Genomic DNA, 54,838 nt, shown 5'->3' with positions numbered 1-54,838 from the left:
CGTCGACCAGGTCGAGCAGGTCGAGCTGCTGCCCGTCGACCGACCGGCCGGCGATCGCGTTCAGGGCGAAGTCCTCGGCGCCGTAGTAGGGCAGGGTCAGACCCGCGCCGGTCCAGGTGGTCACGACGGCCCAGGCGGCGGGGGCTTCGCCGGGGGTACGGGCGACAAGCGAGCGTACGGCGAGTAGCGCCAACGGCAGCAGGATGAACCCGACCATGGCGAACAGGTGGGAGGCGACCCACCGCCAGGAACCCATCGCCTCGGTGGCCCCGGCGACCGTGCTCTCGTCCGTCCAGGGCCGTAGGGCGGGGTAGAGCAGGAACATCAGCGCGGCGAGGGCCGCGGCGAGCGCACCGAGCCGGATGCGGGTGTCTGGTGTGGACATGTCAGTAGCTCCTTCGGTCGAGGGGCGGAGCGCGGGCACGTCACGGGTGGGGAAGGCTCGCGACGAACATCCGGATCAGTTGCTCGTAGGTCTCGTCCAGGTCCTCGGCCAGGCGGAAGCCGCCGCCGGCCTCGATCGAGACGAAGCCGTGGCCGATCGCGCGCAGGCACCGGGTGGCGTGGATCGCGGCGGAATGGTCGAGCCCGTAGCCGCGCAGCACCGCGACGAAGACGTTGAGCAGCCGGGTTCCGGCTTCGACCAGGGCGGGGTCGTGCAGCGGGTCGGTCGGCATCGCGGCGTAGCGGGCGGGGTGTTCGCGTACGTAGTCGCGGTAGGTGTGCATCAGCACGGTCACCGCGTCGTCGCCGCTGCGTCCGATCACCGCGTCGCCGAAGTGCTCGGCCATCTCCGTCATCACCCGTACGCCGACCAGGTCGCGTAGTTCGGCGATGTTGCCGACGTGTTTGTAGAGCGAGGGGGTGGCGACCCCGGTGCGGGCGGCGACGGCGGCGAGGGTGAGGGCGCCGATGCCCTGTTCGTCGACCACGTCGAGCGCGGCGCTGACCACGGCCGAGGTGGAGAGCCCGGCCCTAGGCATCCGGGTTTCCGCTGACGCGATGGTTGGCCGGGATCGTCTGGCTATCGTGCATAGCCCAAAAGCTAATGATAGTAGCCCGGAACTGTCAAGTGCCGGTTCTTGACATCGAGGGGAGGGAAATAGCTATTGTGCTAGTAACCTAGTTGAATCGAGATGATGGTGATCGAGTTTCACCTGGACGGCCGCTCCGGTGTCTCGCCGTACATGCAGTTGATCCACCAGGTGCGTCAGGCCATGCGGTTGGGCCTGCTGCGCGAGGGGGACCGGCTGCCCACGGTCAAGGACGTCGTGGCGAAAGTGGCGATCAACCCGAACACGGTGCTCAAGGCGTACCGCGAGCTTGAGTACGAGGGACTGGTGCAACCCCGACCCGGCGTCGGGACGTTCGTGACCCGGACGCTGAGCGACGAGTCGCTGGCCGCGCACGGACCACTGCGCCAGGAGCTGGAGCAGTGGCTGACCAGGGCCCGAGCCGCCGGCCTGGACGAGGAGAGCATCGAGGCGCTGTTCCTGAGCACCTTCCGTGCGGCCGCCGGGGAGAAAGCATGACCGCGGTGATCGAAACCAACGGACTGGGCAGGCGGTACGGACGCCGCCAGGCGTTGTCCGACTGCACGCTGAGCATCCCGCCGGGACGGGTGGTGGGCCTGGTCGGGCCCAACGGCGCCGGCAAGTCGACCCTGTTGCAGCTCGCCTGCGGCCTGCTGGCACCGACCTCGGGCACCATCGAGGTCCTCGGTGCGCGCCCGGCGTCCGGGCCGGCGCAGGTGGCCAGGGTCGGCTTCGTCGCCCAGGACACCCCGACGTACGCCGGCCTGTCCGTCGCCGACCACCTGCGCCTCGGCGCCCGACTCAACCCCGGCTGGGACGACGGACTGGCCACCGCCCGGATCCGGCAACTCGGCCTCGATCCCGGTCAGAAGGCCGGCAAACTGTCCGGCGGCCAACGGGCGCAGCTCGCCCTGACCCTGGCCATCGCGAAGCGACCCGAACTGCTGATCCTCGACGAGCCCGTGGCCAGCCTCGACCCGCTGGCCCGGCGCGAGTTCATGCGGACCCTGATGGAGTTCACCGCCGAACACGAGGCCAGCGTCGTGCTCTCCTCGCACCTGGTCGCCGACCTGGAACGGGTGTGCGACTACCTGATCGTGCTGGCCGCGTCGCGGGTGCAGGTCGCCGGGGAGGTGGACGAACTGCTGGCCACCCATCACCGGCTCACCGGCGCCGCCCGTGACCCGGCCACCTTCCCCGCCGGTCACCAGGTGATCCAGGCCAGCCACACCGAACGGCAGTCGACCGTGATCGTACGCAGCTCGGCACCCATCGACGATCCGTCGTGCAGCGTGGACAAACTCGACCTGGAAGACCTCGTCCTCGCCTACATGACCCAGGCCGCCGCCGTCGGCCGTACGCCCGTACTGGAGACGACCCGATGACCTGGCTCACCTGGCGCCAATTCCGTACCCAGGCCTGGCTGGTGCTCACCGCCCTGGCCGCGCTCGCGGTCGCGTTGACCGTCACCGGCCCGAATCTCGCCCGGCTGTCGCGCAGCACCGGGCTGGCCGCGTGCCAGGCGAACTGCGAGGCGGCCGCCGACAACTTCGTCAACCAGGCGATGACCGTGGTGAACAGCCGCGTGTACGTCGTCGCCCTCGTGTTCATGTTCGTGCTGCCCGGGATCATCGGGGTGTTCTGGGGCGCACCGCTGATCGCTCGTGAGCTGGAAACCGGCACCCACCGGCTGATCTGGAACCAGAGCGTCACCCGTACCCGGTGGTTGGCGGTGAAGCTCGTCGGAGTCGGCCTGGTCAGCATGGTCACGGCCGGTGTGTTCAGTCTCGCGGTGACCTGGTGGGCGGCGCCCATCGACAAGGCCAACCTGGACCGGATGCTGCCCATGGTCTTCCCCGGCCGGGGCATCGTCCCGATCGGCTACGCCGCCTTCGCGTTCGTGGTCGGGGTGACCGCCGGCATGCTCGTACGCCGCACCATCCCGGCCATGGCCGTCACCCTCGTCGTGGTGGTCGCCGCCCTGGTCGCCACGCCCCTGTACCTCCGCCCGCACCTCGTCACCCCGGTCAGTTTCACCGCACCCCTGGACACCTCGGCCATGCAGTCGGTACGGATCACCGAGACCGACATGACGGTCACCGGGCAGGTGAACCAACCGGGAGCCTGGGTGGTGTCCAACAAGACCGTCACCCCGAGCGGGCAGCCGTTCACCGGCCCGGCCGATCTCCAGACCTGCGGCCGGGCGAACTTCTCCAAGGAGGGGTGCACCGCCTGGCTCGCCTCGCTCGATCTCCGGCAGCAGGCCTCCTACCAACCGGCCAGCCGTTTCTGGGCCCTCCAGTGGTACGAGACAGCGGTCTTCCTCGCCCTCAGCGCCCTGCTGTCCGCCTTCTGCTTCTGGTGGGTACGCCGCAGGCTCGCCTAGGTTCGGTCTCGACCGCCGCGCTGCATAGGCTGGTCGTCCCATGCGACCCACCGCCCACGAGGATCAGCCCATGCGCAGCAGCACCCGGATCCGCCTGATCGAGCCCACCGACGCCGGCCCGATCGCCGCGCATCGGGTGCGGGACGTCGAGGCTTTCCGGCCGTGGGAGCCGGCCCAGCCGGCCGAGTTCTTCACCCCGGAGGGCCAGGCCGAGCGGATCGACAGCCTGCTGGCCGGGTACCGGGCCGGCTCGCTCTGGCCGGGCGTGGTGCTCGCCGACGACCAGGTGATCGGGCAGGTCACCGTCGGAGGCATCCTGCCTCAGCCGCACCTGCGCCGCGGCTCCGTCGGATACTGGATCGCCAGCGTCGCGCAGAATCAAGGGCACGCCGGGCGCGCCGTCGGGCTTGTACTCCGGATGATGACGGACGAACTCGGGCTGCATCGCGCCGAGGCGTCCACCAATCTGGAGAACCTGCCGTCGCAGCGGGTGCTGCGCCGTAACGGATTCAGCCCGTACGGCGTTGCGCACTCCTCGATCTTCCTCGACGGGGGTTGGCGGGACGGGCTGCTGTGGGAGCGGATCCTAGGCGACTGAATTCTGTTTTCGGATCTTGGTGATGGGGCCGCACGGTCGATACCACGGTCGTGCGTACCCATGTCGCTGTGGTCGGGGTGCCCTGAGGTGCTGTTCCCTGCTGCCCGGTCGCTGCCGGGTACGGCGGTGGACCCGAACGTGGTGAGTCCTCGAGATGGCCCGGATCGCCGGGTTCGGGACGTGGCGGCCGGGGCGTATGCAGGCTGATTGCGAAGAAAATCCACTTTGTTCCCAATCCGCTTAGCTGGAGCTAAAACCTCTCTCGTTCGAGGAATCGGTCGGATACGCTGCAAATCGCCCGCTAGGTGACTGTGTGTCACCGGCACGTGGCTTTGGGTGTATCCCGAGCGGTTCTCTGGAGGGGTCATGAGCAACAACCGACGGCTGCGCAAAGGGCCGAAGCATGGCCGCGCCGCTTCAGGTCTGAGTTCTGTCCTGCTGGCAGTCGGGATGACGGGTGGGCCCGCAGCCGCAGCGGAACCGGTGGAAGCGAAATCCTCTACCCAGGACTTGCACATCGGTACGCCCGGTCCGCTCGGCCAGTACGGCGGCTGGCCGTTGTCCTGGTCGCCTGTCCGCGAGGACGACGGTGGACCTGACGACTCGGGGGACCACCACCCAGGAGGCAAACCAGACTACGGGCCGCAGGGCTGGCAGGGCCCATGGGGAGGGCACGACGGCTCGCATGGCTCCAAGGGCAATCAGGGCCCCCAGGGCGTTCAAGGCGCCCAGGGCGACATGGGCGTTCAGGGTCCCCAGGGCGACGTGGGTGTTCAGGGTCCCCAGGGTGTTCAGGGCGCCGGGGGAGTTCAAGGCGCTCAAGGTTTCCAGGGGGCGCAGGGTGCCCAGGGCGGCGTTGGTGTTCAGGGTGCCCAGGGCGCCCAAGGCCTCCAGGGTGCCCAGGGTGTTCAAGGCCTCCAGGGCGATGTGGGCGTTCAAGGTCCCCAGGGCGTGCCGGGCGTGCAAGGGCCGCAGGGTGATGTCGGCGCTCAGGGCGCGCAAGGCGCCCAGGGTGCTCAGGGTTTCCAAGGTGTTCAGGGCGACGCGGGCACTCAGGGTCCGCAGGGCGTGCAGGGTGCCCAGGGCGATGCGGGTGCTCAAGGTGCGCAGGGCGTGCCGGGCGTGCAAGGGCCGCAGGGCGATGCCGGCGCCCAAGGTGCTCAGGGTTTCCAAGGCGTTCAGGGCGACGCGGGCACTCAGGGTCCGCAGGGCGTGCAGGGTACCCAGGGCGATGCGGGTGCCCAGGGCGTGCCGGGCGTGCCGGGCGTGCAAGGGCCGCAGGGCGATGCCGGTGCTCAGGGCGCGCAAGGCGTCCAGGGTGCTCAGGGTTTCCAAGGCGTTCAGGGCGACGCGGGCGTTCAGGGTCCGCAGGGCGCCCAGGGTGCCCAAGGCGACGCGGGTGCTCAAGGCGCGCAGGGCGTGCCGGGTGTGCCGGGGCCGCAGGGTGACGTCGGCGCCCAGGGCGCGCAAGGCGTTCAGGGTGCTCAGGGTTTCCAAGGTGTTCAGGGCGACGCGGGCGTTCAAGGTCCGCAGGGCGTGCCGGGTGTGCAAGGGCCGCAGGGCGATGCCGGTGCCCAGGGCGCTCAGGGTTTCCAAGGCGCCCAGGGTGACGCGGGCGTTCAAGGTCCGCAGGGCGTGCAGGGTGCCCAGGGCGACGCGGGCGTTCAAGGTGCCCAGGGCGTCCAAGGTGCGTTGGGTTTGCAGGGCGTGCAAGGGCTGCAGGGCGATGCCGGCCCCCAAGGCGCCCAGGGCGCCTCAGGTCCCCAGGGTGCTCAGGGTGTCCAAGGACCTCAGGGCGTCCAAGGCGCCCAGGGTGACGCGGGCAGTCAAGGTGCTCAAGGTTTCCAAGGAGACGCGGGAGCGCAGGGTGCGCAAGGAGCACAGGGTGCGCAGGGCGTGCCGGGTGTGCAAGGGCCGCAGGGCGATGCCGGTGCCCAGGGTGCTCAGGGTTTCCAAGGCGCGCAGGGGGACGCGGGCGTTCAAGGTCCGCAGGGCGTGCAGGGTGACGCGGGCGCCCAAGGTGCCCAGGGCGTGCAGGGCGTGCAGGGCGCTCAGGGCGCTCAGGGCGCTCAGGGTCTCCAGGGTGTTCAAGGACCCCAGGGCATCCAAGGCGCGCAGGGCGACGCGGGCGTTCAAGGCGCCCAGGGTGCGCAAGGTTTCCAAGGTTTTCAGGGCGTACAGGGGCCGCAGGGTGATGTCGGAGCCCAAGGTTTCCAAGGTTTTCAGGGCGACGCGGGCGCTCAAGGTTTCCAGGGAGACGCGGGCGCCCAAGGTGCGCAGGGTGCACAGGGTGCGCAAGGTTTGCAGGGCGTACAAGGGCCGCAAGGCGATGCGGGCGCACAGGGCCCCCAGGGCGCGCAGGGCGCGGCGGGCAACGGGATCCAGGCTGCCTACATCCAGGGCCCGCTGACCGTGATCGCGGACACCCCCGTTGATTTCGGGTGCCAGGCCGGAGACATTGCTGTCGGGACCGGATATCAGCTCGCGGGTGCGGGCGTGAACCCGGTGCTGATCCAGCCGCTCTCGGTCAGTGGCTACCAGTTCACCTTCACCGGCGGAGGTGCCGACATCTGGGTGTCCTGCATCTCGCTCGCCGGACCGCTGGCGTTGAGGGCTCCGGCCAACACGTCGGGCCGGGCGACCGCCAACACCAACAAGCCCAGCCGGCCGAACACCAAGTCGGACCGCCCGGTTACCGTCAAGGAGGAGAAATGAGCGTGCGTCAGATATTCGGGTCACTCGCCTGTGGTGCGGTCCTGCTGACCGGAGTCACGGCATGCAGCGACGAGCCTGCTGAAAAGCCGCAGGCGAGCAGCTCCAGCAACAGCGACAAGGCGAATGGCGGCACCAACACCGGAACCGCGTCGGCGGATCTGCTGAACCTCGGTGTCGAGCAGGGCCAGGCCGGTAAATTCGACGAGGCGAAGGCCACCTTCGAGAAGGTGCTGGCCGCCGAGGCCAACAACAAGTTCGCCTGGTTCAACCTGGGCTTCATCGCCCAGTCTCGCAACCAAGGGGACGAGGCGGTCAGCAACTACGACAAGGCCTTGGAGGCCGACGCCAACTACAAGCCGGCCCTATACAACAAGGCCATCGCTCTGGAAAGTAAGGCCCCGACGACGTCGATGGACATCTACCGCAAGGTCGTTTCGATCGACGACAAGTCGTCGACCGCCTACCTCCGACTAGGCATGTTGCTGTCCCAATCCGGTGACGAGGAGGAAGCGCGGGACGCCTTCAACGCGGCGATCCGGCTGGACAAGGGGCTCGCCTCAGCCGTTCCGGCGAAGTACCGCCCGGCCCCGGCCGCTTCGTCCTCGACTCGGGCGGATAGGTGATCGGCTCAATGCGTACTCCCCGTGTAACGGTCTTCACGGGGAGCAACCGTACCCGTTTCATCGACGAATGTTTCCGATCGCTGGTCGCGCAGACCTTCACCGACTGGGAATGGGTGGTGATTCTCAACCAGGGGTCTCGTTGGCGGCCCGAGAGGCACGACGATCGGATCCGGCTCATCGTCCAGGACAACCTGACCGGCGTCGGTGCCGTGAAGGGGTACGCCTGCGCCGAGGCCACCGGGGACATCCTGGTCGAGCTTGACGACGACGATCTGCTCAGCAGCGACTGTCTGCAAGAGATCGTCGACGCCTTCGACGCCAATCCGGAGGTGGGGTTCGTCTACAGCGACACCGCGCAGATACAGGAGGACGGCAGCCGCTGCGAGGACCGTTTCGCCAGCCCATTCGGCTGGCGGCACTACGACGAGAAGGTGGACGGCCGCGAGGTGCTGGTCTGCCGTGCGATGCCGCCGACGCCGCACAACGTGAGCTACATCTGGTACGCACCGAACCATGTGCGGGCCTTCCGTCGGGACATCTACGAGAAGGTCGGCGGGTACGACGAGTCGCTCGACGTCGCGGACGACGCCGATCTCATGGCTCGGATCTACCAGGTTAGCGAGTTCCATCACATTCAGAAATGCCTGTACCTGCAGCGCATGCATGCCAAGAACACGCAGCGCATTCCGGATTTCAATGCCCGCATCCAGCAGCGTACGGTGGAGATCTACGACCGGAACATCCAACAGAATGCGCTGACCTGGTCACGGCGGCAGGGGCTCCTGGCGCTCGACCTGGGCGCGGCCCACAACAAGCCGGAAGGATATCTCGGTCTGGACTACCACGACGGGTCAGGCGTCGACATGGTATGCGACGTGACGAAGGGAGTGGACCTGCCGGACAACAGCGTCGGAGTCATTCGGGCGGTGGATTTCCTGGAACACATCCCGGACAAGATCGCACTGTTCAACGAGCTGTACCGACTGCTGGCGCCCAACGGGATGCTGTTGTCGCTGACACCCAGCACCGACGGTCGAGGTGCCTACCAGGATCCGACGCACGTGGCGTTCTACAACGAAAACTCGTTCTGGTATTTCACGGACGCCAACTACTCCCGGTTCGTGCCTGAGATCAAATGCCGATTCCAGGCGTCGCGGTTGGTCACGTACTTCCCGAGTGAATGGCACCAGAAGCACAACATCCCGTACGTCTCCGCGAACCTGATCGCGATCAAGGACGACGCCCTACGCAACGGCGGCCTGCTGAACATATGACGATTGGGTGGAACCCAGCCACCGGGGGCGGTGGCATCGGCCTCCTACGATTTGCGCCATGGCGTACGAGCCCATCATGCAGCCGCCCAGGAATCCCATCTGGCGGCGGTTGGGGCTGATCCTGGTCGCGGTGGTGACCCTGGGCTGCGTCTGCGGCGGGATAGCGCTCTTCCGGGCCTTCCAGGACAATTCCGGGCCGATACGCGACGCCACGTCGAGGTACCTGGACGACGTGCTCGCGGACGACCTCCAGGGCGCGTACGGCCGGATGTGCGAGAAGGCGCACTCGACCATGACCCAGGCGGAGTTCGACCAGATCCAGGCGGAGCGGCATGGCATCGACCGCTACGAGATCGTCGGAACCAACATCTCCATCGGCAACGGCCGGGCGAGCGGGTCGGTCGACGTCCGGATGGTCCGGGTGACGGGCGAGGAGTTCGTTCAGCGCATCGAGCTTGTCAAAGAGGACGACACCTGGCGTGTCTGCACCTGACCGCCCCGCGGCCTCGGCGCCGGAAACGTGTGACGTACGCCGGCCAGCTCGGGGACGGTGAACGCGCCGACGCCTGCCGGGGCGAAGGCAACCCTCGAATCGGCGCGCGCCTGCGCGCCGAAGAGGGCAGTGCGGCGTTCTATCAGGTGGTACGGGCGCCGCTGCCGAAGCAGGTCTTCTCCGTACCCTGCACCTGGTGAATCGGTGCCGGCTTACCCGCGTCGACCTTGCTGAATACGGTTTCGCAGATGCTGCACTTACCTGCCATGCCCGGAATCCTTCCTTGGATCGGACGTCGGGGCATCCTCAGATCGCGCGGAGTCGGCGGCGGGTCGGAGGATCCTTGATCCAGCCGATGAACCGGTCCTCCACCTGCTTGGCGGTCAGTCCGGGTAGCGCGGGCGCCGCCTTGTCGCGAAAGTGACGCATGAACGCGGCCAACCGGTGGGGGTCGTTCGGGTAGAGGATCCACATCCGGCGCCGGAAGATCGGGCATGGCCACTCCTGGCCGTCGTCGCGGCAGAGCCAGTCGTCGCCGGGGCGGTGCGGGGCGCTCAGGTCGTCGTCGACTTCGTCGGTCACGCCGGCGCTCCTTTCTTCGTGAGCCGTGGTTCGTTCCCCATCAGGTACGGCGCACGGGCGCCCAGCCGATCAAGCGTTCGTAGAGTGCGTGGGAGTCGGGCGGGGCGCCGAGTTCCGGGTCGATGGGTGCTGAGGTCGCCGCGCGCCTCGACGACCTGGCTCGCGAGGAACAGGGTCAGGCTCAGCGTCCTGTCGCGGATGCCGTCGACCAGGTCGAACCGCGCGTCCGCGCAGGGCCGGGGCTGGGCTTCGAGACGACGGATCCACAATGGACGTAAGGGTAGATGCAGGGCGGGCGCGATGATCAATCGGGCCACCTTCACACCCCACACGTTCCGGGTACGCCAGCCGCCTGCGATGGTGCGTACCCCGGAAGGGCCTGCACCCGAAAGCCGGTCCGCTGCCCGAGCGTCATGATCCGCGGCAGGTATTCGGCCGTCGGCGCGCTGACCCGAGCCGGTGGAGCCGGTACGGCCGTGCCTGGTCCGAGTGGCGGACGTCGTGTCACGTCGGCGTCGGTGAACGTCGTGGAGGTTGCGGACGCCCGGCGTGCGTTCGTCGGGCTCGCCGAGCGGCGCTGACCCACCCCGCAGGCTCGTCCGCCCTCGGCGACGTTCGAAAGGCTGTTGCCGCAGGACGTGTTCCAGCGCCGCCGTTCGCGGTCGTCGGGTAGCCGCCGTTCGCGGTCGTCGGGTACATGCACCGGGGCGCGGAGAACGCAACGAAACGCTCGACTCGGGTTGGTCCGAGTCGAGCGTTTCACATGCGCGGCTATTGAGCCCGCCGCATCAGGGTGTCCGGACGGCGCTGACCCAACGGCACACGCGTCCCGCCCCGGGTGATGCCCCGCGTGGTCCGCTGTGGAGTCCTGCCGCCCGGGGCTACCCGATGCGGTGGCCGCTGTAGATGTAAACCGACGGTGCGCCATCGGCAGCCCGGCGGTACCACAGATTTCCAGCCGTGCTGGTGCAGACGCCATTCATGGTGTACGTGTAATCGTCGTAGGCGTAACCGGTTACCCTGGCGCTGGAGGAATACGACGCGCGGAACGGTGATTCGTCGGCGAATCGCATCTGCTGTAGCTGGATGGATTGGCAGCCGGCGGCGCTCGCAGGTTGAGGAATGGCGGCGACACCCACCGCGAGTGTGGCGGTCGCGACCGCTGCCTGTAGTAGACGCCTCATGATTTCTCCCCGCTGTCGGTGGCAACTCCCCATGGCTCCGATTGAGCCCACGGGCATCGAACCCGATGGTCGACGCTACGAGCCTCAGGTGCTCGGCCCGGATCGACGGATCGGGTGACCGTTGCTCAGCGTATTGACGCGGGACGGTGGGTTTCCAGTGTCGAAGTCTGTCCCGGACAGCGTGTGCCTGTCCGGCCTGTTCATGGGCCCACCCGGTCTTGTCCCGGACAGGGAACCCCGGCCCGAACAAGACCATCAACAGGAGAGCTCCGGGGGCGCGGCGAAGATGCGCGAGTAGATAGCGTCGATCACGTCGTTTTTCGCCAGGCTGTAGTCACCGGGTTGGTTCGCGGTGTCCCGCGCGAGGCGTCGCTTGGTCGTCGCGTACAGCTCACGGTCTTCCGGATGCGAGCGCAGCCAGTCACGGAAGAGCCGATGCCGTACGGGTTCCGGTGCGTATTGCAGCCAGACGTGCAGGTTGACGTCCTCGGCGGAACTGACCAGCATCCGGTGCCCGTGCCACCACGGCTCTCGAAGGACGAGCCGGTAGCCGAGCGTTTCCAACGCGGGAACGTAGCGGGACTCGTCCGCCGTGTCCTCGACGAGGAGGTCGATGTCGATGATGGGCTTGGCCGCCAGTCCCGGCACCGACGTGGACCCGACGTGTTCGACGCCGACGACCAGGCTGCCCAGGGCCTCGGTGAGCAGCGAACTGGCAGCGGCGAATCGACCCACCCAGGATGGGTCGTAGTCCTCGACGACTATCGACTGCCACCGCTGCGGCGGCGCGCCCACCAGGGCAGCAGCCAGCTGTTCGGCGGTGCCGTGATAGCGCTGTGTGATTTCCCGCGGATACTCGACCAACTCGACCAACGTCCCGAAAATGCAAAGTCGGCCAGACTACGACATCGCCTTCCGGCGGCGCATCCGGAGCGTCGCGTCACACCTCGCGCGAGAACATTTGACCTGGAGTGCACTCCAGGTTATACGGTTTCTGCATGGCCAACGGAAACCCCCTCCACCAGGGCGGAGGGACTCTCACGATCGCCGAGGTCTCCGAACGGACCGGGTTGTCAGCCGACACTCTGCGCTACTACGAAAAGGCCGGGCTGATCGAGCGGGTCGGTCGCAGCGCGGGCAACCAGCGTCGTTACGCGGCTGCCGACCTGGAATGGCTGGCGTTCCTGATGCGGTTGCGGGAGACCGGCATGTCGATCGCCGACATGCAGCACTTCGCGCAACTGCGCGGCGCCGGAGGGGCAACAGTCGCCGACCGGCTGGCCATGCTGCGAGAACACCGCAGCTCGTTGGAGGACCGTATCCGGTGCCTGCGGCGCAACGCCAAGGCGCTGGACGACAAGATCAATCACTATGAACTGCTGCTCACCCGAGAGCAGGGAACGGAAGCAGGATGACCGACAGCACTGCCGCCGCGGAAACCAGGCAGGACCGCTTCGAGCGCGGCATAAGGGTGCTCACCGAGATCGACGGCGAAGTCGGCCAGAAGGTCATCGACTCGCTCGCGGACGTCTCGCCCGAACTTGGCCACCAGGTCGTCGCCTGGGCGTTCGGTGACATGTACCGCCGTCCCGGCTTGGCTCCCCGGGACCGGCAACTGGTCACCCTCGGAATGCTCACCGCCCTCGGCGGCTGCGAGCCTCAGTTGGAGGTGCACGTCAACGCCTCCCTCAACGTCGGGCTCACCCCCGAGGAAATAGTCGAAGCACTGCTGCACTCCGCGGTCTACTGCGGCATGCCCAGGGCGCTGAATGCCACCGCCGTCGCCAAGAAGGTCTTCGCCGAGCGTGACCTGCTGCCGGTCAAGACTCGACGGGGTACGAGTTCGTGACGACCGTGGATCTGTTCGCAGGCATCCCTGTCCGTGACTACACCTCGGCGTTCGGCGGCGCCCCGCTCTGAGACGTCAGAGGGACGGGCGGGGTGGTGCGGCGGTCAGGGACGCGGCATCCGGCCAGGTCATGCGGAGCTTGTGCGGGTTGCCGTTGAGGCGGGTCGGGTCACCGCCGGGCGGCTCCACCGTCGCCGTCTGCACGCATGTCGCTCCGCGTGCAAGGTAGAACTGCCGGGCGGCGGTGTTCTGTTGTAAGACCCAGAGGTAGATCGCGGTTCCGGTTGCCCGGTCGGCGACGGCTCGGGCCGCTCGGCCGAGAAGGTCGGTGCCGACGCCCGTACCGCGGTGGTCGTGCACGACGTGCAGGTTGTCGACGAGGCTGCCCCACGTCGGATCATGGTCGAAGATGACGTGGACGAAGCCGACCAGCCGGTGCTCGTGCTCGGCGAGGACGGTCGTGCTGTTGGTCGGTGCGGCGAGGCGTGCCGACCAGACCGCGCGGCGGTCGCCCACCACATCGCCGTCGAGGTACGAGTCGGCGTAGGCGCCCCGGTAGTGCCGGCGCCAACTGTCGGCGTGCAGCTCCGCGATCTGTTCGGCGTCGTCCGAGGTGGCGAGCCGGAACCGCGGCGTTCCGAGTCGGGGATTCATGCGCGTTTGGCGTAGTCCGGAAGCTGGCGGGCGACCTCGTCCGGGGAGGGCATCCTGGCAATCTCCTCGGCGATCGTACGGGCCGCCTCGTGGTGGCCGGTGTGTCCATGGCGTGGCAGCAGCTCCCGTACGTGTTCGGCGACGGCTTCCGCGCTCACCTCGTCGGGGAGCAGGCACAGCCCGGCGCCGGCCGCGCTGACCGCGTCGGCGTTGGCGAACTGGTCGGCCCCCTGGGGCAGGAACAACTGCGGGGCGCCGACGCCGAGCGCGCCGAGGGTCGTGCCGCTGCCGCCGTGGTGCACCACCACGTCGACGTACGGCAAGAGGTCCGCCTGCGGTGACCAGGTCTGCACGGTGACGTTGCCCGGCAGGTCGCCGAGCTGCTCGGGACGTACCCGGCCGGCGGCGACCACCACGCGCGCGTCGAGTGTCGCCAGGCCCTCGATGGCCGTGCCGAGCAGCTCGGCGGTGCCGAACGCGGTGCCGAGCGTCAGGTAGATCAGCGGCTTCGACCCGCGCGGGCTGGTCCCCGCAGGCAGGGCAGCCGGCGCAGAGTACGGGACGGGACGCAGCACGAGGCGTTCCTCGGTGGCGACGAAATGCTTGTCCTGTAGGGAGGGTGGGCAGATGTCGACGTGCGGGCGTCCGGGTGCCTCGGTGTTGCGCGTGGGCAGGTCGAAACCGATGCCCTCGGGGATCATGCGCCCGAAACCGTGCCAGATGCCGGGGATTCCGGCCCGCGCGGCGGCGACGGCCGCGCCGGGCAGACCCCATTCGTGTACGACGAGGTCGGGCTTCAGCCGTGCCAGTTCGGGTTCCAGGTCCTCGGCGTAGATCTCGTAGAACGAGTCCGCGGGGCGGAACGGTCGCAGGCCGTTCGCCGCCAGTGGCGCGTGCACGTCCTCACCGGCGGCGAAGTGGACCTCGTACCCGGCGTCGCGTGCGGCGATCGCGAGCGGGATCAGCGGATAGGTGTGTCCCACCGAGGCAAGGCTGGCAAACAGTACGCGCATGCCGAGGAATCTACGCGGAACACCGTGCTGACCTCCGGCGCGTAACGCGTCCGGGCGGCTCCCGGCGGGATCAGGCGACGGAGAACGTGATGGTGCCGGTGTAGGAACCGGCGACGGCGGACAGGGGTACCTCGATGGTGACGAAGGGGTCCCAGGTCGCGGTGTTGTCGCCGACGCCGTCCGTGAGGGTGTAGGCGATGCGTTCTTCGTCGAGGATCTCGGCGTCGTCCGCCGTGGGTTGGCCCGAGGTGAAGGTTCCCGCGCCCGTGGTGTCGGCGATTCCGGACCAGTAGGAGATGTGCTCGTTGGAGATCGTGGCGCCTGGGACGTCGGTGTTGGTGAGGTCCGCCGCGACGACCGTCGCCACCCACGACGGCGCCGACAGCAGGCGCTCGTCCGTCACCGTCACCGGGCCCAGGTTGCCCGACAGGGTTCCCTCGGGGCTGGCGCTGCCCAGGTCCACCGATGCCGGCGCGGTGATCGACAACTCGCCCGGTACGGCGCAGGTCGACGCGGTGATCGCCGTGGTGTCCAGGCTGACCTGGCCGTTGATGGCAAGCGCGCGGCCGTCGACGTCCGCGCCTCCGGCGCTGCTGATCGAGGCGGACGCGAGGATGTCACCGCGCAGCGTGGAGTCGGTGCCGAGCGTCGCGGAGCTGCCGATCTGCCAGAAGACGTTGCAGGACTGCGCGCCGTTGGCCAGCGTGACCGTGCTTGACGTGGTGGTCGTGAGGGTGGAGGCGGCCTTGAAGATGAAGACGGCGTTCGGGTCACCCTCGGCGTCGAGGGTCAGCGCTCCGGAGAGCTCGAACGCACCCGAGACGGATTCGTACACGCCGGTGGGCAGGGTGGTTCCGCCGAGATCCTCCGCCACGGTGTCGGTGGTCGTACGCCCTGCGGCGTCGTTGTACGCGGCGGTCAGGTCGATCTGGGCCTGGATGGCGGCGGCGTCATCCTGGTGGATGTCCCCGTTGACCACGCCCGGAGGGAAACCGCTCACCGTGGCGCCCGGACTCACGCCGAGGTCGCCGTCGAGCACCGAGAGCCCGGTGTTCGTGACCGTCGTGCCGCCGAGCACGGCAAAGTCGGCGGCCGTACCGAGCGGCACCGGCACCGTGAGCGCGCTCGCCATCGGTGACCTGACCAGGACGATCACGACCGATGTCGCGAAGATCAAGGTCAGCGCCAGTGCTGCCCGGACCGCGGCGGTGATCCTCCGGCGGGGACCCGTGGGCCCGAGGGTCGGCATGGGTCTCCCTTCGGGCGCTGTCATCCGGATGTAGCGGTCAATGATGGGTAATTTCACCTTAGGTACTTGAAGCGGGATGAGTGCCCGAAACTACCTCATCCCGCCGCTCGGGTACGGGAGCAAGATCTGTTCGCCGCAGAACGTTCGTGGATGCCGGCGGCGGATCGGTCGCCGTACGGTCGGGTCTGCCCTACCCCGGTGGCCCGGACAGCCCTACCGGCAACCGGGGTGTGAGCCGGATCGATCCGTACCCGTCCAGCTCATAGCGTCGAAGCATGACGACGACGACCGTTCTCCCGCCGCCGACACCCCGGCCGGACCCGTACGCCCGACCGCGCCACCAGCGGCCCGGCAACCTCGCCGCGCGGATCGCCGGCTGGAGTGCCCGGCACCGCACCAGCGCCATCGTCGGCTGGCTGCTGTTCGTGGTCGTCGCGACCGCGCTCAGCGCCGCGCTCGGCACCGTGCAGGCCGCCGACAGCTCGTACGGACACGGCGAATCGGGCCGAGCCACCGAACTGATCGCCGACGCCGGTTTCCCCGACCGGGCCGGCGAGATGGTGCTGATCCACAGCGACTCGCAGCTCGCCGACGCACCCGCCTTCACCGACGCCGTCACCGCCACCGTGGCCGCCGTCGAGGGCACCGGTCGGGTGGAGAACGTACGCGCCGACGCGATCTCGGCCGACCGGCACTCGGCCCTGGTCACGTTCGACCTGTCCGGGCCCTCGGACACCGCCGCCGACCGGGTCGGTGCCGTACGAGACGCCGTCGCGGTCGTGCAACGGGAACACCCGGACCTGATGGTGGCACAGACCGGAGACGCCAGCCTGGACCAGTCGATCAACGACATCCTGGCCGGGGACATGCACCGGCTCTCCCTGCTCTCCATCCCGGTGACGCTCGGCATCCTGATCGTGGCGTTCGGCGCGCTGCTGGCCGCCGTACTCCCGATGGGCCTGGCCCTGACCGCGTTCCTGGCGTCGCTCGGCCTGCTCGCCGCGGCCAGCCGGCTGGTGCCCGCGGTCGACACCACGATGCACCTGATGCTGCTGATGGGTCTCGCGGTCGGCGTCGACTACTGCCTGTTCTACCTGCGCCGGGAACGGGAGGAACGGGCGAAGGGCGCCGACCCGGAACGGGCCCTGGCCATCGCGGCGGCCACCTCCGGCCGAGCCGTGCTGATCTCCGCGCTGACCGTCATCGTGGCCACCTCGGGCATGTTCCTGACCCGCGACACCGTCTTCGCCAGCCTCGCCACCGGCACCATCCTGGTGGTCGCGATCGCCGCCCTCGGCTCGCTCACCGTGCTGCCGGCCGTGCTGTCGAAGCTCGGCGACCGGATCGACCTCGGCCGGGTGCCGGGGCTCTACCGGCGGGACACGAACGGGCGGGGCTGGGCCCGCTTCCTCAACGCGGTGCTGCGCCGACCCGGACTCTCCGCGGTCCTGGCCACGACCGCGCTGCTCGGGCTCGCCGTGCCGGCACTGGGCATGCGCACCGCCGAGGAGGACATCACCGCGCTGAAGAGCTCTGCCCCGGCACTGGCCACGTTCCTGCGGGTCGAGGCCGCCTTCCCCGGCGGCGGCGACCCGGCCGTGGTCGCCATCCGGGCCGACGACGTGACCACCCCGGCGGTCACCGCCGCCATCGACCGGTTCAAGACCGAGGCACTGGCCGCCGGTGCGCTGCACGAACCGATGACGGTCGAGGTCAACCCCGACCGGACGCTCGCCGTGGTCAGCGCCGGACTGTCCGGCACCGGCATCGACACCACCTCCGAACAGGCCGTACGCACCCTGCGCGAAGACGTGATCCCGCGCACCGTCAAGGGTGTCGACGGTGCCGAGGCGCTGCTGACCGGACGGGCCGCCGACTCCGTCGACTACAACGACGCGATGGGGCGCAGCGCCCCACTGGTGTTCGCGTTCGTCCTCGGCCTGGCGTTCCTGCTGCTGCTCGTCTCGTTCCGATCGCTGGTGGTGGCGCTCACCGCGATCGTGCTCAACCTGCTCTCCGTCGCCGCCGCGTACGGCCTGCTGGTGCTGGTCTTCCAGCACGGCTGGGGCGAGCAGGTGCTGAACTTCGAGTCGGCGGGTGCGGTCACCAACTGGGTGCCGCTGTTCCTCTTCGTGATCCTGTTCGGGCTCTCGATGGACTACCACGTCTTCGTACTGAGCCGGATCCGCGAGGGGCACGACCGGGGCTGGCCGACCAAACTCGCGGTCTCCCGGGGCATCCGCGGCACCGCCGGCACCATCACCAGCGCCGCCCTGGTCATGGTCGCGGTGTTCGGGCTGTTCACCACCGGCTCGCTGGTCTCGATGAAGGAACTCGGCTTCGGCCTGGCCGTCGCGGTCCTGATCGACGCGACCATCGTCCGGGCCGTGCTGCTGCCGTCGGTGATGGTGCTGCTGCGCGAACGGAACTGGTACCTGCCGGGCTGGCTCGGCTGGCTGCCCACGCTCTCCCACGGCGAGGCGCACGACGAGGACGACCGGGTACGCCAACCGATCGGAGTCTGACCGGCGTCGACGGGGGAAGACGGACGCCGTACGGGGCCGGGGGGCTCGTACGGCGTCCGTCTTCGTCCACTGTCTACTGGTGTGGTGGTCGGTGGCGCCTCACCACTGCTGGTCGGTCGGTCGGCGCGGGGTGCCGTAGAGGGTGCCCCGGGCGGCACGGGCACGGGCGACCGGATCGGCCTGCCCCTGGTAGGCGTCCGGTGCCGGGTAACCGGCGTACGCGTCCGGCACCGGCTGGGCCTGCGGCACGTCCGCCTCGTCCGCCTGGTTCGGGGAGAGTCGGGCGCGCCGGGCCCGGAGCAGCCGGGTGGTGACGAACCAGCCCACCGCAAGTACGCAGACCACGATCACGACGTTCTGGAGGATGCCGACATAGCCCTCCACCACGTGCCAGTTCTCGCCGAGCAGGTAACCCGCCATCACGAAGACGGTGTTCCAGATCAGGCTGCCCAGCGCGGTGTAGAGCAGGAACGTGGTGACCCGCATCCGTTCCACCCCGGCGGGGATGGAGATGAGGCTGCGGAAGACCGGGATCATCCGGCCGAAGAAGACCGCCTGCACCCCGTGCCGGAGGAACCACGCCTCGGTACGGTCCACGTCGGCGAGCTTCACCAGGGGCAGTTTCGCGGCGATCGCGCGTACCCGGTCCCGGCCGAGCAGCGCACCCACGTAGTAGAGGGCGAGCGCGCCGACCACCGAACCGATGGTGGTCCAGATGATCGCGCTGGCCAGGCTCAGGTTGCCCTGGCTGGCGGTGAATCCGGCCAGCGGCAGGATCACCTCGCTCGGGATCGGCGGAAACAGGTTCTCCAGGGCGACCGCCAGACCGGCACCCGGACCACCGAGTTTCTCCATCAGACCGGTCACGAAGCCCACGATGCCGCCCGAGTCGGGCGAGGGATCGGCGGCGAGCAACGAGCTGGTGTTCCACTCCCAGGTTCCATTCACCGGGAAAACGTTACGGGGCCATCCTGAGCGTCACCATGAGGCGGACCGCCCTCCTGCGCCGTGGAACCCCAGCGCCCGGCTGCGGTAAACCGCACCCCTGCGGTCACCGGCCGGTCAGGGCCCGACCCCGTCCGGCGTCCGTGGTGCCGGGTCACCGCTGTGTTCCGTGGCCCAGGCGCAGATCGCGGCCAGTGGTTCCCGCAGCGTCTGGCCCAGGTCGGTCAGGGCGTACTCGACATGCTGGGGTGCGGTGTCCTTGAGGACCCGTCGCCGCACCAGCCCGTCGGCCTCCATCCCACGCAGCGTCTCGGTGAGCATCTTCTGGGTGATGCCGGGCAGCCGGCGGCGGAGCTCGGCGTGCCGCTGCGGCCCGGCGAGCAGTCCGTAGATCACCAGCACCCGCCACTTGGCACCGAGTCGCTCCAGGGCCTGCCGCGTGGTGCAGCTCTCCATCAGCACGTCCGGGATCACCAGGGTCATCGTTACCTCCTGCGGGCGCGACGGGTGAGAGGGGCGGACAGGGCGGGGATGGGCACCGGAAAGTGCCTTCTGGGCAGTGGATCGGGACGCACCTACCGTCGAGATCAACGCTAGCCGATGGCAGGGGAGTGGGATGTCCGAGCCGATCGAGATCCGTACCGAGCGGATCAGTTTCACCAGTGAGGGCATCGACCTGGTCGGCGCCCTGCGATTCCCGGCTGCCGATCGACCGGTGCCGGCGGTGGTTCTCACCGGCCCGTTCACCGGCGTCAAGGAGCAGGTCACGGGTGGTTACGCCGACCGGCTCGCCCAGGCCGGGTTCGGCACCCTCGCATTCGACCACCGGGGTTTCGGGGAGAGCGGCGGACGCCGGGGGCACGAGGACAGCCAGGGGAAACTGACCGATCTGCGGGCGGCGGTCGGGTTACTGGCGGCACGGGACGAGGTGGACCCGGCCCGGCTCGGTGTGGTCGGGATCTGTCTCGGAGGCGGGTACGCGGTCCGCGCCGCGGCGGTGGACGCCCGGCTCCGGGCGGTGGTCGGCATCGCGGGTGCCTACAACAGCCCGGACTGGTTCGCGCGGCAGATGGGCATCGGGGGGTACCGGTCCGCGCTCGGCGCGTTCCTGGACCGGTACGACGAGTACCTGCCCGCCGTGGCGCCAGACGGCGGCGAGGCGGCGATGGGCGGTACGGAGCCGTACGCGTACTACGGCACCGCCCGCTCCGCCTCGCCGTTCTGGGAGAACCGGGTGACCAGGGGATCGCTGCACTCCCTGATGACCTTCGACGCGCTCGGCGCCGCGTCGCTGCTCGGGGCGACGCCGCTGCTGGTGGTGCACGGGCGGGTCGACGACTACTGTCGGCCGGAACTCGCGACCCGGTTGTACGAGCAGGCGACCGGAGTGAAGGAGATCGTCTGGCTGGACACCGCCCGGCACATCGACCTGTACGACATCGAGCCGTATGTCTCCCGGGCAGCCGAGGTCAGCGCAGACTTCCTCCACCGGAACCTGGACACGGTGCAGCGCCCGTAGCCTTCGAGGTTTTTGTCCGATACACGGCGATTTCTGGATACCCTCCCCCTGGACCGGAAGCGGGGGTGGTGTGCGGTGAAGTCGTACGTCGGAGAGGTGGGAACCGCCGACACGGCGGTGATACGCGGCCCGGGGGAAGTGATGATCACGCTCTCGGTCAACGGCGTGCCGCGTACGATCCCGATCGAACCTCGGGTGAGCCTGCTCGACGCGCTGCGCGACCGGCTCGACCTGACCGGCACCAAGAAGGGCTGCAACCAGGGCGCCTGCGGAGCCTGCACGGTCTGGGTGGACAAACGCCGGGTGCTGGCCTGCCTCACCCTGGCGATCACCTGCGAGATGCGGGAGATCACCACCATCGAGGGGCTCGCCGGGGACGGCGAACTGCACCCGATGCAGACCGCGTTCATCGAACGGGACGCCTTCCAGTGCGGCTACTGCACCCCGGGACAGATCATGTCGGCGGTGGCCTTCCTCGCCGAGGGACACCAGCCGGACGACCCGCAGATCAAGGAATGGATGAGCGGCAACCTGTGCCGGTGTGCGGCGTACCCGCACATCCGGGCCGCGATCCGCCAGGTACGTGACGCCACCGTCGCCGGGGGCAGCGATGCGGCCGGTTAGCTACTCCCGGGTGCCGGACGTCGCCACCGCCATCGGCGCGGTCAGCGCCGACCCGGACAGCACCTTTCTGGCCGGCGGCACCACCCAGGTCGACCTGCTGCGGATCTACGTCGAACAGCCCGGCCGGCTGGTCGACATCAACGACCTGCCGTTGCGCCAGGTCGAGTCGGTCGACGGCGGCGGGTTGCGGATCGGCGCGGTCGCCCGGATGAGCGACGTGGCCCAGGCGCAGGTGGTCCGGCAGGGGTTCCCGGTCATCTCCCAGGCGCTGCTGCTCGGTGCCTCCCCGCAACTGCGCAACATGGCCTCGATCGGCGGCAACCTGATGCAGCGGGTCCGCTGCGGCTACTTCCGCGACCTCGCCGCCGGCTGCAACAAGCGGGCACCGGGCAGCGGGTGCGCGGCGCTGCACGGCATCAACCGCGGTCACGCGATCCTCGGCACCAGCGAACGCTGCATCGCCACCCATCCGTCCGACCTGGCCGTGGCGCTGGTCGCGCTGGACGCGGTGGTGCACACCCAGAACGGCTCCGGTGGCCGGGCGATCCCGATCGACGACTTCTTCCTGCTGCCCGACGACACCCCGGAACGGGAGCACCCGCTCGACCACGGTGAGTTGATCGTGTCGGTCGAGGTGCCGGCCACGAAGTCCGCCGCCAGGTCGCTCTACCTCAAGGTCCGCGACCGGGAGTCGTACGAGTTCGCGCTCGTCTCGGTCGCCGTCGCGATCGACCTGCACGGCGGGGCGATCAGCGAGATCCGGTTGGCGCTCGGCGGTGTCGCCACCAAGCCGTGGCGGGCCCGCCAGGCCGAGCGGATGCTGATCGGGGCACCCCCCACCACCGAGAACTTCACCGCCGCCGCGCGGGAGGAACTGCTGCCCGCGGTCCCGTACGGGATGAACGAGTTCAAGATCGAGCTGGCCCGGCGTTGCATCGTGCGCGCCCTGCAGGCGGTCACCGCCGACAACTGGCAGACCGCGACGGCCACCGGAGGTACGGCATGAGCCCCGCCATCGGCCTCGCCCTCGACCGGGTCGAGGGACGGGCGAAGGTCAGCGGCACGGCCCGGTACACCGCCGAACTGGTGCTCCCCGGACTGGTGCACGCGGTCCTGGTCGGCGCCCGGATCCCCAGCGGCCGGGTGATCGCGATCGACACCGGGAAGGCGGAACGGGCCGAGGGGCTGATCGCCGTACTGAGCCACTTCAACCTGCCGCCGATCCCCGGCAAGCCGCGCCTGCTGCCCTCGCTGGTGGGACTCGCCGCACCCGGGGAGAGTTTCTTCCCGATGCAGGACGAGGTGGTGCACTACGCCGGGCAGCCGATCGCGATCGTCGTCGCCGACACCATCGAGCGGGCCGAACACGCGGCCAGCCTGCTCCGGATCGACTTCGCGGAGCTGCCCGCCCACACCGTGCTCGACCAGGTACGCGACCAGGCGTACGAGCCGCAGCGGATCTTCGGCGGGATGCTGCCCGGTCGGAACTCCCGGGGCGACGTCGAAGCCGGACTGGCCCAGGCGAAACACCGGATCGACCAGACGTACCGGATCTCGCCCAACCACCACAACCCGATCGAGCCGTCGGCGACCACCGTGGTCTGGGACGACGTCGACCGGCTCACCATCTACGACAGCACCCAGGGGCCGACCGCCACCCAGATGACCGTGTCCAACCTGCTCGGCCTGGCCCCCGGTCAGATCAAGGTGATCAGCGAGTACGTCGGCGGCAGCTTCGGCTCCAAGGCGATGATCTGGCCGCACGTCACCCTGGCCGCGCTCGCCGCCCGCCAGGTGCAACGGCCGGTGCGGCTCGCCCTCGACCGGGAGCAGATGTTCCACTCCTGCGGCCACCGGGAGGAACAGGAGCAGCGGATCACCATCGGTGCCCGCGCCGACGGCCGGCTCACCGCGCTGCGCCACCACAAGCTCTCGCTCACCTCACCGTTCGACGACTGGGCCGAGCCGTCACTCCAGTCGCCCGGCATCTTCTACGACTGCGCGAACTACGAGGGTGTCTACCGCCTCGCCCGGGGCAACACCATCACCCCGACCTTCATGCGCGCCCCCGGCGAGGCCTCCGGCATGTTCGCCCTCGAATGCGCGATGGACGAGCTGGCCGAGCTGGTCGACATCGACCCGGTCGAGCTGCGGCTGCGCAACTTCGCCAAGACCGACCCGAGCACCGGCAACCCGTGGTCGAGCAGCGGCCTGCGGGAGTGTTACCAGCGGGCCGCGGAACTCTTCGGCTGGGACGGTCGGGACCGGGCGCCGGGGACCCGGCGCGACGGGCAGTGGCTGATCGGGACGGGCATGGCCGGGGCGGCGTACCCGCACGCTGTGCCGCCGAACCAGCAGCGGGCCCGCGCCCGGCTCTACGCCGACGGCAGCGCCGTGGTCGAGGCGGGGGTGTCCGAGTTCGGCACCGGCGTCACCACCGCCATGCGGCAGGTCGCCGCGGACGGTCTCGGCCTGCCCGTGGACCGGGTCCGGTTCGTCGGCGGCAGCAGCGACCTGCCGAACATCACCGCCGCGGTCGGCTCCGCCGGCACCGGTGCGGTCAGCGCCGCCGTGCACCTGGCCGCCACCGAACTGCGCAACCAACTCATCGTGCGGGCCGTCGCCGACCAGCAGTCACCGCTGCACGGGGCGGACCCGGCGACGGTGACGGTCGAGGACGGCCGGATGCGGCTGCACGACCGGGCCGAGGTCGGCGAGACGTACGCGGCGATGCTGGCCCGGGGCATGACACCCGACGTGGAGGCACTGGGGGTGTGGACCCCGCCGCCACTGACCACGCCGTACGGCATGCACACCTTCGGGGCGCAGTTCGCGGAGGTCGCCGTCGACGCCGACCTGGGCCTGGTCCGGGTACGCCGGATGGTGGGGGTCTTCGCGCCCGGCCGGGTGCTCAACCGTAAGACCGCGCACAGCCAGTTGATGGGCGGCATGCTCTGGGGGATGAGCCAGGCACTGCTGGAGGCCACCCTGATGGACCCGCGTACGGGCAGGTGGGCGAACCCGAGCCTCGGTGACTATCTGATCCCGGTGAACGCCGACGCGCCGGACGTGGTGGTGGAGACGATCGAGGTCACCGACACCGTGGTCAACCCGCTCGGGGTGAAGGGGGTCGGCGAGATCGGCATCGTCGGTGCCGCCGCCGCGATCGCGAACGCCGTACACCACGCGACCGGGCGGCGGATCCGCAAGCTGCCGATCAGCCTGGAGGACCTGCTGTAGGCGTACGTCTTCTTGCGGTGGCCGTTGGTCGGTCAGGAGCGACGCGGGTGCCGGCGCGGGCGCGGGCCACGGTCTTCGCTGACCTCCTCCACGACCTGGCAGGCGTTGTTGACCGGGTCAAGCTGGTCCGCGTGTATCGCCACCTGTTGGAGCAGGCCCTTGAAGTTCTCCTGTTCGCCGCCGAGGACCGAAAGGATGTCCGCCTCGGCCTTGGCGAAGGCGTTCTGCCGGTCCTGCCAGAGGGCCTGCCCGGCTTCGGTGGCGACCACCCTGCGACTGCGTCGGTCGGCCGGGTCGGGCTGGCGGGAGACGAGTCCGGCGGCTTCCAGGTCGTCGATCAGGTACGTGAGTACGGTCCGGTCGATGCCGAGTTGCGCGGCCAGGGCGCCCTGGTTCATGGCGAGGTTCTGGCTCGCCGACGCCACGACCTGGTAACCGCGTGGACCGCCGGGCACGTCGTCGACGATCTCCTCCACGGCCCTCAGGTAGCGCCGCAGGATCACCCCGAGGGTCCAGCCGAAGTCGTCCTTGAGCAGCTCGGCAGCGATCTGCTCGCTGCGGTCGGCCGACCCTGGAGCGCGCTGGGCGGTAGCTGCATCGTGGGGCACGGGCCCAGTGTACCCACGGCGAAGATAATCTGTTAACAAGATGTTCTGACACGCAATAGTGTTGTGATGAAGATGATATAAATCACAGCTTGGCAGATGGGGAGATGTTCTGTGCTTAATTTAATCGTCAACACAGAACATCTACTGGAGGTAGCAGTGAGCTTGTTCCGACTCGACTCGAGCATCCTCGGCGAGCAGTCCACGAGCCGCGCGGTCGCCGACACGGCCGAGAAGGCGTGGAGCCGTACCCACCCGGACGGCCGCATCGTCCGGCGTGACCTGGTCACGTCGCCCATCTCGGCGGACGTCTGGACCGCGGCGGTCTCGGCCGGGTTCGTCCCCGTCGAGCAGCGCAGCGAGGCGCAGGCGCAGGCCAAGGCGTTCGTCACGTCGCTGGTGGACGAGCTGTTCGACGCCGAGGCGTACCTGCTCGCCGTGCCGCTCTACAACTACGGCGTGTCCCAGCACGTGAAGTCCTGGATCGACCTGCTGCTGACCGACCCCCGGATCCAGGGCGTGGCGACGCCGCCCCTGGCCGGACGCCCGGCGGCACTCGTCACCACCCGTGGCGGCGGCTACGGCCCCGGAACTCCGCGCGAGGGCTGGGACCACGCCACGCCCTACTACCGCCGGATCTTCGGCGACCTGCTCGGGCTGGACCTGCACGTGAGCGAGGTCGAGCTGACCCTGGCGGAGTCCAACCCCGCGATGGCCCCGCTGCGGGACCTGGCCAAGCAGCAGCTTGAGGCGGGTCACGCCTCCGCCGGCAAGCACGGCGAGCTGCTCGCCCAGCACGTCCTCGCCCAGGCGCGCTGACGTACGTCCGTCAGGTCATGCCCCCGTGCCCGGTTCGGGTGCGGGGGCATGACGGCTCTCGGTGGGCGCGACCGTCAGCGCAGGCGCCACCTCGACGGTTGCGGCGGCTCGCCGGGCTCGGCGGGGTTCGCCGGGGCCAGGGCGCCGCTGAGCAGCAGCAGGGCGATCGGGATGGCCACCGCGGCGGCGAGTGCGACGGTCTGGGTGACCGCGTCGACCGGCGGGAAGTGGGCGAGGTGGTTGGCGTGGAAGATCAGGTGCGGCACCGAGAACACCAGGTTGGCGCCGAGGGCCGCGCGTACCAGCCGGCGTTCCATGGTCGCGGCCGCGACGCCGAGCAGGAAGACGTACGAGAGGGTGCCCGCGCCGACGTCCCGCATCAGGTGTTCGTTGTACGGCGGCAGCAACGACACCCAAGGATGCCCCGGCCAGGGAAAGTCGTCGTAGAAGGCCCTCGGCAGCAGCAGTTGCGCGGCACCGACCAGGCCCTGGCCCACGGTGAGGAAGATCAGGCCCGCCCGGAGCCACCCGCGCGCGGTCATGGTCGCCGGTCCCGACGGGAGCCGCCGCGGACTGACAGGATCGATTCCAGCACTGGTCCTCCTGGTAGGTCGCACACCCGTCAGGACGGGCGGGACGCCCGGGACGTGACCGGGAAGGCCGGGCCGAGAACCCGACGGGTTTTCGGTGCGGCCGAAAGGGGTGCTGGACGGAGCAGGTGGTCGGGCGGGTTAGGTGGCCAGGCGGCGGAGGCTCCAGTCGATCAAGGGCTGGAGTACCGACATCAGCTCCTCGCCCTCGGGGGACAGGGCGTACCGGATCTGCACCGGGGTGCTCGGGATCACCGTACGCCGGATCAGTCCTTCGAGTTCGAGTTCCTTGAGCCGCTGGGCGAGCAGGCGGTCGGAGATCCCGCCACCGACGCTCGCCCGGTATTCGCCGAATCGGCGGGCGCCCCGCAGCCCGGCGAGCAGGATCGCCCCGGTCCAGCGGCGGCCGACCAGTTCGAGCGAGCCCTGGAAGCTGCGGCAGGCGGCGTCGTCGATGCCTTCGAGGTGGGTCCGGGGCACGAGGTCGATCAGTCCATCAGTCACTTACCAAAGGTAAGTCACTAATCCAGAGTTTGCCAATCCGGGCCGCGCTGCCGAGGCTTGGGTCATGACCGATTACGGACACCCGATCACTTTCGGGCTGAGCCTCGACCCGGCGGTCGACAAGCTCGGCGAAACCCGACAACTTGCAAAGACGGCCGAAGCAGGTGGGCTCGACTACCTTGCGATCCAGGACCACCCGTACCAGCCCGGTTTTCTCGACACCTGGACGCTGATCAGCCACCTGGCCGCCGAGACCGAGCGGATCACGTTCTTCCCCGACGTCGCCGACGTCCAACTGCGCCCACCGACCATGCTGGCGAAGGCCGCCGCGTCGCTGAGCGTGCTCACCCACGGTCGGATCGTCCTCGGTGTCGGCGGTGGTGCCACCGCCGACGGGATCGCCGCGATGGGCGGCGTCCGGCGCGGCGGCGGCGAGACGGTCAGCTACACCGAGGAGTCGTTGCAGATCATGCGCCGAGCCCTGGCCGGCGACACCGTACGGTTGGTCAGCGACCAGCACAGCGTCGAGGGTTACCGGGCCGGGCCGGTGCCACCCGCGCCGGTCCCGCTCTGGCTCGGCAGCCAGAAGCCAAAGATGCTCGCGGTCACCGGCCGCTCCAGCGACGGCTGGATCTCACCGCTGAACATCTACGTCCGGCCGGACCAGGTGCCGTCCAGCCAGCGACTGGTCGACGACGCCGCCCGCCGGGCCGGCCGTGACCCCGCCGAGGTACGCCGGATCTACAACGTGATCGGCGCGATCGGCCCGTACGCGGGCGGCCCCGGCCTGGTCGGCGAGGCCGCGCTGTGGATCGACACCCTTGCCAGCTGGACCGTCGACCTCGGTTTCGACACGTTCGTCTTCTGGCCGGCGACCGCACACCGGCGCCAACTGGAGATCTTCGCCGCCGAGGTCGTCCCCGGCGTGCGCCAGCGGGTCGCCGAACTCCGCCGCGAGCGGGGCGCGGAACCTCGCAGCGAGCAGGGTGCCACGTCCGGCGGCCGGCGATGAGGGCACAGCGATCCGCGGTGGGCGCCCGACGGCCGGCGGCGAGAGCCCGGCTCGGTGCCGCACCGGAGCAACTGCTGGGGAAGATCGTCCGGGTCGACGACCCCCGGTACGAATCGCTCCGATCCACCTACACCGCCCGGTTCCGGCCCGCCGCCGTGCTGCTCCCCGAGAGCACGCCGGAGGTGGTCGCCGCCCTCCGCTTCGCCCGTGACCAGGGGCTGCCGCTGGCCGTACGCAGCGGGGGACACGGGCTCGCCGGCAACTCCTCCAACAACGGCGGCATCGTCGTCGACCTCTCCGCGATGAACCGGGTCGAGGTGCTCGACCGGACCTCGCGGCTCGTCCGGGTCGAGGCCGGTGCCCGCTGGGGTACGGTCGCGCAGACACTCGCGCCGTACGGACTGGCGATCAGCTCCGGCGACCACGGCAACGTCGGCGTGGGTGGGCTGACCACGGGTGGCGGGGTCGGCTGGCTGGTCCGGCACTACGGCCTCACCATCGACCACGTGCGCGCGGTCGAACTGGTGCTGGCGGACGGCACCACCGTACGGGCCGACGCCGCACACGAGCCGGACCTGTTCTGGGCGGTCCGAGGCGCCGGCGCCGGGCTCGGCATCGTGGTGGCGTTCGAGATCGAGGCGATGGAACTCGGCGATATCGGGTACGCGCAGGTCGTCCTCGAGGCCGACGAGCGTGGCGATACGCTCCGGCGCTGGTCGGAGTACCTGGCGGTGGCCCCGCGCGAACTGACCACCGTGGTCACACCGGCGCCGTACGGCACCGGCACGGCCGCGGTGGTCACGGCGGTGGTCGCCAGCTCCGACACCACGCTGGTCCGGTCCGCCGTCGCACCGCTGCTGCGGATCGGCGTACGACTGCTGGACCAGCGGATACAGCTTGCCCCGTACACCGCCCTGGTCTCCGCCGCGCACCTGCATCCGAACATCGGACAGCAGTCGGTGGTGACCACCAACGGGCTGCTGCCCACCCTGACCGCCGACAGCGCGGCGGCGATCATGGCGGTGGCGGCCGGCCTGCCGCGGTCGATGCTGCAACTGCGCTCGGTCGGCGGTGCGGTCAACGACGTACCGCCCGACGCCACCGCGTACGCCCACCGGCACCAGCAGGCACTCTTCGTCGCCAGCGCCTTCCCGGCCCAGCAGGGTGCGCTGCTGGACACGGCGTGGAGTCCGCTCGCCCCGCACGTCGACGGCGCCTACGTGAACTTCGAAAGCCGGCCCGACTCGGCCAGTTTCGCCCGGGCCTACCCGGGCGGTACCGGCGAGCGGGTGCTCGACCTCCGCAACCGGTACGACCCGGAGGGTGTGTTCCGTACCGGTCCGCGCTGACGCCGCCCGTGGCGGTCAGGTGGGCGGGGTGGGGGTTTCCGGAACGGTGCGTCCCCGCGACCGGAACGCGTCCGCGATCGCCACCCCGGCCAGTACGGCCGCGGCGGCGCCGCTGACCACCAGCGGCGGTACGTGCAGCAGCGCCGGCACCAGCAGGGCCAGCACGATCAGTCCGCCGATCCGGGACCAGGACACCCGGGCGAACACCTGGTATTCGAACTGGGACCGGCCGGCGAGGAAGAGCGCGGGGCCGCCGAGGATCGTGTAGAGCCAGACCGGCGTGATGTGCCCGAGCGGGTGGGCGATGGAGAGTTCGTAGCCGACCGCGGTGAGCACGATGCCGGCGATCATGAACAGGTGCGAGAAGGACATCGACCGTCCGAACCGGCCCGGTTGGCGGGCGGTGGTGATCGCCAGCGGCAACTGGTGACCGGCCTGGTGGAAGTAGACCCGCCAGAGCAGCACGGTGGTCAGGAACGCCACCAGGAACGCGGTGGTCCGGTCGAGGGCGAAGCTGGCCCCGCTGAAGGTCAGGCCGATCACCAGGACCGACTCGCCCAGGGTGATCAGCAGGAACTGCTGGTAGCGCTCGGCCAGGTGCTCACCGGCGATCGGGGTTTCGGTGGTGAGTGCCCGGCCCAGCACCGGTAGGGGCCAGCCCGCGATCGCCCCGGCGTAGTCGAGCAGGATGGCGACGGTCCAGAGCACCCCGCGTACGGCGACGTCGTCGACGACCCCGCCGAGCAGCCAGGGCACCGCGCTGAGCCCGAGCCAGACGGAGACCCGGACCCCGACCTTCCACTGCGTCCGGTGCACGAAGAAGAGGAACGCCGTACGGCCGATCTGGACCGTGACGTACGCCGCGGCGAAGACGATCGCCCGTTCGTCGAAGCCCTTCGGCACGGCGACCGCCATCACCATGGCGCCGAACATCGTGCCGACCACCACGAGCTGGATTGCCGGCTGGTCCGGGTCCAGCCGGCTCGTGATGAGCGAGGTGAACGTCCAGATCAGCCAGAGGGCGAGGAAAAGCAGCAGGGTCTGGCTGGCCTCGGACAGCAGGATCCGCCGTTCGGAGCTGAAATCGGTGATCAGCCGCTGCGAGATCCGGGTCAACGCGAAGACGAAGACCAGGTCGAAGAAGAGTTCGAGGAACGTGGCCCGTTGTGAGCTCTCCGCGTTGCGGAACAGGCCGGCCTCTTCACCGGCACCGGTCACGGGACGGCCATGCCGAAGATGTGCACGGCGCCCCCTCACCGATCGGCGATGTCCCAGGTCCCAACGAGCCAGGACCCGTACGGACGCTGGGTCGACCTGTAACGATCCGGCGGGCTCTTAACAAGAGACCGGGGGGCTGCTAACCTCTGCGGATGGCTGACGAGGTGGTCGGGTTCCAGCGGGCACGCCGCCCCGAGCAGGTCAAACTGCGCCGCAACACCATCCTCGACACGGCCGCGGCGATGCTCGCCGAACGACCGGTGGTGGAGATCAGCCTGCGGGAGCTCAGCGACCGGGTGGGCCTGGCGAAGTCGAACGTGCTGCGCTATTTCGACAGCCGCGAGGCGATCTTCCTGGAGGTGCTGGACGCCACCTGGACCACCTGGCTCGACACTGTCGAGACGGAGTTGCGGGTGCCCGTCGAGCCGGAGAACCCGGCGCCGTACCAGCGGGAGATCCGGGTCGCGACCGTGATCGCCGAGTCGCTGTCGAAACAGCCCCTGCTCTGCGAACTGGTCAGCACCATGGCCGGCACCCTGGAGCGCAACATCTCGCTCGGCTTCGCCCGTACGTCCAAACGCCGGGCCTCGGCGAACACCGACCGCCTCGCCGACCTCGTACGCGCCCAGGTCCCCCAGCTGAGCCGCCCGGCCGCCGCCCACTTCGCCGCGACGGCGTTCGTCATCGTCGCCGGCCTCTGGCCGCACGTGGCACCCACCGAAGCCGTCGCCGCCGTCACCGCCGAACTCGGTGCCCCGCCCGCCGAGGTCGCGTTCCCGGACGACCTCCGCGAAGCCCTGGTCAACCAACTCGTCGGACTCTCCGTACGGGCCACCCTCGCGACCGAGCACCCGTAGGACCGTCCCGCCGATTTTCCTTCCCCGGCCGGTGCAACCTGCCGGCGACCCGTCGCCGTCTTTGGGCGACGAAAGGAGCCGGTACGGGTGAGAGAGCAGGACGAGGAGGACTTTCGGCAGTTCGTCGCCACGCGGATGGACTCCCTGCGCGGGGTCGCCTACCTCACGTGCGGTGACTGGCATCGTGCCGAGGACGCGGTCTCGAACGCGCTGACCAAGCTCTACACGCGCTGGGGTCGAGTCAGTTCGCCGCACAGCTACGCGTACCGGATGGTCGTCCGGGCCGCGATCGACGAGGTGCGGCGGCCCTGGCGACGGGAACGTTCCGCCGGCCACACCCTGGTGGAGCAGGCCGAGTCCGACCGCTCCGACGCGGTCGCCGAGCGCCTCCGGATCCAGGCCGCGCTGCGCCGGGTGCCACCGGGCCAGCGCGCGGTGCTGGTGCTGCGCTTCTTCGAGCAGCTCAGCGTCGAGGAGGTGGCCGAGGTGATCGGGCGCAGTCCGGGGACGGTCAAGAGCCAGACCGCGCGGGGTCTGGCGACCCTGCGCTCGGTGCTGTCCGCGCAGGACGCCACATTCATCACAGAGGAAGGAGACGGAAAGAATGACACGCGATCTGCACCAGTTGTTGACCACCGCGCAGTCGGACCAGCCGCCCGCGTCGTACACCGTTGACGACATCGTCGCGGCCGGCCGTCGGCGTCGTAGCCGGCGGAAGTTCGGGCAGTGGACCGGCGGCGCGACCGGCGGCCTCGCGGTCGTCGCGGTAGCCGTGGCCCTCGTCTCCCAGGGGGGCGCCTCGGCGCCCGGCCGTGCGCCCGCGACCACGGTGGACGCCGGTATCGCCGCGGCGGAGACGAAGACCACCGGCCCGACGCCGCTGACGTACTCGTTCGCCGGGTACCGGGTCGGCGACTTCCGGGTCACCGACCCGTCCATGGCCAACCCCGGATACCAGAGCGCCATGATCTTCCAGGACAACGTCTACGTCGGCGACGGGCCGCCGATCGAAGACCACCTCGGTACGCTCACGGTCTACCGTCCGGGGGTCTTCCGGCCGGACCTGTTCCGCGCCGGCACACCGGTCACCGTCAGCGGACGCCCCGGTTTCCAGACGGAACTGCCGCGCAAGATCCGGGTCGGCAGCGGCGACCCGAACAGTCGCGAGGTGATCACCAAGCCCATCTCCGCTCCCGCCCTCGCCTGGCAGTACGGCGACGACGCCTGGGCGGTCATCGAGGCGCACGGCATCGGCCAGCGCAGCCTGCCGGTCACCGCGATCCGGCAACTGGCGGACGCGTTCCGGACCACCGCCCCGGCGCCGGTCCGGATGCCGTACGAGATCACGTACGTGCCGGCGGGCTGGCGCGTGGCGGCGGCGGGCAGCCACAACCTCATCCTGGGCGACGACGCGATCTCCCGGGTGGTGCTGGTCCGCACCGACACCTCGTTCGACGCGCTGACCGCGCCGCTCAACTTCGAGGACGGCACGACGCCGACCGTACAGATCATGGTGGCGAAGTCGGGCGGCGAGGGCCCGTACCCGCACCCGGTGACGCCGGCCTGCCCGCAGGGGCAGTTCTTCTGCGACCTGCCGATCGGTGACAGCGGCTACTACGTCGAGGTGCACGACCAGTCGAGCACCCTGTCCGGTGCCGACATCCGGAAGATCGCCGACGGTTTGGTCTTCGCGACCGTCAGCAAGCCGAACACCTGGCACGACGCCGTAACAGGCTGACCCACCGCCGCCGGTGCCCCCCGCCGGTGGCGACAACGGGCCGGAGCCGCAGGGAGGTTCCCCGGCTCCGGCCCCGGTCGTCAGCGCCGGCCGGGTCAGCGCTGGTCGGACTCGTACGCGTCCGGCACGCCGTCGGCGTCGGTGTCGCGCTCCTCCTCGGCCCGCAGGTCGCGGTAGTGCCGGTTGCGAGCGCGCAACACCACCGTCGCCAGGGCCGCCGACAGCAGCGACCCCAGCAGTACGCCGATCTTCGTGTGGTCGTCCAGCACACTGCCCGCGCCGAAGGCCAGTTCGCCGACGAGCAGCGAGACGGTGAAGCCGACCCCGGCGAGCAGGGCCAGGCCGAACACGTCCCACCAGCTCAGTCCCACGGCGAGCCGGGCGCGGGTGAACCGCTGGGTAAGCCAGGTCGCGCCGAACACGCCGAGTGCCTTCCCGATCACCAGCCCCACGACCACGCCCACGGTCACCGGCTGGCGCAGGCTGGTCGCCAGTCCGCCGGCGCCGGCCACCGAGACCCCGGCGGCGAAGAAGGCGAACACGGGTACGGCGACACCAGCCGACAACGGGCGGAAGCGGTGCTCGAAGTGTTCGGCCAGGCCGGGCCCACTGGCGGCCTTGTCCAGCCGGTGGGGGCGACGTGGCGCGCGGGCCACCGGGACGGTGAAGGCGAGCAGTACCCCGGCGACCGTGGCGTGCACCCCGGACCGGTGGACCAGCACCCAGGTGGCGGCTGCCAGGGGGAGCAGCAGCCACCAGGCGCGTACCCGCCGCTGCACCAGCAGTGCGAACAGGGCCAACGGGACCAGCGCGAGCACGAGTGGCACCGGGTCGAGCGAGCCGGTGTAGAACAGCGCGATGATCAGGATTGCGATCAGGTCGTCGACCACGGCCAGGGTGAGCAGGAACGTACGCATCGCCGCCGGCAGGTGCGTGCTGATCACCCCCAGTACGGCCAGCGCGAACGCGATGTCGGTGGCGGTGGGGATGGCCCAGCCGGTCGGGTCCCCGGTCGTCGTACCGAGGTTGATCGCCAGGTAGATCAGTGCCGGCAGTGCCATCCCGCCGACCGCGGCGGCGACCGGCAGCGCGGCTCGACGAGGATCGCGCAGGTCACCGGCGACGAACTCGCGCTTCAGCTCCAGCCCGGCGACGAAGAAGAAGATGGCGAGCAGTCCGTCGGCGGCCCACTGGGCGACCGTGAGATCCAGGTGCCACCGGGCCGGACCGAGGTGCGTGCCACCGAGGCTGCGGTACGCGTCGCCCCACGGCGAGTTCGCCCAGCCCAGCGCGAGCACCGCCGCGCCGAGCAGGAGCAGCCCACCGACCGTCTCCGTACGCAGGATGTCGCCGATGCGGCGTACCTCGGGCCAACTCCCGCGACCGAACAGCGGTGGGCCGGAGGTTCCGTGCGGCGTTGCCATGTGTCTCCCAGCGGGGTCGGCGAATCGATCGCCGACCAGACTTCCCGGCACACCGCCCCGTACTCTACCGACCGACCCAGGCGGACCGGCCGGCGTCGTCGAACCGGCGGTCGCGGGCAGGCAGCCCGGAACGCGGCGGAGCCCCGGCCGACACGTATCGAGTCGACCGGGGCTCCGCCGAGCGGGGCCTTCCTTCAGTCAGGTCAGGGAAGCTGCCAGATCTGGTTGCTGGTGTTGTAGCAGTCCCAGATCTGCAGCCGGGTGCCGTCGGCGGAGTTCTTGTCCGTGACGTCGAGGCACTTGTTGGACGCCGGGTTGATCAGCGTGCCGTTGCTCTGGCCCCGCCAGACCTGGGCGCCGCTGCCGTTGCAGTCCCAGAGCTGGATCTTGGCGCCGTTGGTGATCGAGGCACTGGTGACATCCATGCACTTGCCCAGGCCGCGGATGGTGCCGTCGGTGCTGACCGTCCAGCGCTGGGCGTTGCTGCCGTTGCAGGCGTAGAGCTGGACGGCGGCGCCGTTGGCGGTGCTGGCCGCCGCGATGTCGACGCACTTGCCGGCCAAACCGGTGATCTGACCGGTACGGCCGGTGGGCGGCGGCGTGGTGCCACCCATCACCGTGTCGTAGATCGCGCTGACCAGCGACGTCGAGGTGTTCGTGTCCTGGGACAGCTCCCAGTTCATCATGCCGCCGGCGTTGGCCAGGGCCCACTGGGTCTTGCGCTTCACCGTCGGGATGCCGTTGTAACACTGCTGGGCACCGTTGGCGGTGGTGCAGTCCCGGTTGGCGTTCGCCGGGTCGAGTGCGACGAGCTGGGTGTACGTGAGGTAACCGGGGCGGCTGTAGAACGGCACGCCGAGCACCGTCTTGCTCGCCGGCAGGCCGCGGTTCTTCCAGCCCTGGGCGTTGCTGATCGACCAGTCGTAGTTCGCGTGCGGCTCGCCACCGTCGTACAACATGATGTTGAGGAAGTCGACGTAGCCGAAGACGGCGGGTTGGATGCCGTTGGCGGTGCCACCACCCGATACGACGGCGGCGGTGAGCAGCTTGCCGCGGCTGTGCATGGCGGTGCTGAGCTGCTGCATGAGCAGGGTGTAGTTGTTGGCCGAGGCGCCCGGGTCGGGGTACTCCCAGTCGATGTCGACGCCGTCGAGGCCGTACTGGTTGACGAAGTTGACCATGTTGTTGACGAACGTCGTACGGGTGCCGGAGTTGGCCGCCAGCGCCTCGAAGGCGGAGTCGTTGCCGTCGTTCCAGCCGCCGACCGCGATCAGCACCTTGACGTTGTTGGCGTGACCGAGCGAGACCAGCTGCTGGAGCTTGCCCGGCTGGTCGACCGCCTGCAGGCTGCCGTTGGAGTTGGGCAGCACGAACGAGTAGTTGATGTGGGTCAGCTTGTTGTACTGGATGTTCGCCACGTTGCCGGCCCACGACGGCATGTAGCCGACGCTCTTGAAACCGTTGGGCAGTACGGCGGCGGAGGCCGGCGAGGCTGGCGCCAGGGCGGTGACCGAGCCGGCGAGCGCGGTCACCAGAGCAAGGGCTCCGGTGAAGAGTCTGGACTTGCGGGTCCGCCCGGTCGGGGTGGAAGCGGGGGATGTGTCGGACATGTTTGACCTTTCGCGGCGTACACGCCATCGGCCCCACGCCAGGCGGGGCGGTGTCTTCGAGCGCTCGGCCGACCAGGGCCCGGGGCCGGGTCGAGGCGGGGGTTTGGGGGTACTGCGTGGTGCTTCGCCTCAGGTGGCTGAAAGCTTAGGAAACTTAACTATTAAAAGTCAATGGATGTGAATTCGTCACTCGGTGAACCCGCGGCCGGCACCGATCGTGGTCGAGGGCAGGGCGCGGCCCGGGGCGCAGGGCCGGGCGCACAGGCGGGGCACCGGGCGGGCTCGGCCGGCGCCCCGCGATAGCCACGGCGTGGGCGAGCCTGCGGGGTGACTCCGGGGAGCCGGTGGATTCACGGCGGCCGGTGGATTCACGGCGCCGCGGAAAGCGCATCATGCCCGGCGCTCGGCGCGTCGATCAGCGTGTGGAGGTTCGGCGTCCTGTGCGGGTGGCGATCGGTGGCCACGGCGGTGGCGGATGCCGGTGGGTGTCCTCCGGGTGCCTCGGGCAGAGCTCGCCTCATTCGAACCGATCGGGAGACAGACAGCCGGGAGGGGTGCTCCGAATCGGAGCACCCCTCCCGGCAATTCAGGTACGGGCGTCAGGGACGACGCAGCGCGTCCTTGGTGTCGTGGGCGGCGTCCTTCACGTGGTCGCCGGCCAGCTTGATCTGCGCTTCGGTCCGCTGCTCGGCGCCCGCGGCCTCGAGACGCTCGCAGTCGGCGGCGTCGCCGACCTTCTCCTTCACGGTGCCGGTGATTTCCTCGGCCTTGTGCTTGATCTTATCGCCAATGCTCACTGTGTCCTCCAGTTCGCTTTGAACGGCTCGTGTCGATTCCGCTGCCGGCATTAGTGCCCCGTAGCGTGAGCGGCGAAACCGCCCGGGCATTCGGAATCCCGAAGGACCGGATTCGGCACCTTCGAAGAAAGGGTTCGCGATGACCCGACCCGACGGGACCGACGCCGCCACGATCGCGGTCACCGGCGCCACCGGTCGCCTCGGTGGGCGCGTCGCTCGACGTCTCGCCTCGCTCGGCGTACCGCAGCGGCTACTCGTCCGCAGCCCGGACCGCGCCCCGCGGCTGCCCGCGACCGATGTCGTCCAGGCCGGGTTCGCCGACACCGACGAGGTCCGCCGGGCACTGGACGGGGTACGGACCGTCCTGATGGTGTCCGCAGAGGAGACCCCCGGCCGGGTCGACCTGCACCGTGCCTTCGTCGACGCCGCCGCGTCCGCCGGCATCGCGCACCTCGTCTACATCTCCTTCTACGGCGCCGCCCCCGACGCGACGTTCACCCTCGCCCGCGACCACTGGGCCACCGAGCAGCACATCCGGGGCACCGCGATGGCGTACACGTTCCTGCGGGACAACCTGTACGCCGACTTCCTGCCGCTCATGGTCGGCGCCGACGACGTCCTGCGCGGCCCCGCCGGTCGGGGACGTGTCGCGGCCGTGGCCCTGGACGACATCGCCGACGCCGCGACCGCCGTCCTCACCGACCCCGACCCGCACACCGGTACGACCTACGAGTTGACCGGACCGCAGGCGCTCACCCTCGACGAGGTCGCCGTGACCCTGTCCCGCTCGACCGGGCGTACGATCCGCTACCGGGCCGAGAGCCTCGACGAGGCGTACCGGTCCCGGCAGTCGTACGGCGCCCCGGCCTGGCAGGTCGACGCCTGGGTTTCGACCTACACCGCGATCGCCAACGGCGAGTTGGACACCGTGACCGACGCCGTGCCCCGGCTCACCGGGCATGCCGCCACCGCCCTCGCCGCGCTCCTGCCCCCGTCGCCCGCCGACTGAGCCGTCCCGCTGGTACGGGTGCGCCCGAGCTTCGCCCACACCCAGCCCGTACGGTGGCGGGGTGGCGTCCACGGTCAAGGTCACCTGGTGGGGACACAGCACGGCCTGGATCGAGGACTCCGGGGTCCGGCTGTTGACCGACCCTGTCCTGCGTGACCGGGTCGCCCACCTGCGGCGGATGCGGGGACCCACCCCGAAACTGCCCGGCGAGCCGGACGCCGTACTCGTGTCGCACCTGCACGCCGACCACCTCGACGTCGCGTCGCTGCGCCGGCTGCCGGACCGGGTCGCGCTGGTCGTGCCGGCCGGATCGCGGCCGTTCCTGCGGCGGCGGATGGGTGCGGCCGCCGCGTCCCGGGCCGTGGAGCTTGCCCCCGGTGAGGAGTTCCGGATCGACGCGCTCACCGTGCGGGCTGTGCCGGCGGCACACGACGGCGGACGTGGCCCCTGGTCACGGCACCGGGCGATGGCGATCGGCTACACCGTGCACGGTGCGGCCGACACCTGGTTCGCGGGCGACACCGGACTCTTCGACGGCATGGCCGACCTCGGCCCGCTCGACCTGGCGCTGGTGCCGGTCGGCGGGTGGGGGCCGACGCTGGGGCTCGGTCACCTCGACCCGGTACGAGCGGCCGAGGCCGTACGTCTGGCCGCCCCCCGGTACGCGGTGCCGGTGCACTTCGGCACGTTCTGGCCCGCCGGTCTGATGTTCCGCCGAGGCATGTTCCACGAACCGGGCCGGCGCTTCGTCGAACACGTCGCGAACACCGCACCCGCCACCCGCGTCACCGAGCTGCAACCGGGGGAGACGCTGACGGTGGACCCGGCACCGTGACCAACGCCATCGGGGTGCTGACCTCGCTCTTCGCGCTGGTGGCCTTCGGCGCCGTGCTTCCCGTCGTACCGACCGGTGCGGCGGTCAGCGCGGCGGCCGCGCTCGCCTTCCACCAGCACTCGCTGATGGTCGTCCTGGTCGTGCTCGCCGGTGCCGCGGGCGCCTACCTCGGCGACGCCATCACCTACGTTGCCTGCCGGTACGGCGGCGAGAAGCTGGCCCGCCGGCTGCGCTGGCTGCGCAACGGGCAGCGGCTCGACGGCCTCGCCGCGCGGCTGCGCGAACGCGAGGTGTCGGTGCTGCTGATCTCCCGGCTGGTGCCCGGTGGGCGGATCCCGGTGCTGCTCACCATCGCCCTGGCCGGCCTAGGCTGGCGGCGCTTCGCGCTGGCCAACGCCCCGGCCTGCGGGCTCTGGTCGGTGGTCTACGCCGCCTTCGGAGTGCTCGGCGGCTCGATCTTCCCCGAGCCCTGGCAGGGAGTCCTGGTCGCGGTGGTCATCGTGCTGGTGGTCACCCAGGTCGTCGCACTCGTCCGCCGCCGCTCCGGCAACTGACCGGCCGACGGCCGACACCTGCGCCGGTACGACGGCCAGGTCCGGGACCACCGCCAGGTCCGTGACCAGCACGTGCTCCGGTACGACCTTCGCCTCCGGTACGGCCTCCTCGCGCAACCCCAACTGGTGCAACCAGGTCACGAGCTGCCGATGTACGGCCACCGGCCCGTCCAGCGGTTCCTCGGCGACCGGCCACTCGGCCGGGTGCAGCAGGAACGCGTCGGTCTGCCAACCGCCGAGCCCGCCGTGGCTGCCGACCAACTCCTCGAACGCGGCCACCTCCTCGGTGCCCGAGTCGACCGCGCTGATCAATACCAGGTCGCCGACGTGCTCGACCCCCTGGTGCCGGAGCAGGTCGGCGCGCGCCCTCGGCCCGTACGCGGACAGCGGGTCCTCGCCGCTGACCCGCCCGTCGCGCAGGTGGTGCTCGCCACGGTTGCCGATCGCCACCGGCCCCGTCCCGTCGTCGACCACCACCAGCCCCACGCCGGGGTGCGCGGCGAGGCCGTCCACCAGCCCCGGATAGGCCGCGTCGATCTCCGTACGGGTGGGCTTGCCCGGGTGCCGGGTGAAATAGATCATCGCGAGGTTGCCGGAGGCGACCACCAGCACGTCCGTACTGGAGATCTCGTGCGCCTCGCCCGCGCCGGCCAGCCCGATCGGTCCCTTGCGTTCGCCGGCCGGGCCGAGGGTGACCTCCCGGTCGACGGTGCGCGAGCGGACGGCGGCACGGGTCGCCGCGGCCCCGGCACCCGGTCGGCCGCTGATCTCGGTGAGCAGCGTGTTCACCGGTCCCCAGGGCTCGACCGGCCCGGTCGCCGCGGACGCGGTACGGTCCGCCCGAGCCGACCCGTTCACCTCGCTCCGGCCCGTCCGGCCGGCCTTCGACGCGCCCGCCCGGCTGCCCTTTGCCGCGCCCGCCCCGCCGGCTGTCGTCGGTTCCGAGTCGTCGGCCGGTGCCCGGCCGGAGCCGTTCACGATCCGGTCCACGGTCTGGGCCAGTGATTCGCCGTAACGCTGGCGGAAGGTCTCGCCCTGGCTCTGGCCGTGGTCGGAGAGCACCACCAGGTGGTAGCGGCGGTCGGCTTCGGCGGAGAGCCGCTCCAGCACGCCGAGGACCTGGTCGAGCCGGCCGAGCGCGTCCAGCGACTCCGGTCGGGCGGGACCCGCGTGGTGGGCAACCTCGTCGTAGTCGACGAAGTCGCAGAAGATCACCGGGGCGCCCAGCGCCATCTGCTCGGCGATCAGCGAGACGTTCATGTCGCGCAGCATCCCGGCGAGCGGGCGCAGCACCAGGAACGCACCGGACCGGCTGACCCGGGGTCGGATGTCGCGCAGCCGCTGCCCGCGGGCCTGGTGCAACTCCTTCAGGATCCGGCCCAGGCCCAGCACGATCGCCCGGGCGAAGCCGTACGGGCTGATCATGAACTCGGCGTACCCACGGGACGAGCGGCCGGGCAGCGTGGCCCGGCTGACCGTGAACAGGGTGGCCGGCGCGTCACCGGAGAAGACGTTGCTGATGCTCACCCCGCCGTGGCGCAGCAGCCCCGCACCGTCGGAGATCTGGCGCTCGACCTCCGCCGCGTCCCGAGGCCGGTTGGCCACCATCAGCCGTCCGGTGCCCTTGTCGTACCAGCGGAAGGCCGGCACCGACCGGTCGTCGCCGTGCAGGATGCCGGCCTGCGCGCCCGGCGTGGTCGCCGGCAGCCCGGTGTGCCAGGTGCCCAACCGGTGGCTGCGCACCCGCAGCCAGCGGCCGATGTTCGGCAGGTTGCCGGCGTGGATCGCCCAGCGCAGCAGCGGCGCCGACACCCCGTCGAGCTGCACGACGAGCAGCCCCTCGCCGCGTGCCGCCGTACCGCGCTTCTGTGCCGCCCGGCTGACCTTGTGCATCAGCCGCAACGCCTCGCTGACGAAGGCGTCGTCGGTGCCCGAATCGGTCAGCCAGCTCACGATCGCGGCCAGCGCGACCGCGAACCACGACGCCGCGAAGGCGGCCGGCAACCCGGACAGGTCCGCGTCCGGGGCGAGCCGCAGCGCCACGTACAGGATGATCGTCTGCAGGCTGGCGCCGACGATCATCGCGCCCAGCCCGCCGAGCACCGTCGCGAGCGCCAGGAGCAGGGGGCGCAGCAGGGCGCCGACGATCGCGACCAGGACGACCACCCAGAGGATCGCGGTCAACCCGCTCACGTCGATGCCCGGCATCAGCCACAGCGTGCCGGCCAGCACGACGAACGATGTCGCCGCGCTGCGCAGCAGGCCGGTCACCCGGGCCAGGGTCGGGCGCCAGGACCGCAGCTCCCGCAGCACGAGTCGCATCCGCCCGGGCCGGGCCGGGCTCGACGGGTGGGAGGAGTCGGGAGCGGTCACCGCCCCACCTTGGCACAGTGCCGCAGCCCGCAGTCCGGTGGTGACGTACGGGCCCGGCTCGATGTGACCAGTGCAACACGCCCGGTCGCAGCGCCGCCGCGACGGTGACGCCGACCGCCGGCCGCAGCGACCCGAGAGGGCGCGCTGCCGTGCGTCCGCCCGACCACAGGCGGCGCGGACGACGGCCCCGAGATGACGCACCGGCCGCCCGGCCTTACGGTGGGTCCAGCTTCATCACGGTACGGAGGCGGGGCTGGATGGCCGAGGCTGTTCGGGTAGACGAACTCAAGCTCGGGGATCACGGGTGTTTGACCTTCTCTGATCCACAGGAGCGGCTTGATCTGCTGGCCGCGTTCGTACGCGACGGTCTGCGCCAGGGACAGAAGGTCCTGTGTTGGACCGACTCGGTCGACCCAGACCAGTTGGGCCGCCAGTTGGTGGGGCGGTCGGTGCGTACCGGCGCGGCGCTGCGGCGCGGGCAACTGCGGTTCGCCCCGGTCGAGGCGACGTTGCTGGACGGCCGGCAGGCGGACGCGCAGCAGATGGTCGACCTGCTCGCCGAACAGCTCGACCTAGCCGGACGGGAAGGCTATCCGGGGCTGCGGGTCACCGCCGACATGTGCTGGGCCACCCGGCCGCTCACCGCTCCGGAGGAACTGCTCACCTTCGAGCAGGAGGTCGGCACGTTGTTCGCCGACGGCCGACTGTGCATGATCTGCCAGTACGACCGGGAGCGGTTCGACGCCGTCACCCTCGCCTTCGCGGCAAAGGCCCATCCGAAGACGGTCGCCGCGCTGGCGTACCACGACGACGCGCTGCTGCGCATCTGCCGCCAGTACAGCCCGCCAGGCATCCGGATCGCGGGCGAGTTGGACTACCAGCATCTCGACGAACTCAACCGGGCGCTGACCGAGACGGTACGTCTGGACCGGCACCCGCACGTGAACCTGACCGGGCTGGACTACATCGACGCCGCCTGCGCGTCCGCGATCGCCCACGCCGCCCTGAAGCTGCCCGGCACCCGGCGGTTGACGGTGACCTGCCGTGGCCTCGTACACAAGATGATGGACCTGGTCGGGTCGGACGGAACCGGCCGACTCAGGGTGACAGCGGTCCGATGAACAGCCCCGACCCGCGTACAGCCGCATCGCAGCCCCGCGAAGTCCCCGCGCCGGAGGAGGTCACGCTCGACCACGCCTTCGACGGCGACGGCCTGTACGGCATGCGGGCCACCATCGCCGCGCACGCCGAGCGCCTCGGCGTCGACGACGACGAGTTGCAGCAGTTGCTCATCGTCGCCGGTGAACTGGCGAGCAACGCGGTGCGTCACGGTGGCGGCAGCGGACGGCTGCGGCTCTGGCGGGCGGATGGCCGCATCCACTGCCAGGTCCGGGATTCGGGGCCGGGCATCGATGAGGCGGCCACCGGGACCACGCAACCCGCGGCCACCCAGATCGGTGGCCGGGGCCTCTGGATCGTACGGAGCCTGAGCGCCGACGTCTCGATCACCAACGACGATCCGGGCACCACCGTCACGGCGGTCATCGGCCCCGGCTGACGCGGGGTCCTACCGTGCCGGGCATGGAAATCACGTCGTCGAATGGTTCGCTACCCCAACTGATCTTCGGCCTGGTCCTCTGGCTCGTCGGCCTGTTCGTCCTGTACTGGGTGATCCGGTTCGCCGTACGTCACGCGATCGAGGACGCGGACCGTAGGCGGGCCGCCGAGCGCCGCCAGCGCGGCGTCTGACGAACGAAAATTCCGCTCCGCCGGTACGGGACGAGTCGGGGTTGACATGTGACCGTTGGGTCACATAATTTGGGGTCATGACGGACGACGATCGGGTCTTCAAGGCGCTGGCCGACCCGACCCGTCGCTTCCTGCTCGACCTGCTCTTCGCCCGCGAGGGCCGGACCCTCACCGAGCTCGAATCGGAGCTGGAGATGAGCCGGTTCGGCGTGATGAAGCATCTGAAAGTGCTGGAAGAGGCGGGTCTCGTCATCGCACGCCGTTCGGGCCGGGAGAAGTTGCACTTCCTCAACCCCGTGCCGATCCGGCTGATCCACGACCGGTGGATCGACAAATACACGGAGCGTCACGTGACGGCGCTCGTCGACCTGAAGAACCAGTTGGAGGACCCATCATGAGCACGAACACCGACACCCTGGCCGACGTGACCACCCAGGTCTACCGGGTCTACATCAAGGCGACGCCGCAGAAGATCTGGGACGCCATCACCGAGCCCGAATGGAACGCCCGCTACGGGTACGGCGCCCCCGGCCTGTACGACCTGCGCCCCGGTGGTGCGTACACCTCCACGGCCAGCGACGAGATGCGCAAGTACGCGGCCGAGAACGGCCTCCCGATGCAGGACGTCATCGCCGACGGCCAGGTGCTCGAAATCGACCCGCCGCGCAAGCTCGTCCAGACCTGGCGACTGCTGATGGACGAGAGCACCGCAAAGGAGCCGTTCTCGAAGCTCACGTACGAGATCTCCGAACTGCCGGCGCAGCCGGGCGTCTGCCGGCTCACCGTCACCCACGATGTCACGGGCGCCCCCGCCACCGGCGCCCTGACCGGTGGGGAACTGGAGGAGTCGGGCGCGGGCGGCGGCTGGGCGTGGGTGCTCAGCGACCTCAAGACCCTGGTCGAGACCGGCTCGGCCTTCTCCTCCTGACCGCTCGCCCGACCGTGCGGACCCGCGACGCAGCACCGTCACGGGTCCGTACGGCGAGGGCTGGTATAGGTAGCGGTCCCTCCGCTCACCGGTTGAGGAGGGCGTCGACGCCGAACATGTAGCCGGCGAAGAGGGCGAGGAAGATGACGATGGCGTACCAGGTCGCCCCGCTCTCTCCACACGTCGGGTACCCGCTGGCCGTCGCCGCGTCGAGACCCATCGCGGTCCCGGCCCGGGCCGAGATCCGGGTGCGCGTACCCGGGCTCGTCGCTGCCTCGCGCAGCCAGCCCAGTGCGAGTTCGTCACGCAACGGGATGCCGATACGGACCCGGTTCGCATCCCTCACGATGACATAGTGCCCCAGGTGGTTCAGCCGGCCGGCGGGGTCCCGCACGCCCATGTCGCGGAACCGGATCGTCATGATCTGATCGAGGTCGATCGTCCGCCAGCCCGTCAGGGTCTTCGCCGTCAACAGGTGAGCGTCCTGACCCGTCCCGCGCCGGGCGGGCCACTCGCCATGGCAGGAGTGCGCGGGAAAGATGACCATGGCCAGTCCGCCGAGAAGGGCGAAGCCGATCGATACCTCGCTCGGCTCCTGGTTCCGTACCAGTTCGAAGACGCTCGGCCCGTAGCTGACGACGGCGAGCGCGGTCACACCGAGGCTGTTCCTGACCAATGCCTGTCGTCTCGTCCGCAGCGGTGGCAGCACCTTCTCCGCCACCCGGTGCTCCATCTCCTGCCAGGGTTTTGTCCGCTTCGCCAATCGGTCGCCTCCGCTCCTGCCCGCCCCCGACCCCGCCGAGGGTGGCGATGCCACTGTCGCTGACCAGCGCTCTTCGATCTCATCCGGCCACCCGTGCAGATCGAGGCGCCAACCAGGTACTCGGCCGCTGACCCGAATCTGCCCGGTGGTGCCTTCCGCGAGCTGCTCTACGCTCGGCCAATGGGGAACGTGAGCGCCGCCGTCAGCGAGGACCTGGCGCCGACGGGCGTGCTGCGGGCCTCGATCAACCTGGGCAACCCGGTACTGGCCCAGGGCACACCGGCGGCGCCGACCGGCGTGACGGTCGACATCGCCCGCGAGGTCGGCGCGCGGTTGGACGTACCGGTGGAGTTTGTCTGTTTCGATGCGGCGCGGAAGTCCTACGAGGCGATGGTCTCCGGCCGCGCCGACATCTGCTTCCTGGCGGTCGAACCCGCGCGCGAGGCCGAGGTCGCCTTCACCGCGCCGTACGTCGTGATCGAGGGTGTGTTCGCGGTGCCCCGGGAGTCGGCGTTCGTCACCCCCGCCGATGTCGACCGACCAGGCGTACGGATCGGCGTGAAGAGCGGATCCGCCTACGACCTGTACCTCACCCGCACCCTCCAGCACGCCACCGTCGTACGCGGCGACGAAGGCGTCGACGTGTTCCGCGCGCAGGGCCTCGAGGTCGCGGCCGGCATCAGGCAGCCGATGGCCGAGTTCGTCGCGACGCACCCGGAGGTCCGGCTGATCGGGGAGCGGTTCATGCAGATCCGGCAGGCAGTGGGTACGACCAGGAACCGGCGGCCCGCGACCGTGCGGTTCCTCCGTGACCTGGTCGAGGAGCTGAAGGCCAGCGGGTTCGTCGCCGACGCCCTCAGCCGCTCGGGCCAAGCCGACGCGACGGTTGCCCCACCCGCCTAGAGCAGCCCGCCACTGCTGACGGGGGCACTGGGGGACGCATCGACCGGAACGAGAAGAGCCCGGGTCGGGGAGTCACCCGGCCCGGGCCCAGCACTGGAGCGGGCGACGAGAATCGAACTCGCGTAGTCAGTTTGGAAGATCGTGATCCGCTGACCTGATCTGCCCGAAGTGCCTGGTCCTCGGCGGTGTCGTGGTGCCCGTACCGGCCCGCTGATGACCGCGTACGGCACCGGCTTATGGCACGTGGCTGGCACACCTTGGCCGGCTACCGCCTGCCGTTGCGCTGGTCGCTCGGCTGCCTGGCCCACGTCTTTCGGTGGCAAACCGCGTAGCGGCGCGGCAGTCGATCGCCTGGCGCCTGGTGGCGGCTGGTCACCCTCGCGATCGTCACGGCAGCGATCTGCGAGAGCCTGTCTCCATGAGTTTGGCGGGGAGTCCACCTGACGATGACCTGAACCCCGACACGCGGATCAAGGTGTGGTTTCGCTTTGTGCAAGATGAGGACGGGTGGCCCCCCGTGCAGGAGGAGGGCGTTTGGGCCGTGCCGCTGGGTGACGACCTGGCCGAGATACACAACATCCCCTTCTTCGTGCAGGGGTCAGCCGATCGGGACGTGGTTCGTGTTCAGACGGCCGCTGGCGGTCGCCACTGGGCGGTCGAGCGGGTGCGGTGGTCAGGGAACTGCACCATCCGGGTGCTGCCGTTCAAGGACGGACCGATCGGACCCAGCGTGCGCGGCGTATGGGAGAAGTTCGCCGGGTTAGGCGTGACGGCAGAGGGCCACAACTCCGAGCTGCCCCTGGTCGCGCTCAGCGTGCCGCCCGAAGCCGACCTCGCTGCCGTCAAGCGCCTCCTAGCCGAGGGTGACGACGAGGGCTGGTGGTGGCATGAAGAGTCATGCGTCGGGGACGCCTGGCGTTCCGCATGACTAGGCAATGGGCGCCGCGTGCCCGAGGACGGCCGCAGGCCGCCCGCAGGGCGACGCGAGTGCTCGGCCGCGCTTGCGCGGCCCTTGATCCAAAAGAGAACAAGTCGGCAGTTGTGTAGTTGAGTCATGGGTCGAGGCCCTTCCGCATTCATGGGCACCAGGCGCCAAGAACGCGACAAGCACAACCGCTGCATGGTGGACCTCTTCCGTGTCAAGTTTAGGCGTTGAGGGCGGGCGCGACCCCGTGCAGCGCGAGCAGGCGTCCTGCACCTCCTGGCGGTTCCGTGAGGAACGGTCGGCTGTACTTCACTGCTGTACCGCGCTGGTCCCCCGTATCTGCCTCCGCGTTCGCATCCTGCAAGGGCACCCCGTTTGCTCAGGGGGTACGACGGTGATCCCGCAAAGGATGCTCGTTGGCGGTTGGTTGCCGGACGTGCTCCAGGTTCTTCGGAGCGCTCGCGCCGTGTCGGGCGAAGTTCCGGCGACCGTCGAGCAGGCTGAGTACGCCGTTCGGCCCACCGCGTACTACGTCCGCGTCGTGGTCAGCCTGGCCGTCGTCTTCCCAAAAGCACACCGGGCAGATCTCGTACATGCCACGCTCGCGCAACGTCAGGTAGCCGCAGCAGGGGCAGGCGTATGGGCCGTTGTCGGGTCCCCGGTTCACGCTGATGAAGGTGCCGCGATTGGCATGGTCGCGTGCCGCCGGCATATCGCCGAACCGCGCCCGTCGGCGGTGACTCGATGACCCAGCCTGTCTCCCACCTGTTGATCCTATTCAGCCACGTCCGGGATCCTGCGCGGATCGGGTGCGGAGGCCACTGGCCAAGGACATGCTCAAGCAACTCGCCGAACAGCACGGCGTCTGCGTCCGCCCGCTGCCCCCCCTGGGCCGCACCGGCACGGTGACCGGGGTGACCGAGGTCGTGGAGGTGCCGTGCGGGACGACCCTAGCGGTGACGTGCAAGCCGTGCGCGGAGCGGAACCGCAGGCTGCGGATCCAGCAGATCCGGGAGGGCTGGCACCTCGCCGACGAACCCGCCATCCACCCCGAGCGCCCCACCGAAGACGTCCTCGCCCTGGTACGAGTCCGGGCACACATGGAATTCGAACGCGAAGCACTCGTCTCCCGGGGTGCGTGCGTCGCTACTGGCACGCGGATGGCACGCAAGATCGAAGAGAGCTGAAAAAGCAGCGGCCCAGGTGTAGCGATCAAGTCGCTGACCTGGGCCGATTGCTGTGGAGCGGGCGACGAGAATCGAACTCGCGTAGTCAGTTTGGAAGACTGAAGCTCTACCATTGAGCTACGCCCGCGTGCGCGCCCCGGTCACCCGTGGCGCGCTGCTAGCTTACTGGAGACGTCCCGGCCGATGCCAGGCGGTATCGGCCCAGGCGCGGCGAGCAGGCGATTTCGCGTACGCATGGATCTTGAAAAGGCCTGGTCACGGCGGTGGGTGCGGGGCGGTCGGGCGTGGCGCGCGGATACCAGGCGGCGCGGGCGGGCGGCGACGGCATACACTGCTGGTCGCCACGGGGTGTGGCGCAGCTTGGTAGCGCACTCGCTTTGGGAGCGAGGGGCCGTGGGTTCAAATCCCGCCACCCCGACTGTGATCCACCACCGCGGTGTCGGGCGCCGCAGGGTCTTCCAGACAGCTCGCCTACACTCGATGGGCTGAATCACGCCCATGACAAAGACTGAGATCCGTCAAGGAGTACGCCTGTGAAGAGCACCGTCGAGACTTTGAGCCCGACGCGCGTGCGGCTCGCCATCGAGGTGCCGTTCGTCGAGCTCGAGCCGAGCCTCAGGAAGGCGTACCGGGAGATCGCCCAGCAGGTCACCGTCCCGGGCTTCCGCAAGGGCAAGGTTCCATCCAACGTGATCGACCAGCGGGTCGGTCGGGGCACCGTGCTGAACGAGGCCGTGCAGGAGGCCATCCCGGAGAACATCCTGGCTGCCGTCCGTGAGCACGACGTGAAGACGCTGGGCCGGCCCGACGTCGAGATCACCGAGTTCAACGACGGCGACGCGCTGAAGTTCACCGCCGAGGTCGACGTACGGCCCGAGATCGCCCTGCCCGACTTCACCACCGTCGAGGTGACCGTCGACGAGCTGAAGATCGACGACAGTGAGGTCGACGAGCAGGTCAAGGGCCTGCGGGAGCGCTTCGCCACGCTGAAGACGGTCGAGCGGGCCGCCCAGGACGGCGATTACGCCCAGATCGACCTGGCGGCGACGGTCAACGGCGAGGAGGTCCCCGGCGGCTCGGCGACCAACATCTCGCACGAGGTCGGCAGCAAGCAGCTCCTCCCGGGCCTGGACGAGGTCCTGGTCGGCCTCTCGGCCGGCGACTCGACCACCTTCGTGACCCAGCTCGTCGGCGGCGACTTCGCCGGCCAGGACGCGGACGTCGCGGTGACCGTGCGGACCGTCAAGGAGAAGGAGCTGCCCGAGCTGGACGACGAGTTCGCCCAGCTCGCCAGCGAGTTCGACACCCTGGAGCAGCTCCGCGACGACCTGCGGGACCGGATCACCCGGAACAAGCAGGTCGAGCAGATCTACGCGGCCCGGGACAAGGCGCTCAAGCAGCTCGTCGACGCCGCCGAGGTGCCGGCGCCCGAGGGTGTCGTCCGCGACGAGGTGGAGAGCCGCAAGCAGGCCATGGTCGACCAGCTTGAGCGGATCGGTGCCTCCCTGGAGGAGTACCTCGCCGCCGAGGAGAAGACCGAGGAGCAGATCGACACCGAGCTGACCGAGGCGGCCACCGAGGGGGTCCGGGTGCAGCTGCTGCTGGACACCCTGGCCGACGCCGAGGAGGTCCAGGTGTCCGACGACGAATTCGGACACGAGATCGTGCACCGGGCGCAGCGGGCCGGGATGGCTCCCCAGCAGTACTACGACCAGCTCGTCCGGTCTGGCACCGCCGGTGCGGTCTTCGGTGACGTACGGCGGGGCAAGGCGCTCGCCTCGGTGATGGATCGGATCAAGATCACCGACTCGGCGGGCAACGCGGTCAGCCTCGACGCGCTGCGCGCGGTGGCCGACGAGGAACACAACCACGCGCACGAGCACTGATCGACGGGCGTTCTCCGGCCGCCGTGCGGGTCTCCCGCACGGCGGCCGGAACCCTTCCGGGGTACGTCTCCGGGTAGCTGCGCTGAGAGCGAACAGTGCCCGGAGGAGGAAGCTCGGACCCCTCGCAGCGGTTAGTGTCGGCGTAAGACGGTACGGAGAGCGAAGGGCTGCCATGACCGAAATGAACATCCCAGCGATGCCCCTGCGGGCGATCGAAGCCCGCGGTGGGGACTCGATTGGCAACCTCGACGACTCGGTCTACAACCGGCTGCTCAAGGAACGCATCATCTTCCTGGGCAGCGAGGTGACCGACCAGGTCGCCAACCGCATCTGCGCGCAGCTGCTGCTGCTCGCCGCGGAGGATCCCGACCGCGACATCAACCTCTGGATCAACTCGCCGGGTGGCTCGGTCTACTCCGGCATGGCGATCTACGACACGATGCAGTTCATCGACAACGACGTTTCGACCGTCGCGATGGGCATGGCCGCATCCATGGGCCAGCTGCTCCTCTGCGCCGGCACCAAGGGCAAGCGGTACGCGCTCCCACACGCGCGGATCATGATGCACCAGCCGTCCGGTGGGATGGGCGGCACGGCGTCGGACATCGCGATCCAGGCCGAGCAGATGCTGTACACGAAGCGGATGTTCCAGGAGCGGGTCGCGTTCCACACCGGCCAGGACCAGGCGGCCATCGAGGCCGACTCCGACCGGGACCGTTGGTTCACCGCGGCGGAAGCCAAGGACTACGGCTTCATCGACAAGGTGATCACCGGAGCCACGCAGGTTCCGGAAGGCGCCGGGACCCTGAGCTGAGGAGCTTGACGATGACTGACCTGACGCTGCCGCCGCAGTTCGCACCAGTGCACAACCGATACGTGCTGCCGTCGTTCGTCGAGCGCACGTCGTACGGGGTCAAGGAGTCGAACCCGTACAACAAGCTGTTCGAGGACCGGATCATCTTCCTCGGTGTCCAGGTGGACGACGCGTCGGCGAACGACGTGATGGCCCAGCTGCTGACGCTGGAGGGCACCGACCCGGACCGCGACATCATCATGTACATCAACTCGCCCGGCGGTTCGTTCACCGCCATGACGGCGATCTACGACACCATGCAGTACGTCCGTCCGGACATCCAGACGGTCTGCCTCGGGCAGGCCGCCAGCGCGGCCGCGGTGCTCCTCGCCGCCGGCACGCCGGGCAAGCGGATGGCGCTGCCGCACTCCCGCATCATCATCCACCAGCCGGCCACCGAGGGCGGCTACGGGCAGGGCTCGGACATCGAGATCCAGGCCCGGGAGATCCTGCGGATGCGTACCCAGCTGGAGGAGATGCTCTCGCGGCACTCGAACCAGCCGGTCGACAAGGTCCGCAAGGACATCGATCGTGACAAGATCATGACCGCGGAGGAGTCCCGCGAGTACGGCCTGGTCGACACGATTTTGACCAGCCGCAAGAAGGGCCTGCTCGCGGCGAACGCCGCCAGCTGACGAGTGTCGTCCGGGGGTGGCCGGGGTGCTTTGGCCCGCCGCCTCCGGACACACCCGGTTTTGGGGGTCGGAGAATGCTCCGACAGCGAGTAACGTCGGGTCTGCACCGCTTCGCCGGTCAGCCCGGCGAGCGATCTAGACCAACGAGGCGTACCGTCCTCAGGCCAGGGCCGGGTTGATCCGGCCGATGAGCGCAGGGAGAACGTAGGTGGCACGGATCGGCGACGGCGGCGACCTACTTAAGTGCTCCTTCTGTGGCAAGTCACAGAAGCAGGTCAAGAAGCTCATCGCAGGCCCAGGGGTCTACATCTGTGACGAGTGCATCGACCTCTGCAACGAGATCATCGAAGAGGAGCTGGCCGAGTCCGGCGAGGTGAAGTGGGAAGAGCTTCCCAAGCCGATGGAGATCCGCCAGTTCCTCGACAACTACGTGGTGGGCCAGGAGCAGGCGAAGAAGGCGCTCTCGGTCGCGGTCTACAACCACTACAAGCGGATCCAGGCAGAGGCGGCCGGGGCCCCCGGCGCCGGCAACGACGCGGTGGAACTCGCCAAGTCGAACATCATGCTGATCGGCCCCACCGGGTGCGGCAAGACGCACCTGGCGCAGACCCTGGCCCGGATGCTCAACGTTCCGTTCGCCATCGCCGACGCCACCGCCCTGACCGAGGCCGGCTACGTCGGTGAGGATGTCGAGAACATCCTGTTGAAGCTGATCCAGGCGGCTGACTACGACGTCAAGCGCGCCGAGACCGGCATCATCTACATCGACGAGGTCGACAAGATCGCTCGGAAGTCGGAGAACCCGTCGATCACGCGGGACGTCTCCGGCGAGGGCGTGCAGCAGGCGCTGCTCAAGATCCTCGAAGGTACGGTCGCGAACGTGCCGCCGCAGGGGGGCAGGAAGCACCCGCACCAGGAGTTCATCCAGATCGACACCACCAACGTGCTGTTCATCTGCGGTGGCGCCTTTGCCGGCCTCGACCAGATCATCGAGTCCAGGACCGGGCAGGGCGGGACCGGCTTCGGTGCCCACCTTCGTGCGGTCTCGGAGCGGTCGACCGACGACATCTTCGGCAAGGTCATGCCCGAGGACATGCTGAAGTTCGGCCTGATCCCCGAGTTCATCGGCCGGCTTCCGGTGATCACCAACGTGCGTAGCCTGGACCGTGAGGCACTCGTACGGATCCTGACCGAGCCACGCAACGCCCTAGTGCGACAGTTCCAGCGGCTGTTCGAGCTGGACGGCGTGGAGCTGGAGTTCGAGCCGCCCGCGTTGGCCGCGATCGCCGACCAGGCGATGCTGCGCGGCACCGGTGCCCGAGGCCTGCGCGCCATCCTCGAAGAGGTCCTCCTCTCCGTGATGTACGAGGTCCCGAGCAACCCCGACGCTGCCAGGGTCCTGATCACCCGTGAGGTGGTCCTGGAGAACGTCAACCCGACCATCGTGCCGCGGGAGTTCACCGGCCGGCGGCGGCGTGACCGCGAGGAGAAGTCGGCCTGAGCGCAGGCCTGGCCTGAGGTGGGCGGCGGCCCGTACGCTCGTTGCATGCGTGTCGCCGTCTGCCAGCTCAACGCCCGCGCTGACCGGCAAGCCAATCTCGCCGCTGCGTCCGATCTGCTCGACCGCGCCGCAGACGCCGGGGCCGATCTCGCGATCCTGCCGGAATACGTGGACTATCTGGGCCCGGCTCCGGGACAACCCAAACCCGAGCCCGTCGACGGGGAGTTCGCCGAGTTCTTCGCCGCCGCCGCGCGTCGGCTCGGCATCTTCGTCCACGCCGGGTCGTTCCACGAGGTCGGCCCCGACCCGGAGCACACCTACAACACATCGCTGGTCTTCGACCGTGCCGGCGAGCTGATCGCGACCTACCGCAAAATCCACCTGTACGACGTGGAGATCCCCGGTCGCGTCTCCTACCTCGAATCCAGGGGAGTGGCCCCGGGCCCGGAACCGGTGACCGTTGCCATCGACGGCGTACGCGTCGGTCTCTCGATCTGTTACGACCTGCGCTTCCCCGAGCTGTACCGGCAGCTTGCCGTGGGCGGCGGAGCCCAACTGCTGGTGGTGCCTGCCGCGTTCATGACGCACACCGGGCGGGACCACTGGGAGGTGCTGCTGCGCGCACGCGCGATCGAGAACCAGTGTTTCGTCGCGGCGGCCGGGCAGATCGGCGACCACGATCCGGGGCGGACCTGTTTCGGGCGGAGTATGGTGATCGACCCGTGGGGGACGGTCCTCGCCCAGGCGCCGGACACCATCGGCGTGGTCTGTGCCGATCTCGATCTCGACCGCCTGCACAGCATTCGTGCAGAGCTGCCCAGCCTGGCCAACCGTCGACTCTGATCCCACCTACCCGCGCTTGCGGGGTCGCTTGTCCCCGGCAGCGCGGGGACAAGTCGACGCGCTCTCCGGGGCAACGCGGGTGGCGGGGTGGTCCGGGTAGCTCAGTGTCCTTCGAGGAACACCCCGATCAGCGCGAGCCCGACGATGGCCGCGGCCGTGACGAGCAGGCCGGTGGTCATCCGGGTGGGGCCACGCCGAGCCAGCCGGCGCACCGACATGACGAGTGCCAGCAGTACGAGCCCGCCGATGACCAGCTGCCAGATCGGTAGTAGCAGCCCGACGATGGCATCCGCGGCAAGTCGGCGTTCCTCCGGTACGGCAACCATGGCTGCCACTCTGGCACGGCTGAGGCACCAACGTGGTGATGGACGTTGATTTGCGTTCCGGAGAGTCCCTCGCGTAACTTTCTCTCTGCAAGCGGAACACCGGACAAAACGGCCGGAACCGCAAGCACCAGGCTCGTGGCGCGACAGCGCCGAGCGAGGCTGGACCGGGTGGTGCGAATCATCGGCCGAGCCGAGTTGAGATCGCGAGGCCAACCGGGTAGAGTACTTGAGGCCGGCAGGAGCCGGGCGGATGTGTCGCTGAGCGACCATCGGCCGGTCTGCAGGCTTCCCTCGGACAGTAGCGACCACCGGTGACGGTGGGCGCGAGCGCGAGGAAACTCGGATGAAGCGAAGAAAGTCCAAGATACGGGCTTGACAACGCCAAACCGGGCGGGTAAGTTAGGCGAGTTGCCCCGAGGGCGGTTCTCGAAGTCGAGGACAGTGGTTCGGTGTGTGTTTGTTCTTTGAGAACTCAACAGGGTGCTTGATAAGCCAGTGCCAATTATGATTTAACCCCGGCCGGCTTGCTCACAGTTTT

Annotated in this window: 60 protein-coding genes, 2 tRNA genes and 1 pseudogene (1 of these 63 cut by a window edge); 39 read left to right on the top strand and 24 right to left on the bottom strand. The window is 69.6% G+C overall.

The features are described from left to right. On the bottom strand, nt 1-385 hold the 5' portion of the coding sequence (locus AB0J90_RS27625) for a hypothetical protein (protein ID WP_363600679.1). 305 nt of this gene lie to the left of the window's left edge; the window shows 385 of its 690 coding nt (coding positions 1-385); the start codon lies at nt 383-385; the stop codon falls past the left edge of the window. 40 nt (nt 386-425) lie between these two features. Then, entirely contained in the window at nt 426-983 is a 558-nt protein-coding gene (locus AB0J90_RS27620; protein WP_363600677.1) for a WHG domain-containing protein, read from the bottom strand. Nucleotides 984-1,142: 159 nt separating this feature from the next. Between AB0J90_RS27620 and AB0J90_RS27615 the strand changes: the two genes are divergently transcribed. The 4 genes from AB0J90_RS27615 (at nt 1,143) to AB0J90_RS27600 (ending at nt 4,018) form a co-directional block, all read left to right on the top strand. Then, entirely contained in the window at nt 1,143-1,532 is a 390-nt protein-coding gene (locus tag AB0J90_RS27615) for a GntR family transcriptional regulator (RefSeq protein ID WP_363600815.1), read from the top strand. Continuing rightward, complete coding sequence (locus AB0J90_RS27610; protein ID WP_363600675.1) at nt 1,529-2,419, top strand: ABC transporter ATP-binding protein; 891 nt, start codon at nt 1,529-1,531, stop codon at nt 2,417-2,419. The genes AB0J90_RS27615 and AB0J90_RS27610 overlap by 4 nt, the downstream gene beginning before the upstream one ends. After that, the gene (locus AB0J90_RS27605) at nt 2,416-3,420 is read left to right on the top strand and encodes an ABC transporter permease subunit (protein WP_363600673.1); all 1,005 of its coding nucleotides are present in this window, start codon (nt 2,416-2,418) and stop codon (nt 3,418-3,420) included. Before AB0J90_RS27610 ends, AB0J90_RS27605 begins: the two co-directional genes overlap by 4 nt. Before the next feature lie 70 nt (nt 3,421-3,490). After that, the gene (locus tag AB0J90_RS27600; protein WP_363600671.1) at nt 3,491-4,018 is read left to right on the top strand and encodes a GNAT family protein; all 528 of its coding nucleotides are present in this window, start codon (nt 3,491-3,493) and stop codon (nt 4,016-4,018) included. Nucleotides 4,019-4,435: 417 nt separating this feature from the next. On the opposite strand, the gene AB0J90_RS27595 is transcribed toward AB0J90_RS27600, so the two are convergent. Together AB0J90_RS27595 and AB0J90_RS27590 are read right to left on the bottom strand one after the other, a co-directional pair. Beyond that, a complete protein-coding gene (locus AB0J90_RS27595) occupies nt 4,436-5,758 on the bottom strand; it encodes a hypothetical protein (protein WP_363600670.1) in 1,323 nt (440 codons plus the stop codon). A 15-nt stretch (nt 5,759-5,773) separates the two neighbouring features. Continuing rightward, nucleotides 5,774-6,334 (bottom strand): hypothetical protein, encoded by a 561-nt coding sequence (locus AB0J90_RS27590; RefSeq protein WP_363600668.1) that lies wholly within the window; start codon nt 6,332-6,334, stop codon nt 5,774-5,776. On the opposite strand from AB0J90_RS27590, the gene AB0J90_RS27585 reads away from it, so the two are divergent. Genes AB0J90_RS27585 through AB0J90_RS27565 form a run of 5 tightly spaced genes read left to right on the top strand, consistent with a single transcriptional unit; the run spans nt 6,320 to nt 9,323 of the window. Then, nucleotides 6,320-6,733: a hypothetical protein gene (locus tag AB0J90_RS27585; protein ID WP_363600666.1), complete on the top strand. Its 414-nt coding sequence runs from the start codon at nt 6,320-6,322 to the stop codon at nt 6,731-6,733. The two genes, AB0J90_RS27590 and AB0J90_RS27585, sit on opposite strands and share 15 nt — an antisense overlap. Then, nucleotides 6,730-7,356: a tetratricopeptide repeat protein gene (locus AB0J90_RS27580; RefSeq protein ID WP_363600664.1), complete on the top strand. Its 627-nt coding sequence runs from the start codon at nt 6,730-6,732 to the stop codon at nt 7,354-7,356. Before AB0J90_RS27585 ends, AB0J90_RS27580 begins: the two co-directional genes overlap by 4 nt. Nucleotides 7,357-7,364: 8 nt before the next feature. After that, nucleotides 7,365-8,630 carry a glycosyltransferase gene (locus AB0J90_RS27575; protein WP_363600662.1) on the top strand — a complete coding sequence of 422 codons (1,266 nt, stop codon included), beginning with the start codon at nt 7,365-7,367 and terminating at the stop codon, nt 8,628-8,630. Between the two features lie 58 nt (nt 8,631-8,688). After that, complete coding sequence (locus tag AB0J90_RS27570; protein WP_363600660.1) at nt 8,689-9,123, top strand: DUF4878 domain-containing protein; 435 nt, start codon at nt 8,689-8,691, stop codon at nt 9,121-9,123. A gap of 29 nt (nt 9,124-9,152) precedes the next feature. Then, nucleotides 9,153-9,323 carry a hypothetical protein gene (locus AB0J90_RS27565; protein WP_363600658.1) on the top strand — a complete coding sequence of 57 codons (171 nt, stop codon included), beginning with the start codon at nt 9,153-9,155 and terminating at the stop codon, nt 9,321-9,323. A 106-nt stretch (nt 9,324-9,429) separates the two neighbouring features. Here the strand turns inward: AB0J90_RS27565 and AB0J90_RS27560 are convergent, their stop codons facing one another. The 3 genes from AB0J90_RS27560 to AB0J90_RS27550 form a co-directional block, all read right to left on the bottom strand. Continuing rightward, entirely contained in the window at nt 9,430-9,705 is a 276-nt protein-coding gene (locus AB0J90_RS27560) for a hypothetical protein (protein WP_363600656.1), read from the bottom strand. 881 nt (nt 9,706-10,586) lie between these two features. Continuing rightward, nucleotides 10,587-10,889 (bottom strand): hypothetical protein, encoded by a 303-nt coding sequence (locus AB0J90_RS27555; protein WP_363600654.1) that lies wholly within the window; start codon nt 10,887-10,889, stop codon nt 10,587-10,589. Nucleotides 10,890-11,144: 255 nt separating this feature from the next. After that, entirely contained in the window at nt 11,145-11,762 is a 618-nt protein-coding gene (locus AB0J90_RS27550; protein ID WP_363600652.1) for a GrpB family protein, read from the bottom strand. Nucleotides 11,763-11,887: 125 nt separating this feature from the next. On the opposite strand from AB0J90_RS27550, the gene AB0J90_RS27545 reads away from it, so the two are divergent. Next, nucleotides 11,888-12,304, top strand: a complete 417-nt coding sequence (locus AB0J90_RS27545; RefSeq protein WP_363600650.1) for a MerR family transcriptional regulator — start codon at nt 11,888-11,890, stop codon at nt 12,302-12,304. Beyond that, nucleotides 12,301-12,738, top strand: coding sequence for a carboxymuconolactone decarboxylase family protein (locus tag AB0J90_RS27540; RefSeq protein WP_363600648.1), 438 nt, complete (start codon nt 12,301-12,303; stop codon nt 12,736-12,738). Before AB0J90_RS27545 ends, AB0J90_RS27540 begins: the two co-directional genes overlap by 4 nt. A 75-nt stretch (nt 12,739-12,813) precedes the next feature. On the opposite strand, the gene AB0J90_RS27535 is transcribed toward AB0J90_RS27540, so the two are convergent. From AB0J90_RS27535 to AB0J90_RS27525, 3 genes are all read right to left on the bottom strand, one after another. Beyond that, nucleotides 12,814-13,392 carry a GNAT family N-acetyltransferase gene (locus AB0J90_RS27535; protein WP_363600646.1) on the bottom strand — a complete coding sequence of 193 codons (579 nt, stop codon included), beginning with the start codon at nt 13,390-13,392 and terminating at the stop codon, nt 12,814-12,816. Next, nucleotides 13,389-14,405: a glycosyltransferase gene (locus AB0J90_RS27530; protein WP_363600644.1), complete on the bottom strand. Its 1,017-nt coding sequence runs from the start codon at nt 14,403-14,405 to the stop codon at nt 13,389-13,391. The genes AB0J90_RS27535 and AB0J90_RS27530 overlap by 4 nt, the downstream gene beginning before the upstream one ends. Before the next feature lie 70 nt (nt 14,406-14,475). Then, on the bottom strand, nt 14,476-15,654 hold the full coding sequence (locus AB0J90_RS27525; RefSeq protein WP_363600642.1) for an ice-binding family protein: 1,179 nt from the start codon (nt 15,652-15,654) through the stop codon (nt 14,476-14,478). Nucleotides 15,655-15,929: 275 nt separating this feature from the next. Here AB0J90_RS27525 and AB0J90_RS27520 point away from each other — a divergent pair, with 275 nt between their 5' ends. Further along, entirely contained in the window at nt 15,930-18,179 is a 2,250-nt protein-coding gene (locus tag AB0J90_RS27520; protein WP_363600640.1) for an MMPL family transporter, read from the top strand. A 99-nt stretch (nt 18,180-18,278) separates the two neighbouring features. On the opposite strand, the gene AB0J90_RS27515 is transcribed toward AB0J90_RS27520, so the two are convergent. Both AB0J90_RS27515 and AB0J90_RS27510 read right to left on the bottom strand, forming a co-directional pair. Next, on the bottom strand, nt 18,279-19,094 hold the full coding sequence (locus AB0J90_RS27515; RefSeq protein ID WP_363600813.1) for a DedA family protein: 816 nt from the start codon (nt 19,092-19,094) through the stop codon (nt 18,279-18,281). Between the two features lie 147 nt (nt 19,095-19,241). After that, nucleotides 19,242-19,607 (bottom strand): helix-turn-helix domain-containing protein, encoded by a 366-nt coding sequence (locus AB0J90_RS27510; protein ID WP_363600638.1) that lies wholly within the window; start codon nt 19,605-19,607, stop codon nt 19,242-19,244. Nucleotides 19,608-19,740: 133 nt separating this feature from the next. Here AB0J90_RS27510 and AB0J90_RS27505 point away from each other — a divergent pair, with 133 nt between their 5' ends. The 4 genes from AB0J90_RS27505 (at nt 19,741) to AB0J90_RS27490 (ending at nt 24,507) form a co-directional block, all read left to right on the top strand. Continuing rightward, nucleotides 19,741-20,643: an alpha/beta hydrolase gene (locus AB0J90_RS27505; protein WP_363600636.1), complete on the top strand. Its 903-nt coding sequence runs from the start codon at nt 19,741-19,743 to the stop codon at nt 20,641-20,643. 141 nt (nt 20,644-20,784) lie between these two features. Continuing rightward, on the top strand, nt 20,785-21,267 hold the full coding sequence (locus AB0J90_RS27500; RefSeq protein ID WP_363600634.1) for a (2Fe-2S)-binding protein: 483 nt from the start codon (nt 20,785-20,787) through the stop codon (nt 21,265-21,267). Beyond that, on the top strand, nt 21,254-22,273 hold the full coding sequence (locus AB0J90_RS27495) for a xanthine dehydrogenase family protein subunit M (RefSeq protein WP_363600632.1): 1,020 nt from the start codon (nt 21,254-21,256) through the stop codon (nt 22,271-22,273). The genes AB0J90_RS27500 and AB0J90_RS27495 overlap by 14 nt, the downstream gene beginning before the upstream one ends. Continuing rightward, nucleotides 22,270-24,507 carry a xanthine dehydrogenase family protein molybdopterin-binding subunit gene (locus AB0J90_RS27490; RefSeq protein WP_363600630.1) on the top strand — a complete coding sequence of 746 codons (2,238 nt, stop codon included), beginning with the start codon at nt 22,270-22,272 and terminating at the stop codon, nt 24,505-24,507. The genes AB0J90_RS27495 and AB0J90_RS27490 overlap by 4 nt, the downstream gene beginning before the upstream one ends. Before the next feature lie 32 nt (nt 24,508-24,539). On the opposite strand, the gene AB0J90_RS27485 is transcribed toward AB0J90_RS27490, so the two are convergent. Further along, complete coding sequence (locus AB0J90_RS27485) at nt 24,540-25,115, bottom strand: MarR family transcriptional regulator (RefSeq protein ID WP_363600628.1); 576 nt, start codon at nt 25,113-25,115, stop codon at nt 24,540-24,542. 156 nt (nt 25,116-25,271) lie between these two features. Here AB0J90_RS27485 and AB0J90_RS27480 point away from each other — a divergent pair, with 156 nt between their 5' ends. Further along, entirely contained in the window at nt 25,272-25,931 is a 660-nt protein-coding gene (locus tag AB0J90_RS27480) for an NAD(P)H-dependent oxidoreductase (RefSeq protein ID WP_363600626.1), read from the top strand. Nucleotides 25,932-26,005: 74 nt separating this feature from the next. On the opposite strand, the gene AB0J90_RS27475 is transcribed toward AB0J90_RS27480, so the two are convergent. Then, nucleotides 26,006-26,473 carry a hypothetical protein gene (locus AB0J90_RS27475; protein WP_363600625.1) on the bottom strand — a complete coding sequence of 156 codons (468 nt, stop codon included), beginning with the start codon at nt 26,471-26,473 and terminating at the stop codon, nt 26,006-26,008. A gap of 189 nt (nt 26,474-26,662) precedes the next feature. After that, nucleotides 26,663-27,025, bottom strand: a complete 363-nt coding sequence (locus AB0J90_RS27470) for a helix-turn-helix domain-containing protein (protein WP_363600623.1) — start codon at nt 27,023-27,025, stop codon at nt 26,663-26,665. A 64-nt stretch (nt 27,026-27,089) separates the two neighbouring features. Between AB0J90_RS27470 and AB0J90_RS27465 the strand changes: the two genes are divergently transcribed. Both AB0J90_RS27465 and AB0J90_RS27460 read left to right on the top strand, forming a co-directional pair. After that, nucleotides 27,090-28,037, top strand: coding sequence for an LLM class flavin-dependent oxidoreductase (locus AB0J90_RS27465; RefSeq protein WP_363600621.1), 948 nt, complete (start codon nt 27,090-27,092; stop codon nt 28,035-28,037). 17 nt (nt 28,038-28,054) lie between these two features. After that, nucleotides 28,055-29,386 carry an FAD-binding protein gene (locus AB0J90_RS27460; protein WP_363600619.1) on the top strand — a complete coding sequence of 444 codons (1,332 nt, stop codon included), beginning with the start codon at nt 28,055-28,057 and terminating at the stop codon, nt 29,384-29,386. 15 nt (nt 29,387-29,401) lie between these two features. Here AB0J90_RS27460 and AB0J90_RS27455 read toward each other — a convergent pair whose 3' ends face one another. Next, a complete protein-coding gene (locus AB0J90_RS27455; RefSeq protein ID WP_363600617.1) occupies nt 29,402-30,604 on the bottom strand; it encodes a low temperature requirement protein A in 1,203 nt (400 codons plus the stop codon). Between the two features lie 152 nt (nt 30,605-30,756). Here AB0J90_RS27455 and AB0J90_RS27450 point away from each other — a divergent pair, with 152 nt between their 5' ends. From AB0J90_RS27450 to AB0J90_RS27440, 3 genes are all read left to right on the top strand, one after another. Further along, nucleotides 30,757-31,461, top strand: coding sequence for a TetR family transcriptional regulator (locus tag AB0J90_RS27450; RefSeq protein ID WP_363600615.1), 705 nt, complete (start codon nt 30,757-30,759; stop codon nt 31,459-31,461). Nucleotides 31,462-31,548: 87 nt separating this feature from the next. After that, nucleotides 31,549-32,136 (top strand): SigE family RNA polymerase sigma factor, encoded by a 588-nt coding sequence (locus AB0J90_RS27445; RefSeq protein ID WP_363600613.1) that lies wholly within the window; start codon nt 31,549-31,551, stop codon nt 32,134-32,136. After that, nucleotides 32,066-33,199, top strand: coding sequence for a hypothetical protein (locus AB0J90_RS27440; protein WP_363600611.1), 1,134 nt, complete (start codon nt 32,066-32,068; stop codon nt 33,197-33,199). The genes AB0J90_RS27445 and AB0J90_RS27440 overlap by 71 nt, the downstream gene beginning before the upstream one ends. Nucleotides 33,200-33,294: 95 nt before the next feature. Here the strand turns inward: AB0J90_RS27440 and nhaA are convergent, their stop codons facing one another. The 3 genes from nhaA to AB0J90_RS27425 form a co-directional block, all read right to left on the bottom strand. Beyond that, entirely contained in the window at nt 33,295-34,623 is a 1,329-nt protein-coding gene (gene nhaA / locus AB0J90_RS27435; RefSeq protein ID WP_363600609.1) for a Na+/H+ antiporter NhaA, read from the bottom strand. Nucleotides 34,624-34,826: 203 nt separating this feature from the next. Next, entirely contained in the window at nt 34,827-36,233 is a 1,407-nt protein-coding gene (locus tag AB0J90_RS27430) for a glycosyl hydrolase family 18 protein (protein WP_363600607.1), read from the bottom strand. Nucleotides 36,234-36,832: 599 nt separating this feature from the next. Next, nucleotides 36,833-37,030 carry a CsbD family protein gene (locus AB0J90_RS27425; RefSeq protein WP_363600605.1) on the bottom strand — a complete coding sequence of 66 codons (198 nt, stop codon included), beginning with the start codon at nt 37,028-37,030 and terminating at the stop codon, nt 36,833-36,835. A 139-nt stretch (nt 37,031-37,169) separates the two neighbouring features. Between AB0J90_RS27425 and AB0J90_RS27420 the strand changes: the two genes are divergently transcribed. The 3 genes and pseudogenes from AB0J90_RS27420 to AB0J90_RS27410 all read left to right on the top strand — a co-directional run. Further along, nucleotides 37,170-38,039, top strand: coding sequence for an SDR family oxidoreductase (locus AB0J90_RS27420; protein ID WP_363600603.1), 870 nt, complete (start codon nt 37,170-37,172; stop codon nt 38,037-38,039). Nucleotides 38,040-38,100: 61 nt separating this feature from the next. Continuing rightward, nucleotides 38,101-38,874: an MBL fold metallo-hydrolase gene (locus AB0J90_RS27415; protein WP_363600601.1), complete on the top strand. Its 774-nt coding sequence runs from the start codon at nt 38,101-38,103 to the stop codon at nt 38,872-38,874. A 125-nt stretch (nt 38,875-38,999) separates the two neighbouring features. Beyond that, nucleotides 39,000-39,257, top strand: a pseudogene (locus AB0J90_RS27410) (VTT domain-containing protein); the annotation flags it as partial. Here the strand turns inward: AB0J90_RS27410 and AB0J90_RS27405 are convergent. Next, nucleotides 39,240-41,750 (bottom strand): alkaline phosphatase family protein, encoded by a 2,511-nt coding sequence (locus tag AB0J90_RS27405; RefSeq protein ID WP_363600811.1) that lies wholly within the window; start codon nt 41,748-41,750, stop codon nt 39,240-39,242. The pseudogene AB0J90_RS27410 and the gene AB0J90_RS27405 overlap by 18 nt on opposite strands. Before the next feature lie 359 nt (nt 41,751-42,109). On the opposite strand from AB0J90_RS27405, the gene AB0J90_RS27400 reads away from it, so the two are divergent. The 5 genes from AB0J90_RS27400 (at nt 42,110) to AB0J90_RS27380 (ending at nt 44,478) form a co-directional block, all read left to right on the top strand. After that, a complete protein-coding gene (locus AB0J90_RS27400) occupies nt 42,110-42,922 on the top strand; it encodes an MEDS domain-containing protein (protein ID WP_363600599.1) in 813 nt (270 codons plus the stop codon). Further along, nucleotides 42,919-43,359, top strand: coding sequence for an ATP-binding protein (locus AB0J90_RS27395; RefSeq protein WP_363600597.1), 441 nt, complete (start codon nt 42,919-42,921; stop codon nt 43,357-43,359). The genes AB0J90_RS27400 and AB0J90_RS27395 overlap by 4 nt, the downstream gene beginning before the upstream one ends. A 23-nt stretch (nt 43,360-43,382) precedes the next feature. Further along, a complete protein-coding gene (locus AB0J90_RS27390) occupies nt 43,383-43,550 on the top strand; it encodes a hypothetical protein (RefSeq protein ID WP_363600595.1) in 168 nt (55 codons plus the stop codon). A 77-nt stretch (nt 43,551-43,627) separates the two neighbouring features. Continuing rightward, nucleotides 43,628-43,948, top strand: a complete 321-nt coding sequence (locus AB0J90_RS27385; RefSeq protein ID WP_363600593.1) for a metalloregulator ArsR/SmtB family transcription factor — start codon at nt 43,628-43,630, stop codon at nt 43,946-43,948. Beyond that, nucleotides 43,945-44,478, top strand: coding sequence for an SRPBCC domain-containing protein (locus tag AB0J90_RS27380; RefSeq protein ID WP_363600591.1), 534 nt, complete (start codon nt 43,945-43,947; stop codon nt 44,476-44,478). The genes AB0J90_RS27385 and AB0J90_RS27380 overlap by 4 nt, the downstream gene beginning before the upstream one ends. A gap of 85 nt (nt 44,479-44,563) precedes the next feature. On the opposite strand, the gene AB0J90_RS27375 is transcribed toward AB0J90_RS27380, so the two are convergent. Then, nucleotides 44,564-45,241, bottom strand: a complete 678-nt coding sequence (locus tag AB0J90_RS27375) for a hypothetical protein (protein WP_363600589.1) — start codon at nt 45,239-45,241, stop codon at nt 44,564-44,566. Between the two features lie 180 nt (nt 45,242-45,421). Between AB0J90_RS27375 and AB0J90_RS27370 the strand changes: the two genes are divergently transcribed. Next, nucleotides 45,422-46,144: a transporter substrate-binding domain-containing protein gene (locus AB0J90_RS27370; RefSeq protein WP_363600587.1), complete on the top strand. Its 723-nt coding sequence runs from the start codon at nt 45,422-45,424 to the stop codon at nt 46,142-46,144. A 418-nt stretch (nt 46,145-46,562) separates the two neighbouring features. Continuing rightward, nucleotides 46,563-47,072, top strand: coding sequence for a DUF4265 domain-containing protein (locus AB0J90_RS27365; RefSeq protein WP_363600585.1), 510 nt, complete (start codon nt 46,563-46,565; stop codon nt 47,070-47,072). A 376-nt stretch (nt 47,073-47,448) separates the two neighbouring features. Here AB0J90_RS27365 and AB0J90_RS27360 read toward each other — a convergent pair whose 3' ends face one another. Continuing rightward, nucleotides 47,449-47,736 (bottom strand): CPCC family cysteine-rich protein, encoded by a 288-nt coding sequence (locus tag AB0J90_RS27360; RefSeq protein WP_363600583.1) that lies wholly within the window; start codon nt 47,734-47,736, stop codon nt 47,449-47,451. A gap of 142 nt (nt 47,737-47,878) precedes the next feature. On the opposite strand from AB0J90_RS27360, the gene AB0J90_RS27355 reads away from it, so the two are divergent. Continuing rightward, nucleotides 47,879-48,256, top strand: a complete 378-nt coding sequence (locus tag AB0J90_RS27355; RefSeq protein ID WP_363600581.1) for a replication initiator — start codon at nt 47,879-47,881, stop codon at nt 48,254-48,256. Between the two features lie 53 nt (nt 48,257-48,309). On the opposite strand, the gene AB0J90_RS27350 is transcribed toward AB0J90_RS27355, so the two are convergent. Further along, nucleotides 48,310-48,383: transfer RNA gene (locus AB0J90_RS27350), tRNA-Gly, on the bottom strand. A gap of 217 nt (nt 48,384-48,600) precedes the next feature. Here AB0J90_RS27350 and AB0J90_RS27345 point away from each other — a divergent pair. The 6 genes from AB0J90_RS27345 (at nt 48,601) to AB0J90_RS27320 (ending at nt 53,974) form a co-directional block, all read left to right on the top strand. Continuing rightward, nucleotides 48,601-48,674 (top strand) — tRNA-Pro (locus tag AB0J90_RS27345). A gap of 115 nt (nt 48,675-48,789) precedes the next feature. Continuing rightward, on the top strand, nt 48,790-50,142 hold the full coding sequence (gene tig / locus AB0J90_RS27340) for a trigger factor (protein ID WP_363600579.1): 1,353 nt from the start codon (nt 48,790-48,792) through the stop codon (nt 50,140-50,142). Nucleotides 50,143-50,314: 172 nt separating this feature from the next. Further along, nucleotides 50,315-50,956 (top strand): ATP-dependent Clp protease proteolytic subunit, encoded by a 642-nt coding sequence (locus AB0J90_RS27335; protein ID WP_326556213.1) that lies wholly within the window; start codon nt 50,315-50,317, stop codon nt 50,954-50,956. Nucleotides 50,957-50,967: 11 nt separating this feature from the next. Then, nucleotides 50,968-51,630, top strand: coding sequence for an ATP-dependent Clp protease proteolytic subunit (locus AB0J90_RS27330; protein ID WP_121156500.1), 663 nt, complete (start codon nt 50,968-50,970; stop codon nt 51,628-51,630). A gap of 208 nt (nt 51,631-51,838) precedes the next feature. After that, the gene (clpX, locus tag AB0J90_RS27325) at nt 51,839-53,131 is read left to right on the top strand and encodes an ATP-dependent Clp protease ATP-binding subunit ClpX (protein ID WP_326556214.1); all 1,293 of its coding nucleotides are present in this window, start codon (nt 51,839-51,841) and stop codon (nt 53,129-53,131) included. A gap of 45 nt (nt 53,132-53,176) precedes the next feature. Continuing rightward, nucleotides 53,177-53,974 carry a carbon-nitrogen hydrolase family protein gene (locus tag AB0J90_RS27320; RefSeq protein ID WP_363600577.1) on the top strand — a complete coding sequence of 266 codons (798 nt, stop codon included), beginning with the start codon at nt 53,177-53,179 and terminating at the stop codon, nt 53,972-53,974. A gap of 101 nt (nt 53,975-54,075) precedes the next feature. Here AB0J90_RS27320 and AB0J90_RS27315 read toward each other — a convergent pair whose 3' ends face one another. Further along, complete coding sequence (locus tag AB0J90_RS27315; RefSeq protein ID WP_363600575.1) at nt 54,076-54,300, bottom strand: hypothetical protein; 225 nt, start codon at nt 54,298-54,300, stop codon at nt 54,076-54,078. Nucleotides 54,301-54,838: the final 538 nt, after the last annotated feature.

This window comes from Micromonospora sp. NPDC049523 (assembly GCF_040676775.1).
Classification (GTDB): Bacteria; Actinomycetota; Actinomycetes; order Mycobacteriales; family Micromonosporaceae; genus Micromonospora_G.
Note: the sequence above shows the minus strand (reverse complement) of the source record. Positions and strands in the feature narration are given on the sequence as shown.

Excerpts from the sequence above, each read along its gene's own strand:
- AB0J90_RS27495 (WP_363600632.1), top strand. The coding sequence starts at position 21,254 with ATGCGGCCGGTTAGCTACTCCCGGGTGCCGGACGTCGCCACCGCCATC.
- AB0J90_RS27385 (WP_363600593.1), top strand. The coding sequence starts at position 43,628 with ATGACGGACGACGATCGGGTCTTCAAGGCGCTGGCCGACCCGACCCGT.
- AB0J90_RS27545 (WP_363600650.1), top strand. The coding sequence starts at position 11,888 with ATGGCCAACGGAAACCCCCTCCACCAGGGCGGAGGGACTCTCACGATC.
- AB0J90_RS27620 (WP_363600677.1), bottom strand. The coding sequence starts at position 983 with ATGCCTAGGGCCGGGCTCTCCACCTCGGCCGTGGTCAGCGCCGCGCTC.
- AB0J90_RS27605 (WP_363600673.1), top strand. The coding sequence starts at position 2,416 with ATGACCTGGCTCACCTGGCGCCAATTCCGTACCCAGGCCTGGCTGGTG.
- AB0J90_RS27610 (WP_363600675.1), top strand. The coding sequence starts at position 1,529 with ATGACCGCGGTGATCGAAACCAACGGACTGGGCAGGCGGTACGGACGC.
- AB0J90_RS27370 (WP_363600587.1), top strand. The coding sequence starts at position 45,422 with ATGGGGAACGTGAGCGCCGCCGTCAGCGAGGACCTGGCGCCGACGGGC.
- AB0J90_RS27540 (WP_363600648.1), top strand. The coding sequence starts at position 12,301 with ATGACCGACAGCACTGCCGCCGCGGAAACCAGGCAGGACCGCTTCGAG.
- AB0J90_RS27555 (WP_363600654.1), bottom strand. The coding sequence starts at position 10,889 with ATGAGGCGTCTACTACAGGCAGCGGTCGCGACCGCCACACTCGCGGTG.
- AB0J90_RS27420 (WP_363600603.1), top strand. The coding sequence starts at position 37,170 with ATGACCCGACCCGACGGGACCGACGCCGCCACGATCGCGGTCACCGGC.
- AB0J90_RS27390 (WP_363600595.1), top strand. The coding sequence starts at position 43,383 with ATGGAAATCACGTCGTCGAATGGTTCGCTACCCCAACTGATCTTCGGC.
- AB0J90_RS27440 (WP_363600611.1), top strand. The coding sequence starts at position 32,066 with ATGACACGCGATCTGCACCAGTTGTTGACCACCGCGCAGTCGGACCAG.
- AB0J90_RS27320 (WP_363600577.1), top strand. The coding sequence starts at position 53,177 with ATGCGTGTCGCCGTCTGCCAGCTCAACGCCCGCGCTGACCGGCAAGCC.
- AB0J90_RS27570 (WP_363600660.1), top strand. The coding sequence starts at position 8,689 with ATGGCGTACGAGCCCATCATGCAGCCGCCCAGGAATCCCATCTGGCGG.
- AB0J90_RS27525 (WP_363600642.1), bottom strand. The coding sequence starts at position 15,654 with ATGCCGACCCTCGGGCCCACGGGTCCCCGCCGGAGGATCACCGCCGCG.
- AB0J90_RS27520 (WP_363600640.1), top strand. The coding sequence starts at position 15,930 with ATGACGACGACGACCGTTCTCCCGCCGCCGACACCCCGGCCGGACCCG.
- AB0J90_RS27365 (WP_363600585.1), top strand. The coding sequence starts at position 46,563 with ATGAGTTTGGCGGGGAGTCCACCTGACGATGACCTGAACCCCGACACG.
- AB0J90_RS27600 (WP_363600671.1), top strand. The coding sequence starts at position 3,491 with ATGCGCAGCAGCACCCGGATCCGCCTGATCGAGCCCACCGACGCCGGC.
- AB0J90_RS27500 (WP_363600634.1), top strand. The coding sequence starts at position 20,785 with ATGATCACGCTCTCGGTCAACGGCGTGCCGCGTACGATCCCGATCGAA.
- AB0J90_RS27330 (WP_121156500.1), top strand. The coding sequence starts at position 50,968 with ATGACTGACCTGACGCTGCCGCCGCAGTTCGCACCAGTGCACAACCGA.
- AB0J90_RS27535 (WP_363600646.1), bottom strand. The coding sequence starts at position 13,392 with ATGAATCCCCGACTCGGAACGCCGCGGTTCCGGCTCGCCACCTCGGAC.
- AB0J90_RS27380 (WP_363600591.1), top strand. The coding sequence starts at position 43,945 with ATGAGCACGAACACCGACACCCTGGCCGACGTGACCACCCAGGTCTAC.
- AB0J90_RS27490 (WP_363600630.1), top strand. The coding sequence starts at position 22,270 with ATGAGCCCCGCCATCGGCCTCGCCCTCGACCGGGTCGAGGGACGGGCG.
- AB0J90_RS27430 (WP_363600607.1), bottom strand. The coding sequence starts at position 36,233 with ATGTCCGACACATCCCCCGCTTCCACCCCGACCGGGCGGACCCGCAAG.
- AB0J90_RS27395 (WP_363600597.1), top strand. The coding sequence starts at position 42,919 with ATGAACAGCCCCGACCCGCGTACAGCCGCATCGCAGCCCCGCGAAGTC.
- AB0J90_RS27510 (WP_363600638.1), bottom strand. The coding sequence starts at position 19,607 with ATGACCCTGGTGATCCCGGACGTGCTGATGGAGAGCTGCACCACGCGG.
- AB0J90_RS27465 (WP_363600621.1), top strand. The coding sequence starts at position 27,090 with ATGACCGATTACGGACACCCGATCACTTTCGGGCTGAGCCTCGACCCG.
- AB0J90_RS27450 (WP_363600615.1), top strand. The coding sequence starts at position 30,757 with ATGGCTGACGAGGTGGTCGGGTTCCAGCGGGCACGCCGCCCCGAGCAG.
- AB0J90_RS27505 (WP_363600636.1), top strand. The coding sequence starts at position 19,741 with ATGTCCGAGCCGATCGAGATCCGTACCGAGCGGATCAGTTTCACCAGT.
- AB0J90_RS27405 (WP_363600811.1), bottom strand. The coding sequence starts at position 41,750 with ATGCGACTCGTGCTGCGGGAGCTGCGGTCCTGGCGCCCGACCCTGGCC.
- AB0J90_RS27335 (WP_326556213.1), top strand. The coding sequence starts at position 50,315 with ATGACCGAAATGAACATCCCAGCGATGCCCCTGCGGGCGATCGAAGCC.
- AB0J90_RS27530 (WP_363600644.1), bottom strand. The coding sequence starts at position 14,405 with ATGCGCGTACTGTTTGCCAGCCTTGCCTCGGTGGGACACACCTATCCG.
- AB0J90_RS27575 (WP_363600662.1), top strand. The coding sequence starts at position 7,365 with ATGCGTACTCCCCGTGTAACGGTCTTCACGGGGAGCAACCGTACCCGT.
- AB0J90_RS27475 (WP_363600625.1), bottom strand. The coding sequence starts at position 26,473 with ATGACCGCGCGCGGGTGGCTCCGGGCGGGCCTGATCTTCCTCACCGTG.
- AB0J90_RS27580 (WP_363600664.1), top strand. The coding sequence starts at position 6,730 with ATGAGCGTGCGTCAGATATTCGGGTCACTCGCCTGTGGTGCGGTCCTG.
- AB0J90_RS27315 (WP_363600575.1), bottom strand. The coding sequence starts at position 54,300 with ATGGTTGCCGTACCGGAGGAACGCCGACTTGCCGCGGATGCCATCGTC.
- nhaA (WP_363600609.1), bottom strand. The coding sequence starts at position 34,623 with ATGGCAACGCCGCACGGAACCTCCGGCCCACCGCTGTTCGGTCGCGGG.